The following is a 56582-nucleotide window of genomic DNA, read 5'->3' as shown; positions in this document are numbered from 1 at the left end:
CACGCCAACCATGATCGAGGCGAGGTCGATTGCACCAGTGCTGTTCTTGAATGCAGCGCGAAGCGACTTCACGTTTCGACGCTTGAGACGCGATTTCACACCGCGTGCAGTGAGGGTTGGGCTGACGGTCATGCTGGGTCTCCGTTCACGAGATGTCTTGGTTTCGGTGGCATTACAGGCACTGAAATCTGGCCCGGTGCCCTGCCTTGTATGTGTGCGGCGAAGGACGGCGCCGCAGTATCGGATAGGTAACGGTTCGACGGCTACAGCATCCCCACTGCCCCGACATCGAACTGCACGCCTGGGCGCACGTCGAAGGTCATCAACCCGGGGTCTGAGTCAGTCCCACCCGACGAGTTGCGATACCAGGCGGAACCGTTGTCGAGGGTTGGCCCCTGGATGTGGTGACGCTGCCACCCGTTCGGCAGGCGACCAATCAGTCTGTACGCCGGGCAGTGATAATGACCTGTGGCGACGACGTCAGCATCGAACAGCGGCCCGCCGCCGTGGGCTTGCTTCGAGAACCAGTCGCCGAACTTGCCCGGCCCGGCCTGGTGTCCGTGCGTGAGTCCGATGCGATGGCCGACAAAATCGAAGGAGAGGCTCTCGGAGTATTGGTCGGTCGGCTTCACGAATGCGACGTCGAGCCCCTGGGCGTGGGTGATCTTCTCGACCTGCTTGTGGACGTGGAGGCCCCAGTCGTCGCTCGGCTTTCCTAGTGCTTGTTTCCCGTTCCGCCAAGCCGAGTGGTTGGAGGGCACACCAGCTACCGTGATCGGCACCCCGTGGCGGGCCATCATGCGGATCATCTCGTACAGTTCGGTGGCGTAGACGTCGACCTGGTCCATGAGCGAGAGGTCGTTCGTGAACGCTTGACCGGCGGTTTGCGCGAAGGATTCGATACCGTCTCCGCCATCAAGAAGGGCGAGGGAGCTCGGGCGGTCCCGCGTGATCTGTTCATCGAGCAGCTCGCGCTTCTCTGCCATGCGCTCGATGAGCTCGACAGTGCCACCGCGGTGGTCGGTCTTGCCTGCCTGGAGGTCTGTGAACAGTACGGCCTTGCCGACGTCTTTGAGACGAGTCGGACGGAGCGGGCGGGGCTTCCGAGACCGGGCTGCGGCGTAGAGAGCTGGCAGGTCCGAGCTGGACTCTTCCGCCTTCTCTGTTTTCGCACCAGTACGCCGGGGCGATGACCGCCACTCGCCGGAGGCGATCTGCCAGGTCGAGTTGAGCTCAAAGCCGGCGGGCGGGACGATCGTAGGAAGTGCGGGGCTTTCGATGGTACTGGTGGCTGTGTTCATGGTTACGGTTACCCGATCTGGTTCTGTATTACTGGCGTCGCCCTCTCCTGGACTTGAATGCCGCCGGGTTGATGGGTACCCGGCGGATGCTGCTACGTGGTGGGTGGTCGAGCGATGAGGTGGCTCGGCGAAACGCTATGTCGCCGTGCACATCCACTCCTTCACGGCCGCCTGGCTGATGTGACCTGCTCGGCGGGGGTCCTGCCGACGGCTGCGATGGTCTGCATCAGCGGCGGCAGTCAGCTCCTCCATTGAGGGGCGGCGGCCGTGCTTGGCGGTGAAAGCCCGGTCGATGCCGGCGATGCGGCGTTCGTTTCGGCCTGCCGTGACAAGGCCGGATACCCTCTGTGCCTGGCTTCCGCGGTAGAAGTGTCCGAGCGCGTGTTCAATCGCCCGGTGGATGAACGGGATCGTGTTTTCCACGTCGGCGTTCTTGCCGCCCGCGAACGCCAGAAGTACCTGCCAGAGGCAGAGCCCAGCCTCCGACTCGGCATCCTCACGGTGCTGGCCGTTGTGGTCGCCATTGCGACGGCGAACCTTCGGCAGCCATTGGCTGACAATCGGGAGGAGCTCGGTGAGGAGCGCGGTCATCTCATGCTTCAACTCGAAGCCGGAGAGGTTGGCCAGAGCATGGATCCGCCGGTCGAACGGCCTGTAGAACTCGATCCCGCGAGTGGTGGTCGTCGTCATGATCAGGCCGCCATCTCGAGTTGGCTGAGCAGGGTGCGACGTGCCGTGGTGAGAACGCGGGCGATGCGCGAGGCTGAGACGCTCAGTGAGGCCGCCACAGCCTCCTGGGTTGGACGAATGACGCCGGCGGGCAGGTTCAGCCCGTATACCCGGACCACAGCCTCCCGCTGGAGCTCCGGCAGGGCTGCGACGCAGCGCCGGAGCTCAGCCTTCTGGAGCTCGGTCACCGCGGCTTCCTCTGCGGATGGGGTGGTCGCGGCGATCTGGTGAGTCTCGACGTACTCCTCGAGGCTGATTACCTGAGACGGTGCGTTACGCATGGGGTGCCTTTCTGGGCTGTATGTGTGAATGGGATGGGGTCGTGCGGGTGGTGCTGGTGGTGCTTTTTTGGGGGCCTAACCCTTCGAACAGACCAGGGCCTCGCCCCCCGCCTCGACGAGCATTGCGGAGAGCTGGATGGTCGTCGCCCCGCCGCAATTGGCAAGATCAACGACTTCGCTCCCCCTGATCGGCCGGTCCTCAGCAGCAGCTGCCACGGCGTCAGAACGATCGATCTTGGAGGCTGATGCCGCAGCTTCCTTGTAGGCCGCCGCAGCGCTATCGAGCTGCTTCTTCTCTGCGCCGAGAGCTGGGACGGCCGCTAGTACCGACCGCTCGATTGAAGGAAAGACCCTCAGACCGGTCGAATCAGCGGCGACGATGGACGGACCGGCCAGGCCGCAGAACGACCCGATACTGATGATCGTGAGGAAGGTGACTGCGACTGTCTTGGCGAATGTTGGCATTTTGATGGCCTCTCTAAGGCTGGTGACTCGGTGGCTGGTAATTTTTTGGGCGGTAGTTCAACTGCCCTCACCACCTAGATGGGTGGGGGTGCGCAAAAATCTGAGAAAAAAGTTGGACTTTCTCTGGCCAGATCCGTAAAAATCCCCGTCAACCCGAAACTCCCCCGGAATTCCGGGGATCTTGGCGTCAAAACAATTCGAAAAATTCTTTCTTATGGCAATAGAAAAGGCCCCTGCCACGCTCTGGAGAGCATGAAAGGGGCCTTTAGGGCCGTTCGGTCGACCCTCTAGGCAGCGACCCGCGCTTCCGCGATCAGGGCCGTGCGCGCCTTCGACCGAAGCCTGGAGTCAGCGGCACGCTTTGCCGCGGCTCCGGCGTCGCCGGCATACCGCCAGCGTGCGGCCGTCGCACCGATCGCTGGCTGGCACTGAGCACCGATCTCAGCCCACGAGGCGCCGGTCTTACGGGCCGTTGCGGCCTGCGCGGACGAGAGCGAGCGCGCACGGGTGATGACAGCTCGGGCGGCAGAGATCTCAGCCTGGGCGGCGGCGAGGGTGGTCAGTGAGGCTAGAGCGGCCTCGGGGTTCTTGGGCGTCATTCGGGGTGATCCTTTCAGGAGTGATGGGGTGTGGGTGTTCGACTATCAAGATGCGGCGGGACTTGGGTTCAATGCGCGTCGCACCTCCGTGTCACTGACATTGAAAACCTCGGCCAGTGCCTTCTTACTGGTGTACTGGCCGGACGACCACGCATCGCGGATTGCAGCATGACCGTCAGACTCCTGAGCGCTACCTCGGCGTGCTCGGGCCGGAGCAACCGTCGGGTCTACCGCTGCGGCCGCTCGGTCGTTCACACGAGCGAGAGCCTGGAGGTGCTCCGCACTCGCACCCGCGGCGACCGGTACCACGGCGACTGCCAATGCGTTCTCCAGCACCGAGAGGATGCTGAGCGGCATGACCCCACTGACGAGGAGCACGGCAGCGAGCACGACGGGGCTCTCCCCTGCTCGGCCAGTGCTGAGGCCGTGGATGGCGTTCAGCGTGACGCTCACGAGCGCGAAGGCGATCATCGACGCCCAGCCACTCTTGGTGCTCTGACCGCGGCTTCTCTTCGCCGCGATCCCCAGCGCCGACACCAGCGTGGCCCCGTCGATCGCGATCGCCACGAGCCAAGACAAGAACGGCGGCAGGCCTGCGAGCTGACCGATGGCCGACTGGCTCACGGCGGAGACCGCGAAAGCGGCCCCGAACGTGATCGCGACGACGGCAAGCACGGCGGTGATGTATGCCTTCGAGTCGGCACGGATACGGCCGGCGGTGGCATGGATCGAACGGGGCATGGACACGGGGATCTCCTCGGTGGTCGGCGGGTGAACTTCTCTCTGACTGACATGTGCGCGGCGACAAAGAGGTCAGCCAAAACTCGTCCGCATGGAGCGACAAACGCCGCGCACATGGTGTTTGAGGAAATCGATGTCCCCAAAGAATCAGCCGCCAGAAGAAGAGAGCAGGAACAGATGAAGAGCTCAAAAGTAGAGAGGAACGGGACAGTACTGAAGAGATCAATAGATCGTCAGAACACAGTCACAATCGTTCACCCGAACCCTGCCCCTACCTTCGCCGTCGTCACCATCCCCATCTCCGAGACCTCCACCCACTCGACCGAAACCTCAACGCCCTCTCGAAGCACCAACCCGCTCGCTTCGCTCGCGTGCGCGACGCCCCGCCCCCACACCGCCCCCTCCACGTCATCACTCGGCCCCAGCTCCTCGACGCGACCGTGTCTCCGCTTCGCCGTCGGGGTGGGAACGCCGCGGGTGCTTGCAGCGGGCGTGGCGAGCGAAGCGAGCCACTGCATGAGCCTCGCCTCCCCAACCTCTTCCGCGCCGGTGTTCTCGGATGGTTTCCGGTCTCCGTCCTGCCCTGCATCCACTCCCCCGTCAGCCCAGAGTGCCGCCTGCCGCAAGCGTCAGCGTTCTCTGGCAACGCTGAAGGTGGTGGGATCATGAGCGTTGCCTTCACCTCAAATCCCGCCGACTCGGTCAAAGTCGACGTCGACAAGCTCGTCGGTGCGGCCCTTGCCGGCTACGCCGGCGGAGCGCCGGGGCGCCGACAAGTTCTCGCAGCGCTGTGCGCTGCGCTGCCGGCCGGAGCGACAGCGACGGAAGTACGCTTCTCGTTGCTTCGCCTTGGCGATGAAAACGTGAAAGCAATCGCGCGGGGAGCGCGGTCTGGTCTGTACCGGCAGCTCGTGCGGGCAGCTCGTGGTTTCACGCTCTCCGGCTCCTCCTCCTTGCCGGGGGCGGCGGACGCGCGAGCGCAGAAGGTCGCGTCCGTCTCGCGCTGCCTCGTTGGGATTCTCACGGCGCCGGTCGACCCGGTGGCGGTCGGTGTTTCAGATCGGATGATCGTCTCTTGCCGTCACGTGTTCGCCGTCATCGGAATGATGGAGATCGACCACCTTCGGGCTACTGGCAAGCACGGTGTGCTGTTGACGCGTTCGTTTGTTGCAGCCAAGACCGGCCGCTCGTTCGAGGGTGCGAGAGATGTGCTCAACGCTCTCAAGAAGCTCGGCTGGATCCGCAAGGTCAAGGACGTCTCAGGCGGGGTCGGCCGCTACCGAATCGCTGCCCAGCTGACGCCGGTGCAGGCGGAAGCCGCCTGGGTCAATGCGGATGTCGTTGACGCTCTCGCAGTTGGCGCCCTGACCACGAACGACGGCGCGGCGATCATCAGCTCCGCCGCCGCCCCGATCTGGATGTTCTGGGAAGGTCACCTCGGATCCCGTGCATACGTTCGCGCGCTGGCTGGCGCAGTCGAGCTTGCCGAGGGCGACCGGCTTGGTCTAACGAAGCAGGCCTATGGGAAGCTCGCCCAGGACCTCCTCCGCGATCTGCCAGGGCTCGGTGAACTCGGCCTGGACCTTGCGCTCTATCTGGCTGATCTCGGCGATCGCACCATCGCGACTGACCTCGCCGAGGACCGCATGCGTGAGCTCAAGGCGCAGTCGGCTGCTCGGACGGCCGCCTTGAACGAACGGCGCGATGACGCCAAGTACGTGGCCCATATTTTCCGCGAGGTGTGGGCACGAGAGGGCGTTGGCCTTGTACCGGCAGCGCTCGAGTCTCGTGACACCATCCGCGCCTGGGCATCTGCAGCCGCCCGTGAGCTCGGCGCGGAGATCACCGACCCGGGCATGCGTCAGATCGGTGCCGGACTTCTCCGCCGTGACCTGGTCAAGTTCGGCCACGACGACGCCGTCGCGAAGAGCATCGTGGTCTTCATTCTTCCGCCCGCAGCCGCCGGCGGGGTCCAGTAATCGGAAGGAACAGCATGTCCCCCAAGCAGGAAACGATCGTTGTGATCGTCACCACCGATGACGGCGGAGACCTCTCGACCTCATGGTCGGCAAACGAAACCGGTGAGGGCTTGTTCGCCGGTCCCCTCCGAGTCCCGGCCGCGCAAGCAGCAGCAGACCACGCCGCCGTCGAGATCTTCGACGGTGAGCTCTGGACTGCAGACGCCTTCACCAGCGCGGGCGCCTATGCCGCGATCGCCCACGCCGCCGGCACTGCGGAGTACATGCTCGACCGCGGGCCAGGCGCTCTCGTCGCCCGTATCCTCGGTGCCGACACCGGAGCGATCTGATGTGCCGCGCTACGTCCGAGGGAGGCCGGCGGTGTGCTGGTCACGCCAATGTGGATAGAAACCGCGCTGCAGGCCGGGCACAGTGGGCGCTGAGATCGTCACTGGTCGACGCAGCGCACCCGGCTGATCGCACCCTTCGGTTCGATCAAGACGATGACGATCTCCCCTCGATTGCCGAGAGCCGCCGTGCAGTGAAGCTCTCGCCCCGCCTTCGAGCCCAGCTCGTCGGGCTGAAGCCGGCTCTATTCATTCAAGAGCAGCGTCGCACCGCGGCGCGTAACCGGATGTTCGATGCGGAAGCCGCCTTGGAGCTCGCCCACACGAACGGGACGCCCGGGGACCTCGAACGCGCCGCCGTCGAGTTGGGCCATGCCGAGCTTGCCGATCAGGCCAGCGCCCGCCGGCTGGCGGCCTGGGCCCAGTCGAACGGCTTCCTCTCCGCCGCGGCGATGCACGCCAGCCTCGCGCTTGCCTCACCGATGGGAGTACCGGCCCTACGCTGACTCCACCTCGCCTTCGGCGAGCGTCTCCGAACCGCGTCCATCCCGGAGCGAATCGCCTTCGCCCACGTGCTCGCTGCGTTGGCGGGGGCGTTTCTGTTTTCGCCCCGTCGGCGTTGGGTTTGCGGGCTCGTCGCCGTCGGTGCCGTCTGCATGATTGCCCGGCGAGGGCTGAAACCCGCTCCGGCTTCGCCTCCGCAGGCGCCCTCTCCTCGTACCTACCCGCCCCTGAACGCCTCGCCTCCGTCGCCCTCGTGACGCAAGGCGGGGCGTTCTCCGTGTTGTCTCCCCGTCTACGGTCATGATCGCCCGGCGCCGGCTACTCGCGCCTCCACGGCTTCGCCGCTCCGGCAAGCGTCCCTGTCCGTAACCACCCCGTCATCTTCCCGGCATCGTCTCCGCCGTCGTCGCTGTGTCCTCGGAACGACACACCCGCTCACATCCGCTCGCGCGCGCCCCGGCCCGTCCCTCGACGCGTTGGAGATGCGGATCTGGACTCGCCGCCGGGCAGGGCGGGACTTGTCGCAATTGATACACCACAGCGACCGCGGAGTTCAATATCGAGCCTTTCGTCACACCGACCGTCTCGCTGATGCCGAGGCAGTCGCCTCGGTCGGATCCAAAGGAGACAGTTACGATTGTCCCTCGCCGAGGCGTACAACTCCCTCTTCAAAGCCGAACTGATCCGCAACACAGGACCCTGGCGAGGTATCAACGACCTCGAGATCACGACGGCCGAATACATCGACTGGTTCAACAACCGCAGCCTCCACGGCGAGATCGGCTACCGATCACACATCGAGGTTGAGAACGAATTCCTGAACCGCACTACCCCGGCAACCGAAGGGAACACCGGAACAGAATTAGCAGCCTAAACCCCCCTGGCCTCATTCACCTTGACAAATTCCGCTGCACGCTCACAGTCGACTCTCGCAGGACATGGCGATTACACCTCGTCGTCTAGCATCTCGTCTGTTATTTCGCCGGACCCCCACGACACAGTGGATAGGGTGAATTTCGCCGTCGCGTAACTCAATCGTTGCCACGTAGCGCCCTCTTTGAAGCTGATCTCGACCGGGGGCCTCTTGGCCCGCCACGGCCACGAAACGTGTCTACTCGCCAATATCGGGACCCCTCGCGCGCTGTAAATCTGAGATCCGGCGGGAATGAGCTGGCCCTCGAAATCTCGCTGAAAAAGTACACCCTCTGTGTCAGAGATCTCAACGGTAAGAACGAAGGTAGCAATGCCGAAGGTTTCAGTGTTCGTCATATTTGCCGTACATACCCACGTTCCGTCAATTCGGCACGTCATGGTCACTGCAGGAACCCCTCTCGCCGCGCAGGTAAGCCCTCCTGTAATCGAGTGCGGACTTGGGTACCAAAGATCTTCCCCAATTGGAAGGCCAAATCGAACTTCGCCCGGGACGGCAAACGGGGACGGTGAGGTCAGCTTCGAGAAGCTACGGCAGAATCGTTGCAGAAGCTCGACCCTGTCTCCCTTCGCAAAAGCGCGGTAAACCCTTATTCGCGAATCCGGCGACGTAGCGGCGGCCGACCCCAGGAAAAACAGGGTCGGGCTGTCCGTCCAGAGGAAGACTTCCACGATGGCACCGGGAACCGCCTGAACGTGAAGGGAGTCTTCTCCGATAACCGGTGGCGTTAGCAGGCTCGGAGGTTCGAGTGGCGGATTCGTTCTCACCGGGACCGGGTCAGATTCCTGCCAGGGTCCGTCGCAGCAAAGTTGTGCGGCCCAGATATCGTCGGTCTCGCGAAGTGATGGTGCCACTTGGACGTCAATAGCCTCCGATTCAACGGATATCCGATCGCTGATCACGGAGATGGAACCTGAGGGTGTCTGCCGAGTCCGGGCACGGATCTCGACAAATCCGCCAAGGCTAGCCCCCTCAACCCGCACGGTCGTCGCGCAGGCGAATGGCTGGTAGCCAATTCGAGGGGCGTCTTGCGAAGGCGGAGATCCAAAGTCTTGCAACGTGAATGCACTGCGACCGCAGAGAGTTTGGGTCACTCTTAGCGCCGTCCCCTGCAGCGGCGGTAGGTTGATCGTTAACGACGTAGAGCCGTCGCCGACTTGGCCAGCGGCATACTCCAACTCACCGGAAACGCCCGACTCGTCAGTCGTCACATCCCCTACAACGACTTCGGCCCCAGTCAGAAGGCCCGTTACTGAGATCACGGATGCCTGTCTGCACGGCGCTCGGAACTGAGGAGGTTGTGGATCCCGGGCCGGAACAGCGGTGACAAACAAGGGCGCCGACATTTGATATTCCGCGCGAGGAAAGTATTGTGTGATCTCAAACTTCTCGCCGCCCATCGCAATCCGCGGGTTCATGGTCCATCGCAATTCACTCAGGTCAAAAACTCGCGACTCTGCGTTGCTGCCCGCCTCGCGCGTTAGTTTTACCGTGGCTCCATCGATGACCCCACCAACGAGCATTGAGGATTCACATCCGGCAGCAGGAGGATCCTGCGGCGCCGTTGGGCTGGGTAGCTGTGAGCCGATTTTCAGCGGCAAGCTGTTCACATGGCCCACCGTTGAGGGTGCGGTTCCAGCTAGCGGGGGGTACCCAGACGGAGAGGATTCAGTCACAGTGATCACTGATCCCCCAGATGGCAGGCCGGCAGGAATCGGCACCCTCGCCTTAGACTCTCTCGAATCCGCGGCGCCCACCAGCAGACCCCCGACCAAGACTTCGACGATCGCCCCAGGAAACGTTCCACTAACTTGAATCTCTTGGCCGTGCTCCCACAAGTGGCTCACTACAGTCGGGTTGCCCAGTGCCCCAGCAGTCGGGGCCGCGGAAATGCTCGTCCAGACCAGGCGGTTCGGCTCGACGCTCGGAACTCCGCTCACGACTTGCGTAGCGAAGAGCTGGCTCGCTGGTTTGAGGACTGCGCCGATCAGGATCGGGACACGGACGGTGCCCGACTGAGCCACCGACTTGCCGACGATCTGCCGCATATTTCCGTGTACAGCCGTCACCGTCAGAGCTGCCCCAGGAACACAACCGTTGAGCAAGAAACTTGACGACCACTCAGACACTGGTCCGACGATCGACGGCGAGCACGAGGCGCTCATTCGCTGCCCGATCGGGGATGCGTGCTGATGGCGAGGTTAAGGATCATTTCCGTCACCGGTGGTGCTCCCGTCGCCCGTGTTCGCGTTGTTGGCGTTGCTGTTATCGGGCGTCGATTGTTGCTCGCCACCATTGACGAATCCTGGGTCGTCAACTTCGCCGATGTAGACCGCTCCATCGCTTACAAAAGAAGGTGTGTCGGCCTCCCCTACATAGGTGCCATCCCCGCCCTGAAAGTTCGGGTCGCCGACCTCGCCAATGTAGGTAGGCCCGCCAGTTTGAAAGCCTGGGTCGTCAACCTCCCCAATATAGGTGGGCTCGCCAGCTTGAAAGCCCGGGTCGTCAACCTCCCCAATGTAGGTGGGCTCGCCAGCTTGAAAGCCCGGGTCGTCCGCTTCCCCAATGTAAGTATTTCCCGGATCGCTCGGTTCTTTTTTCGCCCCATCAAGGATTGTTTCGGTGATGAGGAGGGCAGCCTCGCCAGTAAAGTGCCCCGCGATTCCCAGAAGCGTGACGCCCGCTGCTCCAGTAATAATCACGCGCCCACCGAGGTATCCGGCCGCGATTGCAAGACCGGCCAGTGCGTTGCCAACCGCGTCCGACTCGATGGGCTTGTCAGCAGCTTCCGATGACTGGTAGGGGACCGTCGTGAGTGCTGCGGGGGAAGCATTGGGATCCAACTCCAGAAAAGTGCTTCCAGGCTCAATCGTTGACACCGTCGAAGTGCCGTCTGGCTGCGAAATATGCACTTCAATGGTCTCGCTTGTCTCGTTGTGGACCTCAATGTTTCGTCCGGTCGAGGGCAGATCGAGTCTGCTAACGGCTGTGGCCCCTATAACCTCGTAGACAACGGTTCCAGCGCCCGTGCCATCATGCGGGAAGTTCTGGATATGAATCGATCCCATTCAAACCTCACTAGGCAACGGAAAATCGTCTATTTGGCGAGTCAGACTGCGGCGCCGCACGCTTCCGGGGCTAGGCGTGAGGCTATGTTTGGGCCCTAATGGAGGACAAACTACCTCTGGTGGACAGATTTGTCTATAGAGAGACACGAATCGCGGGAGGCTAAACAACTCGACATAGCGGAGTCGCGGTCAAGGACTCGCTCACTGCTTCATGCTCCCCGGTGGATCCAGATAATCACAGGACGAGAGCCCTGACGTCTGAGCTCGGCGAGCACTGGCTAAACACCTTTCGCGTCTTTCGGCGGTTCTCGAGCGCTCGTACCTGGCGGAATAACTGATCGGACTCTGACCGGGACTCCATGTTCGCGAGACTCGGCCGCGGTCGTCGGCTCAATCGAGGATCCATTCGTAACGAAATGAAGCGACTCAGGCGCGGACCCTCCAGCTGACGTCCTAAAACCTCGACCTCTGGCCACTATTTCGGAACCAAAAACGGCCGCTGCGTTCCTTATTGCGCAATAGTGGGGGTGCTTTGATCCACCGGATCCCAATGAGCACAGGGGCTTGGGCCTCTTTGCCCTCCGCTTATTGCTGCGGAGTGCGACGTATAAGACACCCCTCCCCATGTGCACATATACGGGGCCGAGAACCTGAGTATATGTAGCTGCATGAGGGGGTGTCTTATCGGATCCGAAATAACCGCGATAGCGCAACAAGGATCTCTTCTCAATAAAGAGGTAGACATAGCAATAGGGACGGTCTCAAAAAAACTCGACCGCACGACCATAGGGCCCTCCGAACCGTCCGCGTGGGGTGGTGGTGTCCCCCACCAGACAGAGGGAAGCACGCAGCTTTCCCAGAATCTGGAGATGCACGTGGACGAGATCGTCGAAGAGGACCTGTTGGCTGCCGGCCAGACCATCCGGATCGACCCCAAGCAAGAGGATGAGGTCGGCAGAGCCGCCCGCACCCTGGTCGTGTCGGGAGCATCGAACTTCGAAGCAGTCCTCGGCGCAGTCCACGAGAACCTTCTGGTCGTGGGGCTCCCCACCCCGTCGGAGTGGCTGGCAGTCAACGGAGCACCCCACCCCGATCTCGTCAAGCTCGTCCGGAAGGAGCGGGACAGCAAGGTCTATATCGCGCTCGGCGATACCGAAGATTTTGAAACCTTCATTCAGGCCGAGAAGCTCGGCAAGCACCTCACCACTCTCGGCGCCAAGACCGTTGCCTTCATCTCCTCCAATGGGTTCGAGCTCGCGGACCTCCTCGGCGCAATCGTAGATAAGGCTGCGTATCTGGAGAACATGCTCAGTGGAGCATCTGCGGGACTAGGCCGCCGGCCGAAGAAGCCGACCACGACCGCGACCACCCGAGACACGATCGCTCCCGTCGTAGACGACGAGGAAGGCCTCATCTATCGACCACAAGACGGCGGCAAGCGGGAGGTGCTCCTCGAAGCGAGCGCTCGGATCCAACGCACATATCGGATTTATGACGACTTCTTGGACCCTCGCGGGGAGTCGGCAACGTATATGCATGACCTGGAAGTGGTCGCAACGCGGGACGGTCGGCGAACCGCTCGCGAAGTAACTTCGATCCTCGATGAGGAGCTGGCTCAACCGCGTCGCTGGCTCAACCGCGTCCCCGGGGGGACGAAGATTGTGGAATCGACCGCGACCGATGCGAGTAAGGCGATCGCAGCCGCCATCCGCGGGTTCGAATCCGATCTGGTTCCGGAGATCGTTGTCCTCAAGCGCACCGGCTACAAGGAGCTTGAGAACGGGGTCATCGGCTTTGCACACCCTGCCGGCTTCGCCACCGTCTCTGGCCGCACCCAGCTGGCGAAATCGAAGCTCTCCCTGAAGATGTCAGCCATCGAAATCGCTGACACCGCCGGGATCACAACCGAGGATGAGCGGGCCGCAGCCGAGAACACCCTTGCGCTGATGGAGGAACTCGCCGACCCCAACGCTTGGTTCTGCCTGTGGGGTCCGGCGATACATGCCGTTGCTGGTTTGGGAGTGGGGGCAGTCCCCGTTCTGTTCGGCCCGAAGGGCTCGGGCAAGAGCACGATCGCCCAGGCGGTTACTGGACACCTCACACCGCACTTCGGCGTCGATGGGAACACCATGGCTGCCATCGACCACAGCGCCAAGAACACCGCCAAGGCGGGTAACGGTCTCGAATCCCTGTTCATCCTGTTCGACGACGCCCGGAAGAAGAAGGGCTTCGCCGGAGATGCGCAAGCCTCCGCGGTCGAGATGGTCGTACGTCCGGGCTACGCCGGGGGCTCGGCTGGGTACGCGGCGAATGTCCAAGATCGCGCCACTGGGCTCTGGGAGATCGGTTCGCCCGACCTCTCCTCCCCAATGCGGGGAATCATCGGAGAACAAATGCCCGACGGCGACGACCTCGCGAGCACCAAGGAGCGGTTCTACCCAGTGGGGATCAAGGGAAACATCTTCCGGAGCGGGAACTCCAGAAAATTCGAGGAGCTCGCGGTCAACGGGCTGGCCACCAGACACCTCGCGTTGTTCATTCGCTGGGTTCTCACCCAGATGGAAGATGCGGGCAGCATCACTGCTTGGAAGGATGCGCAGGCGAAGGCCCGACAGAAGCTCGAAGACGCTCGTGGGGACCTCCCTGTCTCAATCCGCGTCCGGGAGGTCAGCAGCGTCGTGGACCACGGCATGCAGACATGGTTTGACTACCTCCTCTTCACCGGGGCATTGACGCAGGAGCGTCGCTCGGAACTCGGAACAGACTGCACTCGCATCATCAGTGCAACCGCGCTGTACCACGGGACGACGAACGTTGTTTCCAACGAAGTTGCCGACTACGAGCCGATATTGAACTCCCTCCGCTCGGCGGTGGCGACAGGACAGGCATGGATTCCGGGCTGGACGGCTCTCAATGGTTCCGTGCCGGTGGTTCCACCCACCCCGCAGTCAAGGATTCTCGGCGGTGTCGTCAACGGCCGGGGCGACAACCCACAGTTCCTGGCGCTGCTACCGAGGGACGCTCTGGGGGTGTTGTCGACGGAGAAGGCATTCCGCGACCTCAGTGAGCGGGATCTTCTGAAGGCATTTGCGGGCCAGTCCGTGACTGATGGCGGCGGAAAGCTCTACAAGACAGTCACCCTCAACGGCCTGAAGACCAAGGCGCTGGCAATCCCGATGACCTTGTGGACCGGCGAGGTGACCGAGGCAGATGAGAAGGCCACGTCAGTAAGGGCGGAGACGCCAGAGGCCGCCTGATCGGGGTGGGGTGGAGCTGTCCCCAATCGAGTGACACTCACCGAATAGGAAGCCTCGCATGACCACCCCAACCATTGCCGAAACACAGTCGTCTCCGCCAGCTCTCGGGATCGAAATCTCAGGAAAGCGCTCGCTGTCTGTCGACGAATGGCTGGCCGCGAACCCGGGCCCGCTCGCCATCGAGCTCTCCTCCGCCACAAAATCGGTCCGGCTCACAAGTGCTGCCGGAGGGGTCCTCACCGTGGCAGGTGTGGACGCAGCCAAAGCCCTCTTCGCCAAAGCCGCTGTCACCGACCGAAAACTGTGGGCATCGGACGCGGCAATGCAAGAGAAGATACACCGAGAGTTCTTTGCTGCTCTGGGATGCCCCCGCATCTGGTGCGCACGGACCGTAGACCGGGCCCTCGCGCCCCAAAAGGACAAATCTGAACTCCTGTCAGGTCGGGCCCTTGCAGCGCTCATGCTGGCGCATAACGCCGCACCTCGGATCGAGCGACAACACGCCCACTGGATCGAAGATGAGGATCGGATGTGGCGCGCAGTCGCTCGCCGCGGCTATCTCATCGATGAGCAGCTCATGAGGATTGAACGGCAGGCGCGTCACCGCGAGCTAGCGGACTTCACTCGAAACTTCGGCATCGACATCCGCCGGGCCGACGCCACCAAGGAAGCGTGGTTGACGTCGATCGGCGTCAAGTTCGAACGGGGCGACGACTATGGGTACACCTGGCCATCTGCATGCGACACCACCGACATGCCGCCGGAACACACCGAGACCTGGGCAGCGTATAAGGCCACCCATTCCACGTTGAAGCGCGTGCAACTCCTCGACGGTGTATCCAAGAAGGTCGAGGATGACGGCAGAGTTCGACCGATCATCAAAACGAATTCAGCGGCGAGCGGCCGAATGGCGGTGGCCTCACCAGGCATGCAAGGGCACCCCGCCGAACTGCGCGGCGTGTTTCTCGCCGAACCAGGGCACGACATCATCGCGTTCGATCACAGCAACGCCGAGCTCCGTGTGCTCGCTCGGCTCATTGGTGACCCCGCATTTACGAAGCGAGTGATGGACGGTGACCCGTACTCCGAGCTTGCTGAGTTCACAGGGCGAAGCCGAAGCGACGAGAAATGGAGATTGATCGCCTGGGCATACGGACTCGGAATCACTACCTTGACGAAAACGGTCGGTGAAGAGCAGGCGGCCAACACATTTCGAGGGTGCCGAGAATTGTTCCCCGAGATCGAGGCGTGGAGTAGGGAGCAGACGACCCGTGCCGTCCGCGGTGAGCGCTTGACCACACTGACAGGACGCCCGCTACCCAGTCTCGGTGAAAAGGCCTCCCGGCCGGGACTCGCAACGAATCTTCTGACTCAAGGATCCGCCCGAGACGCATGGGGTGCGGGCGTGCGCCGCGCTGCTGCCCTGCTCGGCGAGTCGGCTCTGTACTTCCCACTCCACGACGAGCTATTCGTGCTCTCCCCCCGCGGGAAGGCAGAAGAGACCTCCGAGGTCCTTCGCCAGGCGATGACGGTCGATCTTGGTGACGGCGTTGTACTCACCGGCACGGCGAAGGTGCATCGAGGTCGCTGGGGGAAGTAGCTACCCCATTTTTTACCCCCAGTTCGGGGGCCAAGCAGTTCTCCAGACCCCCGGAATCACAGTGATTCCGGGGGTCTTCGTCGTTCAACCCCGATCCATTCTTGCGCGCCCCCGCCCTCTAGCGGTTAAGGCCGGAGATTTCCGGCCCCTCACCTTCCTAGGACGGGGCAAAACCTTGCGGAACAACGACCAGATCAGTGCCACACGACACACCTACCCCCAGAACGGCGACGCGTCAATTCGTGGCACCAACGCTCACCTCCTCGCGGAGTTGGACTTCATCCGCAGCCACCAGACCTTCACCACTGCCATGGGCAAGGTCATCACCGGCTGGGACACCCGCCGTGGCTCCGACCTCCTCAAGCTCGCTGGTGAAAAGCTCGCCGGCACCGCCCGGCGCCAAGGCATGGACGAGTTGGACGCCGCAGCCGCTGCCTGGCAGGTGTGGAAGGGTTCCACAGAGGTCCACAGCGCGACGAACCCCTGGGGATGGACACGGCAGGCAGTCAAGCGGGAGCTCGCCCGTGAGCACCGCGCCCAGCGTTTGCTCACCTCCGTGGCGGCTATGCGCCGCGATGATTTCGTAGAGCCCGAGCAGGACCATTTCGCCGACCTGGAGCTCGCCGCATCCATCGCCACTCCCAAGGCAGATGACCGTCAGGGCGGTTTCAAGACCCTCGCCCTCCGTACCGCGGTGATTCTGCTGACAAAGCACGGCCATACCAAGCTGGTCGCCGAGTCGATGGTGGAAGCGCTCTTGGACGCGGCTGTCGTGGGCGCGACCACCCCCAAGATGGCAGCTGACGTCCTGACCCGCAGCCACACGCTCCGCTCCAGCTTCGACATGGCGAGCCCGGAATGGAACGCACTCGTTGCTCTCCTCTTCGGTTCCCGCCGGGGCGAGATGGGTTCCGTCGAGGCGGAACTCACCGGAGTCGACCCAGCATCGGTGGCACAGATTGTACGAGCCCAGAAACGGTTCGAGGGCGCATCTCGCCTTGTGGGGTAAGAGCGTCCCCACTCAGGTAAGAGCAACAAGGGACCAACGATTGGAAGAGGAACACGATGAGCGACACCCAGGCCCAGACCGAAGGCGAGGCCGGCATTGAGCCGAGCGTCTTCGACCGGGCTGCACGCCAAACGAAACTGCAAATCATCGTCCGGACGGGCAGGAAGCTATCAGTGACGTCGAAGAGTGTCCGCCGGTTCCGCGCGGCGCTCGTCTACGGCAACCCGGATCTGCCGGCGTACTTCCTTGATGACCGGACCCTTCATGAGGCGATCCTGAGTCGGATTCACATTGAGTCGCTGACAGTGCGAGTCGGCCGCAGGGGCCTCGTGATGATCGATCCGGAGTTCCCCCTGATCCTCAAGCTGAAAAACATCTGGGGTGGTGTGGTCTTCTTCGCCCGGCCAATTGCTGAGACCGCGGTCACCTCATCCCCCATCCTCCACCTCGTCTAGCTGAAAGGAATCGAAAAAACATGTCCTACCAAACAGATACCGAAGACACGATTTGCGGCTTTTACGCCGCTGGAGCGTCGGACAGCTTGATTTCCGACTATGAGGCCATCATCAACGGCGAGTCCGGACTGAGTCAGGCAGAGCTCCATGCCAAGCAGAAGCGGGACCTCCTCGCCAACCACCAACGGAACCGTTGCCGCGTCCCTATCGAGGTAGCCACAACACCCAACGGGGGCGTCTTCGTGGGCGGTGTGCTCGCATCGGACCGTCAAGAGGCGGTCGTTCTCCGAAGTGATCTCCACCGGGCCGGCGCGCGCTGCGAGCGGTACGAGGGCGGCGACGTCGATCAGTTTGAGGTCACATCGTTCTCGCCTCACGCCAAGGATGCCTGGCCGGACCTACTCCGCCAGCTGCTCCTGGACATTGGTTATGTCGACATTCGCCGAGTCGACGTCGTCTGGCCCAGCGAACCGGTCGAGGCACCCCGGTTGTAGTCGGAACCATCGCCGACGATTTCTCGTAAGACCATTCACCCCCTCCGCAACATCAACCAGCAAAGGATCCATCTCATGACCGCCACCACCATCACCAACAAAAAGAACCCGGTCAGTGCGCTGACCGCCCACGTACGCTCCAGCGCTATTTGGAAACTCGGTTCAACCACTATTACAGCGGTGCTCTTCATCGGCATTGGCACAAGCTCGCTAGCCACCGATCTCATCGGTTTGGCGGGCTTCGCTACCCTCCTGGTCGCCGCCGCCGCGATCGCGCCGAGGGTGGCGAAGTGATCACCTCAATCACCGACATATCACCCTCGGTCGTCCGTATCCGTGTGAGCAAGGGGACCTCGCCTGATGAGCGGGCTGACATCGTCAGCCGTACTGACCACGGTAACGTCCTCGTCACCGTGAGCGGCCGGACCATTACTGTTCGGTCTCTCCACGGTGAAGGCGGTATTCCCGCATGGGCATACCGAGCGGGTTGGGGAGACTCGGTCAACATTCGTCCTGAACCGTAGCGCCGTGCCGATGTGACCATGCAGGGCTTCGTGACGGCGCTCGGCAGTGATGGGGCTGGGCAAGGAGAAAAAAGAATACTCGTTCGTGATTCTCGGTCCGCGCCGTACACATCCATAGGGGACGTTGATTCCCACAGCCACCGCAATACTGATAGAGAGGAGCCCCCCCCATGGACCTGGTACGACGTACCCCATCGCAGCAAGCAACCGCGGTTCCCCCAGCAGCGCCTGCTCCGCAGGTGCCCGCCGTGCAGCCCGCTGCGCCTGCTGCCTCCGCACATCTCCGGGTGGGCCCAGCAACCTGGCTGGCCGGGCATACAGCCAAATTCATCTTTCGGGCCGTCACGGCCACCTGGGTTCACGACCGCCCGCACAGCGTTCAGACCACCGACCCCGCCCACTTCGCTCGGCTGCGGAAGATATCGGCCTTCTTCTGGGCGATCGGCGTCCCTATGGCAACGGTCGCGCTCGCGGGCCCTCTCCCGGCGGTGGGGGCCGGCATTCTGGGATGGTTCCTTCTCGTGCGTAATCGAGCGGCACTTCGATCAATCCCGGTGACACCAAGCACCCTCGTCGATGATCTTCACACCCTCCTCAAGTACAGCCGCCCGTGGCGCACCGTCGCGATCGCGGCCGGCGTGCTTGCGGTCGCAGGGATCGCAACTTCCCTGTTCATCCTGACCGTCGGCCAGCTGCTGGCGGCAGCAGCTTGGCTTCTGAGTCTCGCAATTGGCTACGCCGCCGCCGTCTCCGGCGTGGAAGAGGCCGAAGGTGTCGATCTCTCCACTGGTCTCGAACGCGGTGTCCTCGCTCTCGGCACGGCGGCGAACCGGGCCGTTTCGAGGCTGCGCAAGAAACCAGGCACCGATGTTGTTCGCTAAGGCGATCGCCGCGCTTCTCATCGCCGGCGGTATGCTCGCCGGCGGCTCGGCTGCATTCGCCGATACGGCGGCGGCGCCGGTCTTTGATCATCAGGTCAAAATTGCTGACGGCTTCTATCTCGTCAGCGTCAGATCAGCAGCTTCTTCCCGGGCGGATGAGATCGGCGACCTCAAGTGGGGTCAGGAGTATCTGGCCAGCGGGACTGCAGTCCATGGGCCGGCCAGCATTTACGGTGGCGCCTGGATCCCCGTCCGTTTTGAAGGTCACACGGCGTTTGTCAACGCTGGAATGGTGACCGAGACGGCTCAGCCGGTCGCGAAGGCAGCCCCAGCAAAGTCGGCGAAGCCCGCAGCCGCGGCGCCGGCGCCGGCGATAACCGCAGCCGCAGCCGGCCAAGTCACGATCTCCACCAACATCATCTGGCTCGCACTCACAGGCCTGCTCACCCTCGCTGTAGCAGCCGTCTCATACTTCATCCCCCGCCCCATCGTTCAGGTGTCAGCAGCGGGAATCGCGGCAGCAGCTGCAATCGCGACAGCTTTCATCCGACCGGCTGGATCTGGCCTGCTGACCGCAGTCCCCGCACTCGCGGTGGCGCTGATCACAGCCGCCGCAGTATTCATCGCCATCTTGCGCCGCTTCGACAGCGAACGACCTTCGATGCAGATCCTTCGACCTGCCTTCCGCGACTGGAAGGTGACCGCGCCGCTCGCTGCCTCAGCCCTGGCCCTCGCAATCGTCCTGGCCGCGCTCGGTCAACCCCTGCTCGTCTCTGCGGCGGCCGTCCTGATCGCCGCGGCCGGCGTCGCAGCCTGGCGCCTCGCCGCCTTCACGAATACCGACCGGCCACAGCCGACACAGATCGAGCCAGGCGAGTACCGGCCGCGTGGATTCACACTGCCAACTGGAGGAAATCTATCATGAGCAAGTCTCGCTTCATCGCGAATACTGTCGATGACCTCACTGACCGGAAACGGCACGACTATCGAATCCCAGCGAAAAAGTGGTTCTTCGCGATCGCCCTGGCTTGCCTCGCCATCGTCGTCTCCGCCCTCGCTGGTGAGCCGGTCGCCCTAGGCGTCGCTCTCGTCCTCTCCGTTGCCGCCGCGCTTGCGCTCGGTGGCTTGTCGGCGTCAACATCCGCCACCAACACGCTGGCGGGGTGGGGCGCGGCGACCCGCATTCCGTTCGCTGCGTTCACCATTGCCACAGGAATCGCGCTCCCAATCGCCACCACTGTTTGGGCACCGTCGATCTCTCACCTTGCACCGTCGATCGCGACCTTCCTGGCAGCCCACCGGTGGCCAGTGGCAGCCCTTTCCGTTGCCTGCTGGATTGGCTTCTCGGTGTTCGCAGCGCGGTCGCACAGCTCCGGCTCGGCTACACAGGAAAAGATCAGGCTCCAGTACGCGGCGAGCTTGGCGAAGGCGTTTCCGGGGGCGGGCTCAGAGAATCTCTGGCTGGAGAAGGCTGGAATCTCGCTCCGTGGTTCAGCACGCGACGAACTTCATGTCGTGCCGGCGCCGCCGGGGCTTTCGCTGGCCGATGCGAACGACAACCTGGCGAGGGAGATGCCCGAGTGGGTGCTTGGAGCAGCGAGTAACCAACAGCAGCTGGTGCTGCTACCCCTCACCCGCGATCCGGCCGAAGCAGAGCGGCGCGAGATGATGCGGCGCAGCGGTGGCTTGGTGAGCCACACGATCAAGATGCCGGACACAGCCAGCCGGGCCTTCCACTATCTCTTCAGGCTCGCGCCCGGCATCAGCCCGGCTCGCGCCCACGACGTCGAGGTCTTCGCGCGCACACAGAACCTGGAGTTGATCCATTGGCTGCCCCAGTACGGAGAGGCGTTCTGCGGGCAGCTTCCCTCTGAGACCACGGAGCTTCGCCGTCGTCTTGCCGAGCTCGTCGGTGCGAAGAACCCGTGGGACCTGGAGATCCTGCTCGCCCCGCACAGGGACGGTCAACCCGGCGCGGTCACGTTCACCAGGTACCCGGCAGAGCTTGACGCAGTAAAGCGCATCGATCACTATCAGACGGCCATCCGCGCGCTCGTACCAGTCGCTGACGCCTACTGGGTGGTCGAGGATGACGTCGCCGGCGGAACCATGCGATTCGAGCGACAGACCGATCCTCTTGCAGCTGTGCAACCGTACCCATGGGACGCACCGGTAAGCCATGAGCGATTCCCGTTCGCCATGGGCGCCGACGGCGAGCTCGTCAGCCTAGGGCTACTGGAGACGAATCTACTTTTCGGTGGTATCCCCGGTGGTGGAAAGTCGGGTGGCATCACGGCAGCCCTAGCCGGGATCAGCCGACTGGAAAACGTGGCGCTCATCGGTCTCGACCCGAAACGGGTTGAGCTGTCTCCGTGGGCTTCCAGGTTCACCCGCATCTCGAAGACGGATGAGTACGCAACTCAGCTTCTAGAGGCATTGGTTCAGGAGATGGACCGCCGCTACGAGTGGCTAGACGACAACGGACTGAAGAAGTTCACTCCTGCACAGTTCGATACTGTGCGACCTCTCCTCTGTGTCGTGATCGACGAGCTCGCCGATCTTGTATCTGTGGGCGTCGACAAGGAGGAGAAGGAAGCTGACCTCCAACGGTCGACGATGGTCCGACGGCTGATCGCGAAGGGCCGAGCCGCGGGGATCATTGTGCTCACAGCTACCCAGAAACCTGAGGGGTCGGTCATTCCGACCGCACTCCGAGATCTGATCCAGCAGCGCGTCGCTTTTGCGACGACGACGGGGGACATGACGGATACCGTGCTCGGCAAGGGGATGGGTGCCGCTGGTGGTCTGGCTCACGAGATCGCGGCGAACGCCAAGGGTGTGTGCTTCATCGTGAATGAAACCTCCCGCATCCCGAAGCGCGCGCGAGCCTTCTGGGTACCCGACGCGGATGTAGAAGGCCTTGCGAAGAGTACAGCCCACCTTCGGGTCGAGCTGCCGTGGTTGCCACCGCAGCCGGGTAGGACGGCTGTGCCGGAGACCGGGGAGCCGGAGACCGAGATCGTGGAACGGGAATTCACCTTCACGCTGGACGACCTCGATCTGGAGCCGGCCGAGCCAGTGGTTTTCGAGCCGGCGCCGACACCCTTGCCCGATTTCTGGGCCTGACACGCCACCGCGCACAAGACAGTCACGCATCACTGGAGAGGAGAACCCATGTCGATGACGACGACTCACTACGAGACCTTGGGCGTTGACCCTCTGGCCGTTGCCGACGAGATCAAGACGGCATACCGACGCTTGATCCGGGTACACCATCCCGACCTGGTCGGCTCCTCACCTGAATCCGAGGCAACCACCCGGCAGTTGACTGAGGCGTATGACACCCTCTCCGACCCGGCCGGCCGCCGCGAGTATGCTCGTTCCTTGCTCCACGACGAGCCGGAGCCCGAACCGCGCGTGCAGCACCAAGAGGCTACCCAACCGCCGGCCTACCGCACCCCGACTCAACCTCAAGTCCCCTTCTCCCCCGTCAAGTACAAGGTCCTGAGCCGAACGGCGATCGTCTCAGGGTTCCTCACCACCGCCATGTCGTCTACTGCCCTCTGGTACACCTTCGCCGGCCCGGAGGGGCCCTTTCGCCCAGTCATCGGCATACTGGCCTTCTTGCCGATCGTGATCACTGTGACCCGCCGCGCGCCCTGGCCGCTGCTCGTCGCGATCGGGTTGGGTTGCGCCGCCCTTCCTCTGTATCTCGCCGGGGTGTGGCCCGGGACGGCCCTGGTCGATGATGCCCAGGTTCCGGTGGCTGTTCTCGCTCTGATACCCGCTCACGCGATCGCTGCCGCGGCCTTTCGATTGACAGTGCAACCTGCTTGGGCGCAGCGAAGGGCACGGCCAAAACGCCAGTGAGGTGAAGCGTAATGCGACACGCCCGGGATGAACTGGTGCGGTTTTAGGGCAGCTCCCCGCGCACATGTTTGTTGTGAGCACATCTGCTCAGACCAACCATCAGAGGAGCCCCTGTGACGAACGCCCGCCCGACCTCCCCCGTTAAAATCATGACAGCGGCCGGCCACAAACAGATCTACCATCTGGCCGTCGGCCCGAAGCCCCGTGAGGCTGTCGCAAAGCTAGCCATGCCAGAACCGCGGCCGCTCGCACCAGCCGCCCCAGTCACCACCACATCCGAGACCGGGCTCGTGACCATCCAGAACTCAGCCGGAACCTTCACGTATCTCAACGGCCTTCCCCACAGCGAGGGCGACGAGCCGTCGCACCGTCGCACCGATGGATCGCTCGCCTGGTACCGACATGGTGAGCCGCACCGTATGGGTGGGCCAAGCTCAACCGACGTTGACGGCTCCGAGGCCTGGTACGCCTTTGGTATGCGCCACCGCGATGGTGGCCCCGCGGTCACGCGCCGCAACGGCGACGTCGAATATCACGTGCGCGGCGAGCAGTACGCTTCCGCCGCGTCGGCAGATCGCGCAACGGCCGAACAGATCGCGGCTCTCGCTGACGTGATCGAGGTTGAGCCCACCGCCGACCTGGAGGAGAGGCTCCGCGACCGGGATCCGTACGTGCGGGAAGCCGCAGGCCTGGCCCTACTCGACCGACATCGGGCTGGCGCAGCGGCTGGCGGATAGCGCGCCGAAAAAAAGACCACAGCCGGTCGGGCATACCCCGCATAGAGCCCATGTAAGCAACCGCGTCGAATCCTCGTCGCGGCAAAAGACCACCAAATGAGAGGCACTACCCCTCATGCCCACGAAGCGCACCATCAAGACCCGTGTCGACGGGCTTAAGCAGGCCTACCACACGGGGCGAACCCCGGTTGAGCCTCGTGAAGCCGTCACCAAGCCGCCGGTTGCCGCGGTAGCTCCGCTCGCGCCGGCACCGGTCTCCAAGCGGAAGGTCCAGCCGCTCGCCCCCGCGCTCCAGGACCTCCTCGCCGCTAGGGGCATCGACCCGAAGACGCTCCGCCTCCGGGGCGAGCGCCCCAACCCGGACGACGAGTTCAATGAGCTCACCATCTTCATCGAGGGCTACAGGGATGACGAGGTGGATGACGACGGCGAACTCATCCTGGATGAGGCGTTCTACAGCGCCCGCTTGACGGTCGGTGAGAAGAGCATCTTCGAGGGTGAGCTCGCGACTGACGACGGACGAGCTTGGCCGGATGAGGACCTTGAAGGGCCCGAGAAGGCATCAAATCGTGCCCTCGCCGAGTTCGGCATTCAGCTTCACACCGACGGTGACAACTTCTGCGGTGACGACGGCCAGGGCACGTTTGCCTTCGTCTACAACGTCCGCCGCACTGAGGCGCCGGCCGATTAGCTTCTGCCCCGGGCGCCCCTCACAAGGCGCCCGAGGGCGAGTCTGAAGGTTCCTCGCCCGAGATCCGATGATCTACCAAACAGCCGCGCACATCCAAGTTACAAGCTCTTAACCGCCACCCCATCCACTAGAGAGGCACGACTGTATGACCAAACTCGTCTTGAAGCCCGGAACCGACGAGAACGGCCCCCGCGCCACCCGCTACGTCCGAGCCTCCTCGGCCGTCGACACCACCTCAGACGAGACGGTCCGCCATGACCCCCGGGCGGCCGCCAAGACCAATCGGCTCAGCTCGTGAAGACCACGATCGCCGGCGTGCTCCTCATACTCGTCCTGTCGGTCATCCACCAACCGATGTGGGCCGCAGCCGTTGCAGCGCTCCTGGTGATCCGGTGGGCATTCAGAAACCTCTTGCGATCCCTCCGCCGCCGCTAGCCACCCCAAGAAAGACGTTTCATGAAATTGAACCCGCACGCCATACCAACCCTCACGGCCACCGTCGGCGCTATCGCGCTGCTGTGGGTAAGCACCGCTATCGCGATCACCAGCATCGTCATCAGCGGAATCGCGCTCAGCACCGCCGCAACGATGGCGGAGGGCATGCAGACCAGCCATCAGCGGCTCGCTGCGTCTGCGGTGGTACCAGGCGTGTGGCCGGCCCACGACTACACCGTCTCGTGGGACCAACATGTGCCCCCTATAAGTCAGATCCTGTTCATGTTCGGCTCCCAAAAAGCTGCGGACAAAGCGGGCGCGATCGCCTCGTCATCGGCGTGGAACCCGACCGCAGATCAGCGGCAGCCGGTGCTGATCGCCTGGAAGGCCTGCCAACTCGATGGCCATGGCCGGTTCTATATCAGCAAGCAATGGAACGGGCAGATCACTGCAGGCGACTGTCAGGCCTGGTGGTCTGGTAGTGATCAGAGGCTGGACGTGTTCAGATGACGGCGCTCACTGAAATTCCCCAGTTCTGCTCACCGAAATTCCCCACCCCGGGTCGCTTCCGCACATAGAAGCGGGCCTCCCTCGATGCTGATGGTCTTCGACCACACACCAGCTCGAGAAAGGCCCTGCTCCTATGCTTTCAGAGGAGGACGACGTGGACATCCACGCGCTCAAACGACAAGGGATGACGATCAGTGAGATTGCCCGCCGCACCGACCACGACCGCAAAACCATCCGGGCTTATCTGGCCCGACAGACCGCTCCGGGGCAACGCAAACGTGCCACTCCGGACTTGTTCGACAAGTTCATCGCCTATGTTGCGGCGAGGCTTACCGAAGATCCGCACCTTTGGGCGGTGACACTGCTCGACGAGTTACGACCGCTGGGCTTTACCGGCTCCTACCCGACGCTGACTCGCCAGGTTCGGGATCGCGGGTTGCGGCCTACATGCACGGCCTGCGCGCATGTGACGAAACGACCGAACGCGATCATCGAGCACCCGCCCGGGGAAGAGACCCAGTTCGACTGGGTCGAGTTGCCCGACGCGCCGACTGGGTGGGTGTTTCCCACGAAACGCGCCTACGTCCTCGTGGGGTCGCTGGCGCACTCCGGTGTTTGGCGGGCGGTGATCTCACCATCGATGGACCAGCCGCACCTGCTGGCCGCGATGACGGTGCTGCTGGGCCTGCTGGGCGGTGTGACGAAGACCTGGCGGTTCGACCGGATGAGCACGGTCCTGAAGGCCGGGACGAGTGATCTAACGCCGATGTTTGCCGCGTTCTCCAAACATCATGCCGTCAGCGTGGTCGCATGCCGGCCCCGCTCCGGGAACCGGAAAGGGGTGGTGGAGAAGAACAACCACACCGCGGCGCAGCGGTGGTGGCGAAACTTGGCCGATGAGCTCACACCCGAGCAGGCGCAGCACAGCCTCACCACTTTCGCCTCCCGCCAGGACGGGCGGCGCCGCGAGGGCCGGGATGGGTCCACGACCGCGGCGGTCATGTTCGCCGCGGAACGCCTCGCCCCGCTGCCCCCGACGTTGTTCCCCGTCGTCGTGACGGAAGAGCGCACTGCGACCCGGCAGGCGCTGATCGACTGGCGTGGCAACCGGTACTCGGTCCCGCCCGAGCTGGCCGCGACGAAGGTTGTCGTCTATCAACGGCTCGGCGCGAACACCATCGATATCGCCACAGTCTCTGGTGTGGTCCTCGCCCGCCACCAAGTTGCTGAGCCGGGGCTCGGGGTGACGATCCGCGACAGCGGACACGTCACCGCACTCGAAGCGATCGCCTTGGCGTCGGCGCCTCCCGGGCGCCCGCACCGGAAGAAGGAACGCATCCCACCGGGGACCGGCGCCCGCGCCGCCGCCGCTGAACTTGCCGGCACCCCAGCCCCCACCACAACCGTGATCAACCTGGCCGCCTACGAGCAGGCCGCGAAGAACAGGAACACACTCCAATGACAACACCGACGAGACCCCAGACCGCCTCGACCACGATGACCACCGCGACGTCGGCGAGTATCTATCAGCAGCTGAAGGGCCACCTGGCCGAACTGAAGCTTGCCGACGCAGCCGAGGCGTTGCCGCGCGTCCTCGACCAGGCGCAGGCCGAGGGCTGGTCGCTGACCCAGACGCTCGAGCACCTGCTCGCCGTCGAGGTCACCGCCACCGACGCCCGCCGCCTGGCTGGCCGGTTCCGGTTCGCCAACCTCCCCACCGGCGCCACCCTCGACGACTTCGACCTCGACGCCGCCTCCGGCATCGACCGGTCCCTGCTCGCCGAGCTCGGCACCTGCCGGTTTCTGGACACCGCGACGAACGTGCTCCTCATCGGCCCGCCTGGCGTCGGGAAAACACACCTCGCCACCGGCCTCGGACACGCAGCAGTGCAGGCCGGCTACCGCACCTACTTCACCTCCGCCGCCGACCTCGCCGCCCGCTGCCATAGGGCTGCGATCGAGGGCAAGTGGGGCACGATGATGCGCTTCTTCGCCGGTCCCACCCTCCTCGTCATCGACGAACTGGGCTACCTTCCGCTGCCAGCCGAGGCAGCGTCAGCCCTGTTCCAGGTCATCAACCAGCGCTACCTGAAAACGTCGATCGTGATCACCACGAACCGGCCCGTCGGAGCCTGGGGCGAGATCCTCGGCGACACCACCGTCGCCGCCGCGATGCTCGACCGAATCCTCCACCGCTCCGTCGTCATCACCCTCGACGGAGCCTCCTACCGGCTCCGCAACCACACCGCAGCATCCGACGAACTACGCCGCATCACCACCGGCACAAACCTGCGCTAACCTAACCCCGCGACCTGGGGAGTTTCAACGATCAAGACTGGGGAAATTCGCTGAGCGCCGTCACAGAAACCGGTAAGTCCACAGAGACCTCCCTGGCGCGGCGTGGTGGCTCGCGTCGGGGATGAACGGTAACCCCGTTCGACCGGCCGGCCGGTCAGCTGCAGCAGTCCCCGTGACCCTCTCTTCACGGAGTCGACTCGCCAGCTGGCCGGCCGGCCTTTTCTCCTCCCACAGCGGTTGCTATCCGGCTGCGCAACGGGTGGTCGAATGAATTTAGGGCGAATACGCTCCCCGCCGCACACATGAGAGGTATGACAGCGACAGAGCTGTCGACACCTTCCAACAGCTCGGAGACCCCCAGTGAAATTCCCCTCTCGTCCACAAACTCGTCGGCTCATCGCTGGCGTAGCGATCGCCTCGTGCCTGAGCGTGGGTCTGGGCGCTGGCCTGCCTGCCGTTGCCAGCGCGGCGACGTCGGTCGCCGCAGGTCTCACTTCGACCGACACCAGCGTCACGGCGACTGCCGCGCACCAATCGGTGTTCACCGAGGCATACCTCTGGACAAGCATCCATGGGGACCCATCGTCCGACGCCCAGTTCACGGACCGACACGTGACCTTCGTTGGCGGCACCCCGCCCCAGCTGGCTCCGACGGTGAGCTATGCCACAGTTGCTGCTGGCGAAACCGCGTGGAACTACACACCCGCGGCCACGGTTCTCACAACTCAGGTGTACATCACGGCAACTCGTGTCTCCGATGGTGCGGTCGTTCAGTCTCCCGTCACGCAGCTCGGATTCTCGGAGCTGGACTGGCGCCCTTCCGGTGGCACCCGTCCGACGGGAACCGCTGCCGACTGGGCATGGTCAAGCCCGATCGCAACCATCGACTACAGGTACCAGTGGGGAACGATTCTTGACGGAACTGACCAGCAGTGGGCCTCTAATGCCCAGTGTCTATCCGTTCCGCTCAGCGCGTTCCAGGAACCGGCCGGCGCAGGTTGGTCCGCTGGAAGGGGCACCGACTTCACGCCAAGCCCGCCGGCCATGGGCGCTATGGCAGACGGCACCACAGCGAGCGACGGCGGTTACAGCGACGGCCACTCCTACGTCCCCGAAGTCGCGCGCGTGTCTGGATACCAGTCCTACTTCACGCCCACGATGACCGTGGACGTCGCCAGCGCATGCCCGGGCCTGGACCTCACCGGAAAATTCTGGATCGCGGGCGCCGATGTTGCGAGCGGCAAGTTCCAACTGTCGGACGCGGCGGGGAGCGAAGGCAACCATCTCAGTTGGGATGAATCCGGAGCTGCGGGCGCCGGCACTCTAACCTCAGCGGACGTCACTGCCACTCCGGATGGGAACGGCCACGTGGTGTTCGCCTTCGCGAAGACGCCGCTCCAGGGCGAGTCCGGCAGCGGCGGAGTAAAGGTCTGGGCACAGACCAAGAGCGGCGCGCAGGTCCGCGTCGATGTGAGCTACTACTGGTCCAACTACGGAGGCGCGCCTTCCGCGACCGACCTCGCAGTAGCGGTGCCTCTCGGCACAACGGCCGTCGTCACTGAATCCCAGATCATGACTCACGCACGGTTCTTCTCGAACAAGGCCGCGACGATCAGCGTTGCAGCCCTCCCCGGCGGCGTCACAGAGGTAGCAACTGCTACAGGCGAGCGTGCGTTCCAGTTCACCGGCACGGTTCCTGGCGAAACGAAGAGCTTCGCCTACACGGCAGCGGAGACTCAGACGCCAGCAGGAGTCGTCCAGTCCACACCGGCATCGGTGGTTTTCACGGTATCCACAGGATCACAGTCCGCACCGGCACCAGCGACACCGCCGGTTACACCGCCGGCTGCTGCGCCGAAGCTTCCCACCGTATCCGGCTAGCACCCCAACTTCCGGCCGCGCGCTCCGTCTCCGAGCTAGCGCGGCCGGAATTCCTTTCTAAACATCACGCCACCAGTCCAAGGATCCCCTCATGAGCTCCAACCCCGTCTCAGTCGCAGTGCTTTTGATCGCCACCTTCTTAAGCGGCTCGCCGGCCGGCGGGGCAGTGCCCTCGGCAGCACAGGTGCACCCGGCCGTGGCCGCAAGTCACGCCGCGCCATCCCAACCGCGCGCGACACGACCTCCGTACTCGGCTCCAACCCCAGCCGAGCTCGCAGTTCTACCTATCGCCTCGTGGGACTCCGTGATCCCGGGCCTGCTCCCGTCGACGGCCGGCCCGGCGGACTTCGCACCAACGTCCTTCACCCTGACCGCAGACTCTGCCCTTTACGGCGCCGATCAGCAAACCCCGATCGCCCTGCTCCCGAAGATCTCTTCTATCGCCGACCAGCCGACCGTCGTCATTGCTAGCAAGACCGACGGCGCATGGTCACGCGTCCTCACACCGTCCCGCCGGAGTCTCCCATCTCAGGACCCGACCGCCCCAGCCCAAACCGCCGCTTGGATTCGTACCGATAGTCTGATCGCCGGCCAACCGTTGACGACGCGTGTCGTGATCTCCCTGAGCCACCTCACCCTTGACCTGGTCGATGTCGCAAGCGGTGCTGTGACGGCGAGCTTCCCAGTCGCCGTCGGAGCGGCCCTGACTGCGAGCCCCATCGGCACGGGTTTCGTTGAAGCTCGCTACTCGGACCCGCAGTATCAGCCGGAGGTAGGCATCATCTCGTTGACCTCTCTACACTCGACAGCGGCCGACGCCCCCTTCGGCGTTGGCGGCTTGGTAGCCGTGCACCGCTATCCGCGGTCAGTCGGGCCGGTCTCCCACGGATGTTTTCGTGTCTCTGACTCCACTGCGGCAGCCTTCATCGCCCGGGTTCCGGTCGGCGCTCTCGTGACGGTGACGGCATGATGCGCAGCATCGGCAGCCGGCCGTCGAAACACCGGACGATCGCCTGGACCATCGGCGCCGCTATCTATATCGGAGCTACATTCGCTGGGGCGTACAGCTTCACGCCCACCCTCGATCACTTCCCGCCGTCACCTGCGATGGTGCAGGGACAGATGGCACAACAGAGCCACTGAACCCCGCACAGTGACTCGACACGTGCGATAACGACGTTTAGCGCACGTCTCGCAAGCTGATCCGCGCACAACATCTCCATGAGCGAACTGTCACCATTTGCTGCCCACCGCACACCCGACCTGTTCGTCGGGCACGAGCATGAGCGCCGCATCCGAGAGGCTCTCGACGCCGCCCTCGCGCCGGCCACCCGTCGCGCCTACGCCGGCGCGCTCCGCCACCTCTCCGCCTGGTGCGCCCGCGAGGGATTCGCCGATCCGATGGAGCCGGTTGTCCTGGCTGCCTACCTGACCTCCCGAGTGGAAGAGGGCCGCGGCCTCAGCACGATCACGATCGCTCTGGCTGCGGTGAAGCAGGCCGCGCTGGAAAACAGCGTTCCCGACCCGTACGCCTCGGCAGCTTTGCGGAGAACCGTGATCGGTATCCGGCGCCAACTCGCAGGCCGGTCCGTGCGAAAGGCACACGCGCTGACAACGCCCGAGCTCGCACGTATCCTCGACACCATCGACCGTGCAACCAACGCCGGCAAGCGCGATGCCGCGATGCTCTGCCTGCTCTACGCAGCCGCGCTCCGCCGATCGGAACTCACACACCTCCGCCGGTCGGATGTGAAAATCGGATCCGATGGCATGGTCGTGACAATCCGTACATCGAAGACCGATAAATTCGGTGCCTCAGAGGCCGTCGGGGTACTGCGCGGCGCGCACCAGGCAACAGATCCCGTCGGTGCTTTGGCTCGCTGGGTGAGCACCCGCGGCCCGATGTCGTCGGAGACGCCTCTATTCTGCGCAATCTCTCGTTCCGGACGGATCCTGGGCGGTGCCGGTATTGCGCCAAGCTCTCTGAACAACATCCTCCAAGCCCGAGCCGCCGCCGCCGGGCTCGAACTACCAGACCTCAGCGCGCACAGTGGCCGGGCGGGACACATCACCACCGCAGCTCTTGCCGGGCTCCCCACCGAGCAGATCGCCCGGACCAGCCGTCACAAGAATCTGGCCGTTCTTGCCGGCTACATCCGTCCCGCCACTGTTCTCAGCGACACGTCATCAGGCTCCCTGGGATTGTGACCCCAGCCGGCGGAACCCTACCCCGCGCCGAATCGTCTCCATCGCGCAATCCGCCGTCTTCGCCGGAGTCTCCATGACGCGTCCAATTCGGCGGCGGCGACGACCGACACCGGTTACGTCCCCTTGAGTGGTGTGGTTTCCCGCTCTTGAGCGTTGCTTCGTCGACGTGAAGAGCCACCGTGGGATGGTCAGTGAGTACCGACTAAAGCAACTCACAAAGGACACCACACGATGGCTCTAGATCAGTCTGCCCTGCTCGACCTGCTGGGAGAACTCAAACTCACCGATGTCACCGATCGAATCCGCGTCGCGACCGAAACTCTCTATCAAGAACTGATCGATGCGGAAGCGGCCGCGTTCATCGGTGCCGCCCCGTTCGAGCGCTCCCACGAACGCACCACCCACCGCAACGGCACCCGACCGAGGACCTTGTCAACGACGGCCGGCGACCTTGATCTGAAGATCCCCAAGCTGCGCGCCGGCTCGTTTTTCCCGGCGCTCCTTGAGCGGCGCCGCCGGGTGGATCAGGCGTTGTTCGCGGTCGTGATGGAGGCCTACGTCCATGGCGTCTCGACCCGGAAAGTCGACGACCTGGTCAAAGCGCTTGGCGCGGACACCGGGATCTCCAAGTCGGAAGTGTCCCGGATCTGCGCAGGCCTGGACGCCGAGGTCGCCGAGTTCCGTGACCGCACCCTCGCCGCGCAGGACTTCCCCTACGTGTTCCTCGACGCCACCTACTGCAAGGCCCGGGTCGGGCACCGGATCGTGTCCCAAGCCATCGTCGTGGCGGTTGGAGTGGCCGCTGACGGCCGCCGGGAAGTGCTCGGTTTCGACGTCGGTGACAGCGAGAACGAGGGCTTCTGGACTAGCTTTCTGCGGTCGCTGAAGACCCGCGGCCTCGACGGGGTCAAGCTGGTCATGTCTGACGCTCACACCGGCCTGAAGAAGGCCATCGGGACCGTGTTCCAGGGCGCCGGCTGGCAAAGATGCCGGGTGCATTTCATGCGCAACGTCCTCGCCGTGATCCCGAAGGGATCCCAGGACATGGTCGCCTCGATCATCCGCACCATCTTCGCCCAGCCCGATCGCGAGCACATCGAGAAGCAGTTCCTCGAGGTGACCACGATGCTCGGCCGCTCGCACCCGAAGGTCGCCGCGATGCTCGTCGACGCGCAACCCGACCTGCTCGCCTTCGCCGCGTTCCCCAGGCGGCACTGGCGCCAGATCTGGTCCACGAACCCGCTCGAACGGGTGAACAAGGAGATCAAACGCCGCACTGACGTCGTCGGCGTGTTCCCCAACGCTGCCGCCCTCCTGCGCCTGGCCGGGTCGGTTCTGATCGAGCAGCACGACGAGTGGGAGGCCGGCGAACGCCGCTACTTCTCCGAAGCCTCCATGCTCGAGCTGGCCACCATGAACAACCCCCTCGAGGTCCTCGACGAGGCGGTAATACTCCCCGAACTGACCGCCGCCTAAACTAGAACAACTGACCCGCACGGTGTTGAGAAACTCCACCACTCAGCGGGACGTGACCCCGACACCGCACCCACACCTCCCCGATGTCTTCTTCTCCTGCACACCGATCTGGGCCCTCCCCGGCGGATTGCCTCCGTCGGCCGTCACCTGTTCTGCACCCACTACCGCCTTCACCTCGCACCGTCCAGCCGGCGTCATGCCCGCGATGGCCAGGCCATGAGGACGGTGCGATCGCGGAGTGGTGGCGGAGCGGGGACGCGCGCGGAGCGCGTTGGGAACGCAGCGCAATCGGGCCTGCGGTGTGCCCACGGATCGGCTGTCGTCGTGCTTCACCGGCGGAGCCGGAGACGGCACGATGGGGCTATCCGCGGGCGGTACCGGACAGCAGTCAGCTCCAGTGCCGGCGTGGGCGGGCGCAAATAGAGATCTCGACGGTGGCGGGGGCGTGGCGAAGGGGTTCTCCAGCGGAGGCTTCGAAGTGGCGGTGTGAGTGCTATTCGCCTTCGGGCGCAGGCCCAATCAACTCAAAGTCGGTGTCAATCTGTATCACTTTGGCCGCCTTGATCAGCTGGTTCTTGTGCCGGCCTTTGAAGTCGGTCCGGTCGCTCGCCGTCATGGCAACAATAAGCATGGCGGCCGCGGTCCCTAGCCATGCCTCATGATTGTCGAGTTTTCGCTCGCGATCGAAAGCAACGCCGGCCGGCGCCTCGGGCGAAACAGGGATTTCCGTCAAGTAGTGGTCCCCCAAGGTCATTCCGGCGTGTGAGAGGGAGCTAAGGATGCGGTAGGTGACGTAGACGCCGGCTCCTCCTTTCAGCGCCTTGAATCGTTGCTCGATGGACTTTCCTTCCACCGATTTGTTGCCCGCAAATTGCTCAACGTCTCGCTCTGCAGCCTGTAGGGATTCATCGTTGAATCCTGCGAGTCCCTGCTCCAGGACCTCTTTGATCGCGGCGCGCCTCTGCCGCATTCCTTCGTGGAGAGTCGCCTCGACGGCATCGGGTGTGACCAGCATCCACGCAGCAGTCATGGCGTTTTCGACACAAAGACGAATCAGAGGGATCGCGATGATCATCCGATCCGCGGCCGAGAGCTCAACGATGGTCCGCGCCAATTCCGCAGTGTGATTCGCAAGACTCCAGATAATCGGACCGGTTCCTCGCACGTACTCGCTCCTCATCTCGAATGGCCTCTCGGCGTCGCGATCCCAGAGCGCAATGTGCTTTTTCATGAACGCTCGGATCGAAGCCGGATCCGGCAAGTTTTCGTGGTGAACTGGATCTGGCGCAGCAGCGGGAGCTTTGAAGTTTGTGCCCCGCGGGAGCAAGCCGGATGCATCGCTCATCGCTTCTTGCCAAACAACCCCAGGAATGACGGAAGGTTCCCTCGCGCGGTCTGGCGAACAACCCGGACGACGGGTGAATACAGCCCGGCCTTCTGTTTGATCCGCTGTTTGACCCGAGCGGGTTTCGTCCACGCTTCCACTTGCGAGATCCCGAGCTCGCGTTTAAACCGCCTTTTCGCCGGGGTGATCCCGAGGAGAGTGTTCAGCGACGGCTTCCGGTATCTAAAGACCTTCATGCGGACTCCCTGTGATCGACGGCAACGATCACCGGATGACGCGACAGTACCAGCCGCTTCAGACACCGCCCGCAACTGTGGATTGTCTGGCCAGATGATTAATCCCAACGGATGATGAGAATCGGCCTCCGCTAGATAGTCACAGCGCATTGCTCAGGTCTCGCGGACAAACGCAGACAAGTAAGGTGTACACGATCGACTCACGACATCGTTTTCGCAGTAGTCCCAGCCTCTTGAATGCAGTGCCCCACCTTCAACGACGACAACGGATTGGGTCTCGGGGACAGCGAATTATGAAGCCATTAGGGGCCGGAAAGATCACTTCGGGACTCGACCTCAGTGAAACGTGCCCTTTGACTTCGTCATCGTTGCCCAAGGAACTCTTCGAACAGTCGAGGATGATGAAGTCGAAGGTTGCTGGAGAAAGACTTCCAAGCGTCGTCATCTTGTATCTGTAGTCGGCGACGGTATCTGCGCCTGAACTCAACAATGTTCTGAACGATTTCACGGAAGTTCCAGGACAGGAAGGCCTCTTCGTTATTCTCGAACCGCCCCGTTGCGTCTGGCCGAAAATTCATCACCCGGTAGGTGTTCTCAGTTCGTTGAACCGCCCAATAGAGCTTGAAAAGGGAGCTAATAGCCCTTTCTTTGCCCACGGAGCGAAGGCCATTCCTTGCATAGAGCACTGAGCCGATTGCATCCCGGGCCGCGGCCGTCTCGCCAGTTGTAAGGTCGACATGCACGCTTGCGATCGCCTGCCGCTTTTCTCGCCTTCCGAGGCCAAGAGATATCAGGATCGCAAAGGCAGCCGTAAGCACGGAGGCGCAGGCGGCGATGATGTTCGCCCAATCACTCATAGATTTCTCCCCGCCCTGGCGCCATTAGGCGGCCCCGGCCCGTCCGTGCTTCCCGTAGAACTCCCGCGCCAGCAGCTCCAGGATCGCCTTCTGGATTTTCTTGCTTCCGAGCACCTGCTCGCTCATGGATCGGAAGTTCTCGTCGGAGGCGATCACGGCATCCTGGAATGTTTCACCCAGGTCCGGGCTCGCAAGGAATTGCTCCAACGTGTTCGCGGCCGCCTGCTCACGCAGCGTGGTGCTTTCGTCGAACTTGCCCCCGACGTACCCGGTGAAGCCGACCATGTCGTTGTCGGTGAGACCGTCGCCCTCGAACAGGGTGTTCATCCTTTCGATGAGCTCCCGCAGCCGAACAAACTCCGGGTCTTGCGCGGTGCCGGAGCCGGCTGCGGTGAACGGCTTCAGTGGGTCGCCGTCGCCAGAGAGGCCAAGGTCGCCCGCTTCTTCGGGGCGGAGGCTGTAGTGGGTGAGTTTCACCCCGGCCAGGTCGACTGGTCGGTCGCGGTTCTCGTCACTGATGAGGGGTGCGAGCAGGCGGAGGAAGATCGAGCGTTTCTCTAATCCGGTGTCGTGGTAGTTCACGATCTGGGAGAGGAAATCGTAAACGCGAATGAAGCCGTTGACGTCGCTTCGAAACAGTTCGAGCTCTTCCACCCGCGCTACGTCCCCCGCCTTCAGGGCATCCTGATATCGCCCCGCGAATCGTTGCTTCGCCGGGGTCAACCACTTGGTGAGAGCACTGTTGCCCTCCTCGCGCAGCCACGCCGTGGCGGTGCCTTCGACCTCAGACTCTTCGTAAATGAGCGCCTGGTCGAGCTTGTTCTGAAGGTCGTGGATGATGTTCGGGTCGGAGACCTCCGCCAATGCCGCCGCACGGTAGTACTGCTTAAACGCCGCCAAGATCTCCCCCGGGTCGTTGACGAAGTCCAGAACGAAGGTCTGGTCCTTGCCCGTGGCAATCCGGTTGAGGCGAGACAAGGTCTGTACCGCCGTAACGCCGGAGAGTTTCTTATCCACGTACATGGCGACGAGTAGCGGCTGGTCGAAGCCGGTCTGAAATTTGTTGGCCACCAGCATCACCTGGTAGTCGTCACTGGCGAACGCCTGCGGGAGGCTGCGGCCTTTCAGCCCGGGGTTCAAGGTGGTTTCGGTGGCTGATTCTTCGCCCGCTTCCGCATCCGTCACTTCACCGGAGAATGCGACGAGGGCATGCAGCTCCACGTAGCCGCGGTCGGCGACGTACTTGTCGAAGGCGCGTTTGTACCGCACGGCTTCGATTCGGCTGCCGGTGACGACCATTGCTTTGGCTTGCCCGTTGAGGCGCCAGGCGATGTTGTCTCGGAAGTGCTCGATGATCACCGCAACCTTCTGCGAGATGTTGTGCGGGTGCAGTCGCACCCACCGCATCAGGTCCTTGGACGCTTGCGTTTTGTCGACGAGCGGGTCGGTGCTGTCGTACTCGCGGCCGTTGTGGGCAAGCTTGAACGCCAACGTGTACGGGGTGTAGTTCTGCAGCACATCGAGGATGAAGTGTTCCTCGATCGCCTGCTGCATCGTGTACACATGGAACGGCTGCGGCAGCCCGTCGGTGCCGGGCCGACCGAATAGCTCCAGAGTCTTCGCTTTCGGAGTGGCTGTGTAGGCGAAGAAGGATATGTTCGCCGCGGTTGCTTTCTCCTCCATCTCCGCCGCCAACAGGGCTTCGATGTCGATCTCGCCGCCGTCCTCCAGAGAGGCCAGCTCGTCCGGTGAGAGGACATGTTTGAGCTTCGCCGAGGTGTTGCCGGTCTGCGAGGAGTGGGCCTCATCGGCGATGATCGCAAAACTCCGACCCACCAACGCACCGGAGGTGCGGATCGCCTTCAACGCGAACGGGAACGTCTGAATGGTGACGATGATGATCTGGGCGCGATCGGTAAGGGCTTTCGTCAACGCGGACGACTTCGACTCGCCGTTGCCCTTGGTGATCGGAACCACGACACCGGATTTGTGGTCGATCTGGTAGATCGCATCCTGCAACTGGTCATCCAGTACCGTGCGGTCGGTGACGACGATCACCGAGTCGAACACCTTCTTGCCAGCGTTGTCGTGCAGGGAGCTGAGTTGGTGGGCAGTCCAGGCGATCGAGTTGGTTTTGCCCGACCCGGCGCTGTGCTGGATCAGATACCGATGCCCGGGGCCCTCCGCGCGGGCCGACTCGATCAGCTTGGTGACCGACTCCCACTGGTGGAACCGCGGGAAAAGCAGCGACTCCCGCACCGTCACCTCACCGGTGACCGGATCGGTGTCCTTCCACGAGCTGGCGTGCAGGAACTTCCCGATAATCTCCAACCAGGCATCCCGCTGCAATACCCGCTCCCACAGGTACGCGGTCGGGGAACCGTTCGGGTTCGGCGGGTTGCCCTTGCCCCCGTCGTTGCCCATGTTGAACGGAAGGAAAACGGTCTTGGCCCCGTCGAGGCGGGTCGTCATCCACACCTCAGAGTTCGACACAGCGAAGTGCACCAACGCGCGGTTGCCGAATCCCAGAAGCGGCTCGCTCCTCTTGGTGACCAGATCTTTGGGTATGCGGTCCTTCTGGTACTGGAGGACCGCATCCTCAACCGACTGGGTGAAGTCCGTTTTGACCTCCATCGTCGCCACCGGCAGACCATTGACGAAGAAGACAAGGTCTAGGCTCTTCTGGTTCGAGGTGGAGTAGTGCACCTGTCGCATCACCCGCAGCCGCACCTTGCCGTACCGCTCCAGGGTGGCCGAGTTCAGGTTCTGTGCCGGCTTGAACTGGCACAGGTCGAATTGCGTGGAGACATCCTTGAAGCCACGGCGAAGAACGCTCAGCATGCCTCCACCCTGCTCGAACGGCTTATCGAGCACCTGCGTCAGCCGAGTCAGCAGCTGCTGGCGGGCCTTGGCCTGCACGGCTTCCGGGTCGGATGCCTTCACCCGTTGGGCGAGCGCCCCACCCTGGGTGTCCTCCAACCAGCCGAACACGTCCGCGGGGAACAGGGCAAGCTCCCGGTCGTAGCCGGTGTCGTCCTTCGAGTACTCCCAACCGTTCTGGGACAGGTTCTCGGCCAGTTCGTCTTCGAACCAGTACTCGTTCTGCTTGCCCATCAGGCCATACCCCTCACGTCGATCTTCCCCGTGACCGCAGCACTGATCAGCGCTTGCCGCCGCTCCTTCAGCACGTCGATCATCTGGCCTGCCTTCGCCGAAAGGCCGTCCATTTGGTTGATCTCGCGATCGACAAAAGCGGTGATCGATTGCTGCTCTTCGAGAGGTGGGACGAAAAAAGAGAACGCCGCCACGCTTTCTGCAGACAAATTAGGTTGCGCGGACCCCGCGCTGATGACCTCGCGCTGCTGGGTCTCAGCGACCGAATTGAGCAGCAAATAGAGGTAGCGCGTGTGCATGCACTCCAACCTCTTGCTGCGAATCGCAACCAGAGATGAGGCCAATGCCCCTGCATCAAGTCGTTGCACGAGAGCGTTCTTCCCAAGCGACCCCCGCAGACAGTAAAGGATGTCGCCGGAACGTAGCTTCGCACCGCCCATCTGGGCATATTTCTCCGGTGTGATGTAGTTCATTGCGGCCCAATCCAGGTCACCCTTTCGAAGGTGCCCCGCGTTAATAAATGGCACGCCTTCGTCGGTCATTTCATCGCTGCTCGGGTAGTTGATGCCTCGGTCGCCGTTCAAAAAATCGAACGACCATCGAAGCTTGAGCTTTCGCCAATGCGACGGGGTATGCCCCATCCACTTCATTCCGGAAGACTTCAACTCTGCCAATGGGTCAAGCCCCTTGGTGACGGCGTGGCTGATGACGGCCTGCCGCCGCTCCGCCAGCGTCTCGATCAGCTGCTCCTGCTTGCCGATCAGCGTGTCGATCTTCGCCGTATGGGTGTCCAGATAGTGGGCGATCTGACGCTGCTCAGATAGTCCTGGAAGGGGAAATTCAATCGCAGCAAGCGAACTACCGGAGAGTTCTTGAAAAGTGCTTCCTTGCCCGAGCGACTGCAACTTATCGGTTGCGTGGACAATTGAGTAAAGCAGGAACGACGAATTTAGGTTGGCCCCGGGAACTATGGCCTTGCACCCTTGATTGAAAGCCATCGAAACTTTCACACGCGCAACATAGCCAATAGGCGCCCGCGTTGAAAGCAAAACGGCGTTCAAAGGCGCTATTGCGGATCCTGTTTGCACTCCCTCGGTAGTCAGAGTTCTTGACGTCTCCGATATTGTCTGACCATTTCGGGCGCCGAGATCTACCGGGGTTGCCCACGGGACGCCGCCATTCCAGTTGCGCTCGTCCGGAGTTGGTGTGCCTCCGTTGACTATCTTGGCAACGCGGCGCAACGCAACTGTCGAGAATTTCACGCTTCGACCTCATTGAGAAGCTTGGTGATCTCTCGGACTAGCTTGTTGAGGTCGGCGTCGATCTCTTCTAGCGGGCGCGGTGGCACGTATTTGTAGAAGTGGCGTGTGAACGGGATCTCGTAGCCAACCTTTGTCTTCGATTCGTCGATCCAGGCATCCGGAACGTGAGGGAGTACTTCGCGGGCGAAGTATGTGTGGATGTCCTCACTGAGGGGGACGTTCTCGGTGTCGCGAGCATCCGTGTCGGGAACGGGCTTGCCCTTCGCGTCGGTGACGACGGGTGCCACATCGTCTCGTTCGGAGAGACCAGCGATGAGGGCCTTCAACTGGGGTGCAGTGAGGTCCACTCCGACCATGCCAAGGGCGTTCTTCACCGTCTTGGTGAAGGCGCTCGCGTTCGTCGTGGCCGGGATCTCCTGAAGGCCGACTGATGCCAGGCGCTCCGCAACACCCGCGAGGGGCTTGGCTATAAGGGCGGCGGCGAGGCGGTCGGGCGTGAGCGCCCAGTTGAGGCGCAGCGGACGCTCGACGGTGATCGTGCGGTATCCGAAGTCTTGTGTCTTGAAAGTCTTGGAGACGTCTGATTCTTCGGCATCCCCGTAGAGCTTTACGATCGTGGCGATGTCGTCCGTGCCGAGTTCCTTGCGCTTTGACCCGAGCGACTTGCGCATCTTGTGGGAGAAGCCGATGCCGTCGATCAGTTGCACGGTGCCGCGGCGTTCGGGGCGCTTGTCGTTGTCGATGATCCAAAGGTAGGTGGCGATCCCGGTGTTGTAGAACATGTCGGTCGGCAGGGCGACGATCGCCTCCAGTAGGTCGTTCTCCAGCAGGTACCGGCGGATCTCTGACTCCCCAGAGCCGGCGCCGCCGGTGAACAGGGGCGAACCGTTGAGGACGATTCCGGCACGTCCGCCGCCCTTGGCCTTCGGACGGAGCTTCTTCACCAAATGCAGCAGGAAGAGCAGCGATCCGTCGGATACGCGGGGCAGGCCGGGGCCGAAGCGTCCGTTGAACCCTTGCTGCTCGTGCTCCTTGAGTACCGCTGGCTTCTGTTTGTTCCAATCGACCCCGAAGGGTGGGTTGGAGAGGCAGTAGTCGAAGGTTTCGCCGGTGAGGCCGTCCTCGGTGAGGGTGTCTCCGAGGACGATGTGATTGATGTCCTGACCCTTGATCACCAGGTCGGCTTTGCAGATCGCGTAGGACTCGCCATTGATCTCCTGCCCATACATCACAAGGCGGGCATCCGGATTGTGTTCCAGCAGGTATTCGTCCGCGACCGAGAGCATTCCGCCGGTGCCGGCTGTCGGGTCGTAGATGGACCGCACGACGCCCTTCTCGCTGAGGGCTGCGTCGTCGGCGATGAACAGAAGGCTCACCATCAGGCGGATCACCTCGCGCGGGGTGAAGTGCTCACCCGCGGTTTCGTTCGAGGTCTCGGCGAACTTGCGAATGAGCTCCTCGAACATCAATCCCATCTCGATGTTCGTCACCTTGCTCGGATGCAGCTCGATCGCGGTGAACTTCTGTGTCACCAGGTAAAGCAGGTTTTCGGCGTCGAGTTTTTCGATCTGTTTCTCGAACTCGAACCGTTCGAAAATGTCACGCACGTTGTCGGAGAACCCGTGCAGGTAGTCGATGAGATTCGCCTTGATCGACGCCGGATCGCCCATCAGCGACTGGAGGGAGAACGCGGACGTGTTGTAGAAACTCTGTCCGGATGCCTTCGCGAGGAAGACTGCGGCCGCTGGCGAGTCGCCGCGCTTTGTAGCCTCGTCGAGGACGGCCTGCTTGGTGGGCTCAAGCACGGCGTCGAGGCGGCGCAGGATCGTGAATGGGAGCACGATCGCGCCGTACTGGTGGGGCTTGTACGGGCCGCGGAGGAGGTCGGCGATCGACCAGATGAAGTTGGCGTTATTCTGTTGCGTTGCTGCTTGCTGCGACATTCCGTTGGTGCCCATCGTGCTCACGGCGCCGCCGATCGCGGCGCATTCTCGACTCTATTGGGAGTGGACGACTGAACTTGGCTCATCACTGAGCGTTGGCAAGCCAATTCAAGGTCGTGGCGAACCTCCAGCGCCGGCATTGAACGACTCAGCCCAATCACCGATCTGGCAGCACCATCCAGCCCAACGCACCAATGTCGCGCAACCCCTGGAGCCATTTGACCGGGCCGTGGTGGGTCCTGACCGTCACCACATTGCCAAGCACGCGCACGAACTTGCCCTCCCGGCGGTGCTGCATCAAGATCAGCCGCGGCTCCTCCCTCCAGAAGGCGCGATCAGACGGAACCGCTCTGCTGCGATCGAGCTCGCCTCGTTTTGCCTCGTCTAGCGCCTCGACGGCATCGACGTGGGAGAGCATCTCCTGAAGTTGGAAACGATCGCACAGTTCCACAGTGCGATCGAAGAAGTATTCGGCGCTGGCCGAGGGCGACCCGTATTGAGCGGGCGAGCCCACGATGGCTTCAACCAGCTCATGGACCGACCTGTAAATGCCGTCCATGCCGTCTAGGGCTTCGCCGATTGCCGCTATCTGTGTGGTGTGCATTCGAATCTTGTGCGCGGAACTAGGGCGCGACGCTCGCAGGGCCACCCGACGAGGCGCTGAAGCACCCGTACAGGGCCCGACTGGGCTCAGACGACTTTGTTGAGATGGGGCCTCGCGGCCCTAGGAGCTCCCAGACGCCGCAAATGCGAGCTCAGGCGCTTAGGGCAATGGCCCGACCATCGCAGCAATCGGATGGGCGTCGTATCGAGCGCGCCTCAGCGTCACCCCAGCCGGCAAGAAACGGTCGGCATAGAACCTGTATGACATCACCATCGCCCAGAAGACCCACCCAGCTCAAGCCAGATGCAGAATGCACCTGGTTGACGATTGCAGATGCCTCTGAGCGCCTGCAGTGCAGCACCAAGACGATTCGTAGGTGGGTTTCCGCCGGCTTGGTGGAAGCCCGGCGCTTCGGCCCAAGGCTGATTCGCGTGAGCGAAGAAAGCCTGAATTCGATGGGTCGCCCACTTGTGTGGCGTGCGCCCGAAGCCTGACGACCACAATTCGATATTGCGTAGTTATTGCGTAGAGCCCTTAGACAAAGAAAAAGCCCCGGTAATCCGGGGCTTTTCTTGTGAGCGATACTGGGATCGAACCAGCGACCTCTTCCGTGTCAGGGAAGCGCGCTACCGCTGCGCCAATCGCTCAAACTCTGGTGAAATTGTACTTCGTGCATTTCGAGGTGGCGACGGGATTTGAACCCGTGTGGACGGCTTTGCAGGCCGCTGCCTCGCCTCTCGGCCACGCCACCGTGCCTGACACTCGCGTGTCAAATACAGTGAAAACTACTTCACTCGAGCGGATGACGAGATTCGAACTCGCGACCCTCACCTTGGCAAGGTGATGCGCTACCACTGCGCCACATCCGCACTGCTCGCATTTCTGCGTGCGTCCATGACTCTAGCCGATGCCCGGGGTCTCGCCAAACCGCGTGACGATCCGGCGTGGCGTCATGAACAGTCGCCGGATATGGCAGGATTGGCGAGTCAGGGCGATTGGCGCAGTTGGTAGCGCGCTTCGTTCACACCGAAGAGGTCATCGGTTCGAGTCCGGTATCGCCCACAACATTTCCTGGCCCAGTAACACCGCCCGAGAGCGGCCTCCTGAGCAACGGCTCCACCAGCGGCCGCGCTCCGCTGAATTGCGTGAGCACCCCCGGCGAGAACAGCACCGAGTCGGGCCGGCGGTCGACGAGCCCGGGCAGCCCCGCCGCGGCGAGGAGCCCGTCGTCGAGCTCGAGGAGCTCTGCCTCGAACAACGGCCACGCGCCGTGCCGGTTGGCCTGCACCGCGGTCTTTCCCCCGCGGCCGACGAACAGCCGCCAGCGCGCGGTGAGGAAATCGGCGAGGGGGTCGTCGACCACCGGCTGCGAGGAGACCCGGCTCACTATGCTCGTCTGAGGTCCCCCGCCGATGCGCCGGCTTTCGTAACGGTAGTCCGTGCCCTCACGCCCGAAGTCCGCCGACGCCCAGAAGTACGGGAGTCCGAAGACGGCGCGGGCAGCGACGACGGCCGCGAGCCGAGATGCCTCCAGGGATGCGAAGACCACGCCTCGCCGCCCGAACTCGTCCACCCCGTAGAGCCGCACATTCACCTCGGTGAAGGTGCCGAAGTAGGGAACCGCCGGTCCGCCGAAGAACGCGGATCCGACCATCCGGAACGGGATGAGGCCGACCCAGGAGCTGCCACCGAAGACGTCGGGCACAATCCCGGGAGGCAGGAGCGGAGCGACCACCGAGGCATCCACCCTCCAGTGCAGGAAGGTGAGATCGGCCCAGAACTGTTGCAGCACCGGGCGCCCCGGAAGAATCGGTGCGGTCTGCGAGATCGGCTCCACGGGGCCAGCTTATGCTTGCCCAATGTCGAGTCTCGCCAGCCGCCTCATGCCCGCCGTGATGACCCTGCGCGGGTCGAAGCGCGTCTTCTCCTCGGCAGGGGCGATGGAGCGCAAGCTCGCCCGCCAGGCGGCCGCACGGCCACCCCGATCGACCCCACCGGCACGACTGTCGAAGACGGTCGATGTGCGGGTGCTCACCATCGCGGGATGGACGGTCTACGAGATCAGCCCGAAGGGCACCACCCCTCCTCGCCGGGCCCTCTACCTGCACGGCGGATGCTACGTGTTCGAGATCGCGCTGCAGCACTGGCTCTTCGTGGCCAGGCTCGCCGTCGAGACGGACACCCGTTTCCTCGTGCCGATCTACCCGCTCGCCCCGGCGGAGACCGCCGACACGATCGTGCCGAAGGCCACGGATCTCGCCGCCGGCCTCATCGAGGAGGTGGGAAGCGAGAACACCAGCGTCCTCGGCGATTCCGCCGGAGGTGGCATGGCACTCGCCGTGGCGATGCAGCTGCGGGACCGGGGCATCCCGGCACTCCACACCACCGTGCTCATCTCACCGTGGCTCGACATCACCGGCACAGATCCGCAGCTCGCGGTGATCGCTCCCCACGACCCGTGGCTCGCCGTGCCCGGGTCACACTTCGCCGGAGGGGTCTATCGCGGCACTCTGGCTGAGACGGATCCGCTGGTGAGCCCGATCTACGGCGACCTCGCCGGTCTCGGCCCGATCACCATGTTCAGCGGCACGAAAGACATCCTGAACGCGGATGCCACCAGGTTCCTGTCACTCGCCCTGGCCGCCGGGGTGGAGATCGACTACCACGAGGTGCCGGGGATGATCCATGTCTTCCCGATCCTCCCCATCCCCGAGGGCACGGCGGCGCGCGCGGTCGTCGCCCGCGCGCTAATCCGCTGACCGCCGATCGGCCCGATCGGCGACTACCGACGCGGTGACGGGCGTTTCGGCGACCATCGCTCGATCGCCCACCCCAGGCCTGCTCCGACGCCCAGCCCGCCGCCGAGCGAGAGGATCGTGATGAAGAACTGTCCGAAGATCAGCTCGGGCTGGCCGGTGTAGATGTAGCCGATGTTCGTGCCGAAGGCGCCGAGCAGCACGACGCTGAGGCCCGCGCCCACCGCAAGCGTCGCAGCGGGCCAGGCGCGAAGACGGTCGGGAAGGAGAGCGCCGACCGCTCCTGCCGCGAGCCCGATGGCCACTGCAAGAGTGGGAGTCACGAAGGCGCAGGCGGGCACGGCCGCGGCCATCCCGGCCAGGAGTCCGGTGACGACCCCCGACGGCGTCGTGCGCCGGAACCGCAGCCTCTCGACGACGGATGCTGCGAGGGTCGCGACCGCCGGGATGACCAGGGCGCTCACCAGGATGATCGGCACCATGTCGTCCGCCGCGAGCTCGAGCCCCACCAGCCAGCCGATCCCGGCGACCCAGGCGAGGATTGCGGGCACGATGCTCGACCACCTCTTCGAGGACGCAGGGACCCCCGGCGTCGACGAACGGCGCACTAGCGCAGTGCCCACGGCGACTGCACCGCCCGCCGCCAGCGTTGGCAGGGCTCCTCCGAGGTCGATGACTCCCAGTTGGGTGCCGAAGGGGTCGAAGGGTGCGCCGAACACCGCCCGGGCCACCGGGAGGAACACGATCGCGGTGGCCGCTGCCGCCACGGCCAGCCGCTTCGGGGTCGATGACGAATCCATCACAGACGTCGCGAGCGTAGCGAAGAGCGCTCCGAGCGCCGCGAGCGGGCCGACGAGCAACAGCGGCAGGACCAGAACTTGGGCCGAGCATGCGATGGCGACGATCGCTCCCCCGGTGCCCGCCACGAGCACCGTCCGCGCCCAGTCCCCGGAGGCCACACGCTTCTCGACCCGGGCGAGCAGCACGGTGACCGCGAGGATCGAGACGATGGCGAGTGCGCTGAAGCCCAGGCTCACACCATCCATTCGACACCCTCCGGGGTCGGCGCACGTGCGGCGCCGTCGCAGCCAAGACTAGGGGGACGCGGAACCCGGGCGACGCAGAACAGGGCGCCGTCCCGAAGGACGACGCCCTGCTTGTGCTGACCGAGCTAGACGGTCTCGAGGGCGTAGCCCTCTTCACCGTGCACGATGGTGTCAACGCCGGCGACCTCATCCTCGTTGGTGATGCGGAAGCCCATGGTCTTCTGGATGACCGTGCCGATGATCCAGGCGAGACCGAAGGAGTAGATGCCGATTCCGAATCCGGCAAGGGCCTGCACTCCGAGCTGCTTGAAGCTGCCGGTGTCGATGAGGCCGATGCCGCTGCCGAAGATGCCGATGTAGAGCGTCCCGAGCAGTCCACCGACGAGGTGGATTCCCACGACGTCGAGCGAGTCGTCGAAGCCGAGCTTGAACTTCAGGTCGATCGCGAGGGCACAGACGGCACCGGCGAGGATGCCGAGCACGATCGCCCATCCCGGGGTGAGGATGTTACAGGCCGGGGTGATGGCCACGAGTCCGGCGACGGCGCCGGACGCGGCACCGATCGACGTGGGCTTGCCGTCCTTGATGCGCTCGACGATCAGCCAGCCGAGGATGGCCGCAGCCGGAGCGGCGAGCGTGTTGATCCAGGCGATTGCGGCGACACCGTCGACTGCGGCTTCGGATCCGGAGTTGAATCCGAACCAGCCGAACCACAGCAGTGCGGCGCCGAGCAGGGTCAGAGGCACGTTGTGAGGCTTCGACATTCCCTTCTGGAAGCCGACGCGCTTGCCAAGCACGAGTGCGAGGGCGAGTCCCGCCGCACCGGCGTTGATGTGCACCGCGGTACCACCGGCGAAGTCGTTCACGCCCAGGACGTGCGGCGCCCAGCCGTCGGTGAGGTTGAACACCCAGTAGGCGACGGGGAAGTAGACCAGGGTCGCCCAGACGCCGGCGAAGACCATCCACGGACCGAACTTCGCGCGGTCGGCGATCGCGCCGGAGATGAGTGCGACGGTGATGATGGCGAAGGTCGCCTGGAAGCCGGCGAAGGCGAGACCCGGGAGATCTCCCGTCATCGCACCGTCTTTACCGATTCCGACGAGCTTGCCGAGGCCGAAGAGCCCCGACGGGTTGCCCAGCCAGCCGGAGATGAGCGGCGGCCCGAAGGAGAGGCCGTAGCCGTAGAGCACCCAGAGCACCCCGATGAGCCCCATTGCGCCGAAGCTCATCATCATCATGCTGATGACGCTCTTGGCGCGCACCATTCCGCCATAGAAGAATGCGACCCCGGGGGTCATGATGAGCACGAGAGCCGCGGCTACAAGAAGCCAGAGCGAGTTCAGGTTGGATGTTATGCCGTCAGTCGTGGCATTTGTAAGGACCGACAATGCGACCATGGGTTGGGGTTGCCTCTCTCTTTTTCCAAAGGACTCCCGCGGGGCGTTTCGCACGATGCCTGGCAGCAGGCTGCGATCCGGGAACCGCCTCGGGGATGGGGACAGTTTGGTGGGCCGATATTTCCGCGAGCGTGTCCCCGTGTTTCTCCGTTGTTACGCGCTGTGCGCGAATGTAAACATCGTGTTTCCAAAGCGGTGCGGGCGGGCGATCGCACCGTGATCCTCGGTCTCCCCCGTCTCTCGTAAACTGGTGCGGATGCGATCCGGGGCCTTATGAAATTCCTTCGAAGCGAGCGATACGCCGCTTTCCTCCTCCTCGGCGCGGCAATACTCGGCGTGATCCTCGCGAATTCCGCCGTCGGCCCCGCCCTCCAGGGACTGCGCGACCAGCACCTTCCGGTGCCGTGGCTCGGACTGGACCTCTCGGTCGGACACTGGGTCACCGACGGCCTGCTCGCGATCTTCTTCTTCCTCGCCGCGATCGAATTGAAGCACGAACTCCGGCACGGCGAGCTCGACAGCCCCAGGAAGGCGCTGGTGCCCACCATCGCCGCAGTGGGCGGCGTGATCGTGCCGGCCGCGATCTTCCTGCTGATGGTGCCCGACCGCGAACTCGCCCACGGCTGGCCGATCCCCACGGCGACCGATATCGCATTCGCGCTCGGGGCGCTCGCGCTCGTCGGTCGCGCCCTGCCCTCGCGCATCCGGGCCCTACTGCTTGCTCTCGCCGTGATCGACGACCTCATCGCCATCCTGATCATCGCGTTCTTCTTCACCGACGACCTGCTGCCGCTGCCGCTGATCGCGGCCGTGCCCGTCGTGTTGCTCTTCGGCTGGCTGAGCAGGCGGGTCCGATCGGCGCCGATCGTGGCCGCCCTGATCGTGCTCGGGATCGCGGCCTGGGTGCTCGTGCACCTCTCGGGAATCCACGCCACGATCGCCGGGGTCGCGCTCGGCCTGATCATGGCCGGAAAGAGCGCCGATCGTACCCGTCATGCCCTCGAACCGTGGAGCAACGGCATCATCCTGCCGGTCTTCGCCTTCGTCGCCGCGCTCGTCGTGCTTCCGTCCGTGGGCATCGGGGAACTCAGCCCGGTGTTCTGGGCGATCATCGTCGCCCTGCCGATCGGCAAACTCGTCGGCATCACCGGCGGGGCGCTTGTGGCCAACCGGCTTGCCTCGAAACGCCATCGCATCCCCCTCGGCGACATCCTGGCCGTCGCGGGTCTCGGCGGAATCGGGTTCACCGTGTCGCTGCTCATGAACGAGCTCGCCTACGCGAAGCAGCCGGACGTGGCCGTGGAAGGCACTCTTGCTGTGCTCCTGGCATCGGTTCTCGCCGCTGTGGTCGGCGTGATCCTCACCGCGATCCGGGCGCGTCACTACCGCTCTATCGACGCCTGACCTCTGTCTTCCGTTCCGCGAAGAACGGGTGGGTGCCGGTACAGGACGGCTCAGACCTGCCCGGCGGTCAGTGCGATGAGCCTGGAGGCCGCTCGGAGGTACTTCTTGCGATAACCGCCGGCGAGCATGTCCTCATCGAACACCTGGTCGAGCGGGGTGCCGGTGGCGAGGATTCGAACCTGCGCGTCGTAGAGGCGATCCACGAACGCGACGAGGCGGAGTGCATCCGTCTGGTTCGAGAGCGGATGCACGCCGGTGAGGGCGATTCCGTCAAGTCCATCGATCATGCGCACATAACGCGACGGATGCACCGTGGACAGGTGGCGGATGACCGCGTCGAAGCTGTCGACCGTCACCACCCCGGTCAGCCGCGCGAGCTCCGTGCCGAAGTCGCCGTCGGCAGTCGTCGAGGCGTGCCCCTCCATGTCGCGGCGGCGATAGTCGAGGCCGTCGATGCGCACCGTGGTGAATCGCGCCGCCAGCGCATCGATCTCGCGCAGGAAGTCCTGGGCTGCGAAGCGACCCTCGCCCAGTGCGTTCGGCGGGGTGTTCGAGGTGGCGGCGATGCGGGATCCCGACGCGACCAGTTCGGAGAGCAGGCGTGACATGAGCCGGGTGTCCCCCGGATCATCCAGCTCGAACTCGTCGATGCAGACGAGGGTCGCACCCGTGAGCTGCGCGACCGCACCGGCATAGCCGAGAGCACCGACGAGTGCCGTGTACTCGATGAAGGTGCCGAAATACTTGCGGCCGGGAGCCAGGTGCCAGAGAGCCGCGAGTAGGTGGGTCTTGCCGACTCCGAAGCCCCCGTCGAGGTAGACCCCCGGCAATTCGACCGGAGCCTTGCGGCGGGAGAACAGTCCGCCGCCCTTGACCGAGAAGCCGTGGGCGAAATTGCGGATGACCGCGACGGCTCCCCCCTGCGACGGATAGTCCCGGTCCGGGCGGTACGAGTCGAGAGTGGCGGTCTCAAATTGGCGCGGCGGTACGAGGTGTTTCACCATCTCGGCCGGTGTGATCGAGGAGTCGCGATCGACGAGGCTGCCTCGGGAAATCACCTGTTCGGCGGTCACGTGTCGAAAGGCCCTTACGCTTGCGGGAGGATGTGTCGAAGTCTTACGGAATCGACATGTCGGTCAGGTCGAGTGCGTAGATTCGTTAACGGTCAGTTACGAGCCTAGCTCCCTGCCCACAGGCAAATCGCCGTCCGTGAGGGCGCCAACCGGAGGTACCAGATGACCGTCGAGGTCGACCAATCCAGCAATTTCGCGGCGTTCGCGCACCCGGACCGTCTCGTCAGCACCGACTGGCTCCGTGCCCACCTCGGTGCCCCAGGTCTTGTCGTCGTCGAGTCCGATGAAGACGTGCTCCTCTATGAGACCGGCCACATCCCGGGCGCGGTCAAGATCGACTGGCACACCGACCTCAATGACCCGGTCGAGCGCGACTACATCGACGGGACGCAGTTCGCAGCACTCGTCGGATCCAAGGGCATCAGTCGCGACACGACCGTTGTGATCTACGGAGACAAGAACAATTGGTGGGCCGCCTACGCCCTCTGGGTGTTCACGCTCTTCGGTCACGAGGACGTGCGCCTTCTCGACGGTGGCCGGGCGAAGTGGGAAGCCGAGGGAGGCGACTATGTCACAGAGACTTCGACTCCGGCCGCGATGGACTACCCCGTGGTCGAGCGTGACGATTCTTCCATTCGTGCCTACAAGGACGACGTGCTCGCCCACTTCGGCAGCCCGCTCATCGATGTGCGCTCGCCCGAGGAGTACAGCGGGGAGCGCACGACGGCTCCCGCCTACCCGGAGGAGGGCTCACTGCGGGCCGGCCATATCCCGAGCGCGCAGAACGTGCCCTGGGGCAAAGCCGTCGCCGAGGACGGCACGTTCCGTCCGTTGCCCGAACTCGACGCGATCTACCGCACCGGTGCCGGTCTCGCCGAGGGGGACGACGTGATCGCCTATTGCCGCATCGGCGAGCGTTCCGCCCACACCTGGTTCGTGCTTACCCACCTCCTGGGCTTCGAGGGCGTACGCAACTACGACGGATCGTGGACCGAATGGGGTTCCGCTGTGCGGGTACCCATCGTCAAGGGCTCCGAACCCGGAGCGGTACCGACCCGCTGACTGGCTCGAACGGCCGGGCTCCATGGATCCCGGCCGCTCGCGCATCCGGGACCGCTGCCTCCGGCGGATGGAATACTGGAGTCCTATGACCAGCAGCGAACTACCCGACTCCCTCAACCAGATCCGTGAGGACTTCCTCGAGCTCGAACAGGGCGACCGGCTCATCCTGCTGCTCGAATTCGCCAATGAACTGCCGAACCTCCCCCCGCGCTATTCCGACCATCCCGACCTTCTCGAACGCGTCGTGGAGTGCCAGTCGCCGGTGTTCATCTTCGTCGAGGTGGACGATGATCGTGTGGTCCATCTCCATGCCACCGCCCCGAAGGAAGCACCGACCACTCGCGGCTTCGCGTCGATCCTCGTCCAGGGGCTGTCCGGGCTCACCGTCGAACAGGTGCTCGACGTGCCCGACGACTTCCCCAACACCATCGGCCTGACCGAGGCAGTCAGCCTGCTGCGCATCCGCGGGATGACCGCGATGCTCGCCCGCGCCAAGCGCCAGGTGCGCGAGAGGACCGCCGCGTGATCGTGAGGCGGCTGTTCCCCGAGGCCGGCCCCTCGATCCCCCTGGAGGACTCGGATTCCCGCGCCCGCCTCGCCGAGCTGTACGGGCTCCCCGGCGCGGACACCCTGCGCATCAACCTCGTCGCGAGCGTCAGCGGAAGCGCCGCCGGCGGCGACGACACCTCCGAGACGCTCACCAACCGGGCGGATCGCAAGATCCTCGGAGTCATCCGTCGCGACAGTGACGTCGTACTCGTTGGCGCCTCGAGTGTTCGCGCCGAAGGCTACCAGCTGCCCCGCACCGCACCCCTCGCCATCGTGACGAGCACCGGGGATCTCGGTGGCCACCGCCTCACCGTCGACCCGGACCGATTCGTCCCGCTCGTGCTGTGCCCCGCCTCCGCGGCGGATGTCGCCCGGTCCGGACTTCCGTCCGCGGAGATCGTCGTCGTCCCGGATACCGCGGGACGTCTGTCGGCCGTCGACATCGTGTCGACCCTTCGCCGTCGCGGGCTCCGCCGGATCGTCTGCGAGGGAGGGCCGTCGCTCGCCGCGCAGATGCTCGACGCCGGCATCGTCGACGAGCTGTGTCTCTCCACGAGTCCGACCGTCGGCGGCGTGTCCCTCCCGATGTTCGGAACCTCACCGATCTCGGCGCATCGCCTCGAACTTGCGCAGCTGCTCGCCGACGACAGCAGTACCCTCTACGCCCGCTGGAGGGTGCTCGACTAGCAGCGTGCTCGAATGACGGCGTGCCCGATCAGAGCGGCGTCGTGCTCAACCAGTGGGCGATGGCATCGTTCCACCGTCTGCGATCGAAGTTCCACAGTTTGGTGTGCCCCGCCCCGGTGAATCGCTCATAGGTCACGATGTCGGGCCGGGCCGCCGCGAGGGCGAGCGACGCGGTGGAGGGGATGAATCCGTCGTCGTCGCTGTGCATGAGCAGGATGGGCACGTGCAGGTCTGCAGACCGGCGCACGAAGTCGAGGCGAGGAAGGTCGATCGGCACGTGCTGGCCGGTGAGACGACCGGCCCACTTCAGACCGAGGAGAGCGATGACACCCGAGCGGATCGGGTTCGGCAGCCCAAGCAGTTCTCCCTGGAAGCGCAAAGCCGTAACCCAGTCGATGACCGGCGAATCAAGCACGATACCGCGCACCACGCCGGCGAGTGCCGAACGGGTCACGGTCTGCAGCACCGTCGCGCCGCCCATCGACCAGCCCATCAGCACCACATCCGTCGCGCCGTGATCCAGCGCGTAGCGGATGCCCGACTCGACGTCGTGCCACTCCGTATCGCCGAGGCCGTACCGCCCGTCGAGGCTCGCTGGAGCGTCCTCGTCGTTGCGATAGGAGATGAGCAGCGACGTGTAGCCTGCGGCTCTGAACACCGGAACCGCCCGCAGCGTCTCCTCCCGGCGCACCGCACGACCGTGAACCCCGATCATCCAGCGAGTGGTCGGCGCGGCCGCCGGTATCAGCCAGGCGGGAGCGGGACCGAGTTCGGTGGCGATCTCTACGTTCTCGAATTCGACACCGAGATCTGCAGGACCGGTGTAGAACCAGCCGCTGAACCGGCCGCGCCGGGCCCGGGACAGATCCCCGCGATCCACACCGAGAAGGCGACGCACGACGGTCTCCGGTGTCTCGGCGACGATGTCACCCACCCTCGCGTGGCCCGCTCCCTCGGAGAAGAAGAGGCTGTATTCCCCGGCAAGTCGGGAATCGGCGGTCGAGGACAGTGTCACCAGGTCACCGGCGCCGTCCACCGAGAGGATCCGCGTGTCCTCCGGCCTGCGCTTCGGTGGGGTCACGACCGTGCGCGCCACGAGGAGGGTCACCCCTGCCACGGTGAGGGCTGCGACCGTCGCGACGGCGCCTGCAGCCGCGAGGGCGACGGGTAGCACAGGAAATGCTTTGACGGCGTGCCTTCGGGAATCTGCCACAGGGGAACTTTAGTCTTCACTCGTGCCCGAAAACGCCGCAGGACAACCGGAGCCGGCCCCGTTCCGCGCCGCGCTCGATGCCATCCGCCGGGCGACGCTCCGCTCCGAGCTCGTGCTCACAGAGATCCCCTCGCCCGGTGGAGATCTGGCCCCGTACAGCGTGGCCCTCGCCGCGGATGTCACGCCGGCACGTCACAACTCCGACTCCGATCTCGGCACGGGACGGTTCATCCTGCTCTACGACCCGTCCTCCCCCGAGGCGTGGGGCGGAGTGTTCCGGGTGGTCTGTTACGCCCAGGCGCCCCTCGAGACGGACATCGGCCTCGATCCTTTCCTCGCGGATGTCACCTGGTCCTGGCTCGTCGACGCCCTGGATGCCCGCGGCGCCCGCTACACCGCCGAATCCGGCACGGCTACCCGCATCATCTCCACGGGGTTCGGCGAGCTCGCCTCCCAGGGCGACGGCGCCCAGATCGAGCTGCGGGCTTCCTGGACGCCCCTCGATGCCCACGACATCACCTCACATGTGGAAGGCTGGGGGGAATTGCTGTGCATGCTGGCGGGACTCCCGCCGGCTGTCGAAGGAGTGAGTGTGCTAGCGGCCCGCAGAGATCGGACGTGAGCGACACCGGAAGAGAACCGGTGTTTCTCGACGGTACGGAGTTCAACGGGGCTGTCGTTGCGCCCTCGAGCGAAGCCGCCGTCGAGCCGGAATCCGTCATTGAGCCGGTCACCGAAACGACTCCGCCGGTGGAACCGGCGCAGGCCCCGCACGTCGAAGTACACGTGATCGAGACCCGCGAGGAGTACCTCGAGGCTGTCGATGCGATCGCTGCGGGCAACGGACCGATCGCCATCGACGCCGAACGCGCGTCGGGCTTTCGCTTTTCCCAGCGTGCCTACCTCATCCAGGTCTTCCGCCGTGGTTCCGGCGTATTCCTGTTCGATCCTCCCGCGATCGGCTCCTTCGCGGAACTCGACGCGGCCGTCCACGACGAGGAATGGGTGCTCCACGCAGCAAGCCAAGACCTCGCCTGCCTTCGCGAGGTCGGCCTCGACCCTACCCGCATCTTCGACACAGAACTCGGTGCCCGACTCGCCGGACTCCCCCGGGTGGGGCTCGGCACCGTCGTCGAAGATCTGCTCGGCATCCACCTGGCCAAGGAACATTCCGCGGCGGACTGGTCGACCCGCCCGCTCCCCCAGTCCTGGCTGGTCTATGCGGCGCTCGACGTCGAGCTGCTGCCGGACCTGAGGGATGCGATGGCTGCCCTCCTCGAAGAGGCTGGCAAGACCGAGATCGCGAACCAGGAGTTCTCGGCCGTGCTCACACGCGAGGCGAAGGTCGTCACCGGCGATGCCTGGCGGCGGCTCTCCGGGCTCCACACCGTGCGCGGCGCACGCAATCTCGCCGTCGCCCGCGAGCTGTGGGAGGCACGCGACTCCTACGCCCGCGAGATCGACACGGCGCCCGGGCGCCTGGTTCCGGATGCTTCACTCATCGCGGCGGCGAAGGCGATGCCGGAGTCGCGGCACGGGCTCGCCTCGCTCCGTGAATTCAATGGACGGGCGAGTCGCTCGGAACTGCCGCGCTGGTGGGCCGCCGTCGAGGCCGGACGCACCACCGAAGACCTGCCCGCACTGAGGGTCGCAAGTGATGCGATGCCCCCACCGCGCGTGTGGAGCGACCGCAATCCCGAAGCGGACAAGCGGCTCAAGGCCGCCCGCGCCGCGATCACCCTCGTCTCGACCGAGATGGACATCCCGGTCGAGAACGTGCTGACTCCGGAACTGCTGCGCCGCCTCGCCTGGACTCCCCCGCAGCCCCTCGACCTCGAGGGCATCCGCGCGGGCCTCGCGGGGCTGGGAGCGCGCACCTGGCAGGTTGACGCTATCGCACAGGTGATCCTCGATGCCTTTGTCGATGCCAACCAAACGATGGAACCGGGCGTCGAGACCGTTTCGTAGGAACAGTCAAACGATTCTCGGGTCGATTTTCGCCGGTTTAGGCTTTTTCCCGTTACCTATGAGCGAAAAGAGGCATTGTGGCCGAGAGACATGAAGTCGTGTTCGTCGACGGGGTTCGTACCCCCTTCGGACGCGCGGGTGAAAAGGGAATGTACTGGAACACCCGAGCGGACGACCTGGTCGTCAAAGCCATCGTGGGCCTGCTCGAGCGCAACCCCGATGTTCCGAAAGACCGGATCGACGAGGTCGCGATCGCCGCGACGACGCAGCAGGGCGACCAGGGCCTCACCCTCGGCCGCACGGCCGCACTGCTCGCCGGCCTCCCGAAGTCGGTGCCCGGCTTCGCCATCGACCGCATGTGTGCGGGGGCGATGACCTCGGTCACCACGCTGGCCGGAGGCATTGCATTCGGCGCCTACGACCTCGCTCTCGCGGGCGGCGTCGAGCATATGGGTCGTCATCCGATGGGCTTCGGCGCGGATCCCAACCCGCGTTTCCTCTCGGAGAAGCTCGTGAGCGGTGAGGCCCTCAACATGGGTTCGACCGCGGAGCGCATCCACGACCGCTTCCCCCAGCTCACCAAGGAGCGATCGGACCGCTATGCGCTCGCGAGCCAGCAGAAGGCAGCCGCGGCCTACGAGAACGGCAAGCTCCAGCCCGACCTCATCCCCGTCTCGATCCGTTCGGAGTCCGGCTGGGGACTCGCCACCCGCGACGAGGCGCTCCGCCCCGAGACCACCCTCGAAGGGCTCGCTGGGCTGAAGACCCCCTTCCGTCCCCACGGTCGGGTGACCGCAGGAAACGCCTCCGGCCTCA

At 64.0% G+C, this 56582-nt stretch carries 55 protein-coding genes and 4 tRNA genes (2 of these 59 cut by a window edge); 36 read left to right on the top strand and 23 right to left on the bottom strand.

Features of this window, described 5'->3' with window-relative positions:
- The 8 genes from ACVXZ4_RS08430 to ACVXZ4_RS08395 form a co-directional block, all read right to left on the bottom strand.
- Window positions 1-132, bottom strand: partial view of a hypothetical protein gene (locus ACVXZ4_RS08430; RefSeq protein ID WP_461797771.1) — the start only. The gene continues 918 nt to the left of window position 1, outside the view; 132 of the gene's 1050 nt are visible here — the first part of the coding sequence; the start codon lies at window positions 130-132; its stop codon lies off the left edge, out of view.
- Window positions 133-263: 131 nt separating this feature from the next.
- Window positions 264-1301, bottom strand: coding sequence for a hypothetical protein (locus ACVXZ4_RS08425; protein WP_461797770.1), 1038 nt, complete (start codon window positions 1299-1301; stop codon window positions 264-266).
- 135 nt (window positions 1302-1436) lie between these two features.
- Window positions 1437-1991 (bottom strand): hypothetical protein, encoded by a 555-nt coding sequence (locus ACVXZ4_RS08420; protein ID WP_461797769.1) that lies wholly within the window; start codon window positions 1989-1991, stop codon window positions 1437-1439.
- Window positions 1992-1993: 2 nt separating this feature from the next.
- Window positions 1994-2311, bottom strand: coding sequence for a sigma-70 RNA polymerase sigma factor region 4 domain-containing protein (locus ACVXZ4_RS08415; protein WP_461797768.1), 318 nt, complete (start codon window positions 2309-2311; stop codon window positions 1994-1996).
- 75 nt (window positions 2312-2386) lie between these two features.
- A complete protein-coding gene (locus tag ACVXZ4_RS08410) occupies window positions 2387-2776 on the bottom strand; it encodes a hypothetical protein (protein WP_461797767.1) in 390 nt (129 codons plus the stop codon).
- A 287-nt stretch (window positions 2777-3063) separates the two neighbouring features.
- On the bottom strand, window positions 3064-3375 hold the full coding sequence (locus ACVXZ4_RS08405) for a hypothetical protein (RefSeq protein WP_461797766.1): 312 nt from the start codon (window positions 3373-3375) through the stop codon (window positions 3064-3066).
- 45 nt (window positions 3376-3420) lie between these two features.
- Window positions 3421-4116: a DUF2637 domain-containing protein gene (locus ACVXZ4_RS08400; RefSeq protein WP_461797943.1), complete on the bottom strand. Its 696-nt coding sequence runs from the start codon at window positions 4114-4116 to the stop codon at window positions 3421-3423.
- A gap of 254 nt (window positions 4117-4370) precedes the next feature.
- Window positions 4371-4634: a hypothetical protein gene (locus tag ACVXZ4_RS08395; protein WP_461797765.1), complete on the bottom strand. Its 264-nt coding sequence runs from the start codon at window positions 4632-4634 to the stop codon at window positions 4371-4373.
- 147 nt (window positions 4635-4781) lie between these two features.
- Between ACVXZ4_RS08395 and ACVXZ4_RS08390 the strand changes: the two genes are divergently transcribed.
- The 4 genes from ACVXZ4_RS08390 (at window position 4782) to ACVXZ4_RS08375 (ending at window position 7799) form a co-directional block, all read left to right on the top strand.
- Window positions 4782-6095, top strand: coding sequence for a hypothetical protein (locus ACVXZ4_RS08390; protein WP_461797764.1), 1314 nt, complete (start codon window positions 4782-4784; stop codon window positions 6093-6095).
- 14 nt (window positions 6096-6109) lie between these two features.
- Window positions 6110-6424 carry a hypothetical protein gene (locus tag ACVXZ4_RS08385; RefSeq protein ID WP_461797763.1) on the top strand — a complete coding sequence of 105 codons (315 nt, stop codon included), beginning with the start codon at window positions 6110-6112 and terminating at the stop codon, window positions 6422-6424.
- A gap of 191 nt (window positions 6425-6615) precedes the next feature.
- Window positions 6616-6927, top strand: coding sequence for a hypothetical protein (locus ACVXZ4_RS08380; RefSeq protein WP_461797762.1), 312 nt, complete (start codon window positions 6616-6618; stop codon window positions 6925-6927).
- A gap of 635 nt (window positions 6928-7562) precedes the next feature.
- The gene (locus ACVXZ4_RS08375; RefSeq protein WP_461797761.1) at window positions 7563-7799 is read left to right on the top strand and encodes a hypothetical protein; all 237 of its coding nucleotides are present in this window, start codon (window positions 7563-7565) and stop codon (window positions 7797-7799) included.
- Between the two features lie 2258 nt (window positions 7800-10057).
- Here the strand turns inward: ACVXZ4_RS08375 and ACVXZ4_RS08370 are convergent.
- Window positions 10058-10924 (bottom strand): hypothetical protein, encoded by an 867-nt coding sequence (locus tag ACVXZ4_RS08370; RefSeq protein ID WP_461797760.1) that lies wholly within the window; start codon window positions 10922-10924, stop codon window positions 10058-10060.
- A gap of 668 nt (window positions 10925-11592) precedes the next feature.
- Between ACVXZ4_RS08370 and ACVXZ4_RS08365 the strand changes: the two genes are divergently transcribed.
- The 22 genes from ACVXZ4_RS08365 to ACVXZ4_RS08260 all read left to right on the top strand — a co-directional run bounded on the left by ACVXZ4_RS08365 (window position 11593) and on the right by ACVXZ4_RS08260 (window position 33250).
- On the top strand, window positions 11593-14181 hold the full coding sequence (locus ACVXZ4_RS08365; RefSeq protein ID WP_461797759.1) for a hypothetical protein: 2589 nt from the start codon (window positions 11593-11595) through the stop codon (window positions 14179-14181).
- 58 nt (window positions 14182-14239) lie between these two features.
- The gene (locus tag ACVXZ4_RS08360) at window positions 14240-15781 is read left to right on the top strand and encodes a DNA polymerase (protein ID WP_461797758.1); all 1542 of its coding nucleotides are present in this window, start codon (window positions 14240-14242) and stop codon (window positions 15779-15781) included.
- A 175-nt stretch (window positions 15782-15956) separates the two neighbouring features.
- Window positions 15957-16790: a hypothetical protein gene (locus tag ACVXZ4_RS08355; protein WP_461797757.1), complete on the top strand. Its 834-nt coding sequence runs from the start codon at window positions 15957-15959 to the stop codon at window positions 16788-16790.
- A 56-nt stretch (window positions 16791-16846) separates the two neighbouring features.
- Window positions 16847-17245 (top strand): hypothetical protein, encoded by a 399-nt coding sequence (locus ACVXZ4_RS08350; protein WP_461797756.1) that lies wholly within the window; start codon window positions 16847-16849, stop codon window positions 17243-17245.
- Window positions 17246-17265: 20 nt separating this feature from the next.
- Window positions 17266-17739 carry a hypothetical protein gene (locus tag ACVXZ4_RS08345; RefSeq protein ID WP_461797755.1) on the top strand — a complete coding sequence of 158 codons (474 nt, stop codon included), beginning with the start codon at window positions 17266-17268 and terminating at the stop codon, window positions 17737-17739.
- A gap of 75 nt (window positions 17740-17814) precedes the next feature.
- Window positions 17815-18033 carry a hypothetical protein gene (locus ACVXZ4_RS08340; protein ID WP_461797754.1) on the top strand — a complete coding sequence of 73 codons (219 nt, stop codon included), beginning with the start codon at window positions 17815-17817 and terminating at the stop codon, window positions 18031-18033.
- 517 nt (window positions 18034-18550) lie between these two features.
- The gene (locus ACVXZ4_RS08335; RefSeq protein ID WP_461797753.1) at window positions 18551-19144 is read left to right on the top strand and encodes a hypothetical protein; all 594 of its coding nucleotides are present in this window, start codon (window positions 18551-18553) and stop codon (window positions 19142-19144) included.
- Window positions 19131-20069, top strand: coding sequence for a hypothetical protein (locus tag ACVXZ4_RS08330; protein ID WP_461797752.1), 939 nt, complete (start codon window positions 19131-19133; stop codon window positions 20067-20069). The genes ACVXZ4_RS08335 and ACVXZ4_RS08330 overlap by 14 nt, the downstream gene beginning before the upstream one ends.
- Window positions 20066-22270: an FtsK/SpoIIIE domain-containing protein gene (locus ACVXZ4_RS08325; RefSeq protein ID WP_461797751.1), complete on the top strand. Its 2205-nt coding sequence runs from the start codon at window positions 20066-20068 to the stop codon at window positions 22268-22270. Before ACVXZ4_RS08330 ends, ACVXZ4_RS08325 begins: the two co-directional genes overlap by 4 nt.
- A 48-nt stretch (window positions 22271-22318) precedes the next feature.
- On the top strand, window positions 22319-23014 hold the full coding sequence (locus ACVXZ4_RS08320) for a J domain-containing protein (RefSeq protein ID WP_461797750.1): 696 nt from the start codon (window positions 22319-22321) through the stop codon (window positions 23012-23014).
- A gap of 290 nt (window positions 23015-23304) precedes the next feature.
- Window positions 23305-23751: a hypothetical protein gene (locus ACVXZ4_RS08315; protein ID WP_461797749.1), complete on the top strand. Its 447-nt coding sequence runs from the start codon at window positions 23305-23307 to the stop codon at window positions 23749-23751.
- A 115-nt stretch (window positions 23752-23866) separates the two neighbouring features.
- Complete coding sequence (locus ACVXZ4_RS08310) at window positions 23867-24442, top strand: hypothetical protein (RefSeq protein ID WP_461797748.1); 576 nt, start codon at window positions 23867-23869, stop codon at window positions 24440-24442.
- A 145-nt stretch (window positions 24443-24587) separates the two neighbouring features.
- Entirely contained in the window at window positions 24588-24740 is a 153-nt protein-coding gene (locus ACVXZ4_RS08305) for a hypothetical protein (protein ID WP_461797747.1), read from the top strand.
- Entirely contained in the window at window positions 24737-24877 is a 141-nt protein-coding gene (locus tag ACVXZ4_RS08300; RefSeq protein ID WP_461797746.1) for a hypothetical protein, read from the top strand. The genes ACVXZ4_RS08305 and ACVXZ4_RS08300 overlap by 4 nt, the downstream gene beginning before the upstream one ends.
- A gap of 21 nt (window positions 24878-24898) precedes the next feature.
- Complete coding sequence (locus tag ACVXZ4_RS08295) at window positions 24899-25387, top strand: hypothetical protein (RefSeq protein ID WP_461797745.1); 489 nt, start codon at window positions 24899-24901, stop codon at window positions 25385-25387.
- A gap of 154 nt (window positions 25388-25541) precedes the next feature.
- Window positions 25542-26849, top strand: coding sequence for an IS21 family transposase (gene istA / locus ACVXZ4_RS08290; protein WP_461795241.1), 1308 nt, complete (start codon window positions 25542-25544; stop codon window positions 26847-26849).
- Window positions 26846-27685 carry an IS21-like element helper ATPase IstB gene (gene istB, locus ACVXZ4_RS08285; protein WP_461795240.1) on the top strand — a complete coding sequence of 280 codons (840 nt, stop codon included), beginning with the start codon at window positions 26846-26848 and terminating at the stop codon, window positions 27683-27685. Before istA ends, istB begins: the two co-directional genes overlap by 4 nt.
- Window positions 27686-28045: 360 nt before the next feature.
- Window positions 28046-29566 (top strand): hypothetical protein, encoded by a 1521-nt coding sequence (locus tag ACVXZ4_RS08280; RefSeq protein WP_461797744.1) that lies wholly within the window; start codon window positions 28046-28048, stop codon window positions 29564-29566.
- A gap of 613 nt (window positions 29567-30179) precedes the next feature.
- Complete coding sequence (locus ACVXZ4_RS08275) at window positions 30180-30536, top strand: L,D-transpeptidase (RefSeq protein WP_461797743.1); 357 nt, start codon at window positions 30180-30182, stop codon at window positions 30534-30536.
- Window positions 30533-30709, top strand: coding sequence for a hypothetical protein (locus ACVXZ4_RS08270; protein WP_461797742.1), 177 nt, complete (start codon window positions 30533-30535; stop codon window positions 30707-30709). The genes ACVXZ4_RS08275 and ACVXZ4_RS08270 overlap by 4 nt, the downstream gene beginning before the upstream one ends.
- A 78-nt stretch (window positions 30710-30787) precedes the next feature.
- Window positions 30788-31774 carry a tyrosine-type recombinase/integrase gene (locus ACVXZ4_RS08265; RefSeq protein ID WP_461797741.1) on the top strand — a complete coding sequence of 329 codons (987 nt, stop codon included), beginning with the start codon at window positions 30788-30790 and terminating at the stop codon, window positions 31772-31774.
- 231 nt (window positions 31775-32005) lie between these two features.
- Window positions 32006-33250 carry an IS256 family transposase gene (locus tag ACVXZ4_RS08260; protein ID WP_461794674.1) on the top strand — a complete coding sequence of 415 codons (1245 nt, stop codon included), beginning with the start codon at window positions 32006-32008 and terminating at the stop codon, window positions 33248-33250.
- A 493-nt stretch (window positions 33251-33743) separates the two neighbouring features.
- Here ACVXZ4_RS08260 and ACVXZ4_RS08255 read toward each other — a convergent pair whose 3' ends face one another.
- From ACVXZ4_RS08255 to ACVXZ4_RS08230, 6 genes are all read right to left on the bottom strand, one after another.
- The gene (locus ACVXZ4_RS08255; protein WP_461797740.1) at window positions 33744-34595 is read right to left on the bottom strand and encodes a DUF5677 domain-containing protein; all 852 of its coding nucleotides are present in this window, start codon (window positions 34593-34595) and stop codon (window positions 33744-33746) included.
- 598 nt (window positions 34596-35193) lie between these two features.
- The gene (locus ACVXZ4_RS08250; protein WP_461797739.1) at window positions 35194-35688 is read right to left on the bottom strand and encodes a hypothetical protein; all 495 of its coding nucleotides are present in this window, start codon (window positions 35686-35688) and stop codon (window positions 35194-35196) included.
- A 24-nt stretch (window positions 35689-35712) separates the two neighbouring features.
- The gene (locus ACVXZ4_RS08245; protein WP_461797738.1) at window positions 35713-38802 is read right to left on the bottom strand and encodes a type I restriction endonuclease subunit R; all 3090 of its coding nucleotides are present in this window, start codon (window positions 38800-38802) and stop codon (window positions 35713-35715) included.
- Entirely contained in the window at window positions 38802-40064 is a 1263-nt protein-coding gene (locus ACVXZ4_RS08240) for a restriction endonuclease subunit S (protein WP_461797737.1), read from the bottom strand. Before ACVXZ4_RS08240 ends, ACVXZ4_RS08245 begins: the two co-directional genes overlap by 1 nt.
- Window positions 40061-42022, bottom strand: coding sequence for a type I restriction-modification system subunit M (locus tag ACVXZ4_RS08235; protein ID WP_461797942.1), 1962 nt, complete (start codon window positions 42020-42022; stop codon window positions 40061-40063). The genes ACVXZ4_RS08240 and ACVXZ4_RS08235 overlap by 4 nt, the downstream gene beginning before the upstream one ends.
- A gap of 142 nt (window positions 42023-42164) precedes the next feature.
- A complete protein-coding gene (locus ACVXZ4_RS08230) occupies window positions 42165-42611 on the bottom strand; it encodes a hypothetical protein (RefSeq protein WP_461797736.1) in 447 nt (148 codons plus the stop codon).
- Between the two features lie 104 nt (window positions 42612-42715).
- Here ACVXZ4_RS08230 and ACVXZ4_RS08225 point away from each other — a divergent pair, with 104 nt between their 5' ends.
- Window positions 42716-43105: a helix-turn-helix domain-containing protein gene (locus ACVXZ4_RS08225; protein WP_461797735.1), complete on the top strand. Its 390-nt coding sequence runs from the start codon at window positions 42716-42718 to the stop codon at window positions 43103-43105.
- 81 nt (window positions 43106-43186) lie between these two features.
- On the opposite strand, the gene ACVXZ4_RS08220 is transcribed toward ACVXZ4_RS08225, so the two are convergent.
- The 3 genes from ACVXZ4_RS08220 to ACVXZ4_RS08210 all read right to left on the bottom strand — a co-directional run bounded on the left by ACVXZ4_RS08220 (window position 43187) and on the right by ACVXZ4_RS08210 (window position 43480).
- Window positions 43187-43258 (bottom strand) — tRNA-Val (locus ACVXZ4_RS08220).
- A 33-nt stretch (window positions 43259-43291) separates the two neighbouring features.
- Window positions 43292-43362 (bottom strand) — tRNA-Cys (locus tag ACVXZ4_RS08215).
- Between the two features lie 46 nt (window positions 43363-43408).
- A tRNA-Gly gene (locus ACVXZ4_RS08210) sits at window positions 43409-43480 on the bottom strand.
- Between the two features lie 120 nt (window positions 43481-43600).
- Here ACVXZ4_RS08210 and ACVXZ4_RS08205 point away from each other — a divergent pair.
- Window positions 43601-43673, top strand: a tRNA-Val gene (locus ACVXZ4_RS08205).
- On the opposite strand, the gene ACVXZ4_RS08200 is transcribed toward ACVXZ4_RS08205, so the two are convergent.
- The gene (locus ACVXZ4_RS08200; protein ID WP_461797941.1) at window positions 43633-44346 is read right to left on the bottom strand and encodes a YqjF family protein; all 714 of its coding nucleotides are present in this window, start codon (window positions 44344-44346) and stop codon (window positions 43633-43635) included. The two genes, ACVXZ4_RS08205 and ACVXZ4_RS08200, sit on opposite strands and share 41 nt — an antisense overlap.
- 124 nt (window positions 44347-44470) lie before the next feature.
- On the opposite strand from ACVXZ4_RS08200, the gene ACVXZ4_RS08195 reads away from it, so the two are divergent.
- Window positions 44471-45370: an alpha/beta hydrolase fold domain-containing protein gene (locus ACVXZ4_RS08195; RefSeq protein ID WP_461797734.1), complete on the top strand. Its 900-nt coding sequence runs from the start codon at window positions 44471-44473 to the stop codon at window positions 45368-45370.
- A 23-nt stretch (window positions 45371-45393) separates the two neighbouring features.
- On the opposite strand, the gene ACVXZ4_RS08190 is transcribed toward ACVXZ4_RS08195, so the two are convergent.
- Together ACVXZ4_RS08190 and ACVXZ4_RS08185 are read right to left on the bottom strand one after the other, a co-directional pair.
- Window positions 45394-46413 carry a hypothetical protein gene (locus ACVXZ4_RS08190; protein WP_461797733.1) on the bottom strand — a complete coding sequence of 340 codons (1020 nt, stop codon included), beginning with the start codon at window positions 46411-46413 and terminating at the stop codon, window positions 45394-45396.
- A gap of 125 nt (window positions 46414-46538) precedes the next feature.
- Complete coding sequence (locus ACVXZ4_RS08185; protein ID WP_461797732.1) at window positions 46539-47810, bottom strand: ammonium transporter; 1272 nt, start codon at window positions 47808-47810, stop codon at window positions 46539-46541.
- Between the two features lie 273 nt (window positions 47811-48083).
- Here ACVXZ4_RS08185 and ACVXZ4_RS08180 point away from each other — a divergent pair, with 273 nt between their 5' ends.
- Window positions 48084-49214: a Na+/H+ antiporter NhaA gene (locus tag ACVXZ4_RS08180; RefSeq protein ID WP_461797731.1), complete on the top strand. Its 1131-nt coding sequence runs from the start codon at window positions 48084-48086 to the stop codon at window positions 49212-49214.
- A gap of 50 nt (window positions 49215-49264) precedes the next feature.
- Here the strand turns inward: ACVXZ4_RS08180 and zapE are convergent, their stop codons facing one another.
- On the bottom strand, window positions 49265-50287 hold the full coding sequence (zapE, locus tag ACVXZ4_RS08175; protein WP_461797730.1) for a cell division protein ZapE: 1023 nt from the start codon (window positions 50285-50287) through the stop codon (window positions 49265-49267).
- Between the two features lie 162 nt (window positions 50288-50449).
- Between zapE and ACVXZ4_RS08170 the strand changes: the two genes are divergently transcribed.
- From ACVXZ4_RS08170 to ACVXZ4_RS08160, 3 genes are all read left to right on the top strand, one after another.
- Window positions 50450-51349 (top strand): sulfurtransferase, encoded by a 900-nt coding sequence (locus ACVXZ4_RS08170; protein WP_461797729.1) that lies wholly within the window; start codon window positions 50450-50452, stop codon window positions 51347-51349.
- Between the two features lie 85 nt (window positions 51350-51434).
- Window positions 51435-51875: a SufE family protein gene (locus ACVXZ4_RS08165; protein ID WP_461797728.1), complete on the top strand. Its 441-nt coding sequence runs from the start codon at window positions 51435-51437 to the stop codon at window positions 51873-51875.
- Window positions 51872-52585: a dihydrofolate reductase family protein gene (locus tag ACVXZ4_RS08160; protein WP_461797727.1), complete on the top strand. Its 714-nt coding sequence runs from the start codon at window positions 51872-51874 to the stop codon at window positions 52583-52585. The genes ACVXZ4_RS08165 and ACVXZ4_RS08160 overlap by 4 nt, the downstream gene beginning before the upstream one ends.
- Before the next feature lie 28 nt (window positions 52586-52613).
- Here ACVXZ4_RS08160 and ACVXZ4_RS08155 read toward each other — a convergent pair whose 3' ends face one another.
- Window positions 52614-53798, bottom strand: a complete 1185-nt coding sequence (locus ACVXZ4_RS08155) for an alpha/beta hydrolase family protein (RefSeq protein ID WP_461797726.1) — start codon at window positions 53796-53798, stop codon at window positions 52614-52616.
- Window positions 53799-53820: 22 nt separating this feature from the next.
- Between ACVXZ4_RS08155 and ACVXZ4_RS08150 the strand changes: the two genes are divergently transcribed.
- From ACVXZ4_RS08150 to ACVXZ4_RS08140, 3 genes are all read left to right on the top strand, one after another.
- Window positions 53821-54420: a DUF3000 domain-containing protein gene (locus ACVXZ4_RS08150; RefSeq protein ID WP_461797725.1), complete on the top strand. Its 600-nt coding sequence runs from the start codon at window positions 53821-53823 to the stop codon at window positions 54418-54420.
- Window positions 54421-54518: 98 nt separating this feature from the next.
- The gene (locus tag ACVXZ4_RS08145; RefSeq protein WP_461797940.1) at window positions 54519-55766 is read left to right on the top strand and encodes a ribonuclease D; all 1248 of its coding nucleotides are present in this window, start codon (window positions 54519-54521) and stop codon (window positions 55764-55766) included.
- Between the two features lie 77 nt (window positions 55767-55843).
- Window positions 55844-56582: the 5' portion of a thiolase family protein gene (locus ACVXZ4_RS08140; protein WP_461797724.1), read on the top strand. Its footprint extends 464 nt past the window's final position; only the first 739 of its 1203 coding nucleotides appear in the window; the start codon lies at window positions 55844-55846; its stop codon lies beyond the right edge, outside the window.

It is taken from the genome of Lacisediminihabitans sp. FW035 (genome assembly GCF_054880895.1).
The sequence above is the reverse complement of the archived record's forward strand: the minus strand, read 5'-3'. Positions and strand labels throughout refer to the sequence as shown.

What these genes read in the sequence shown, in the direction of transcription:
- ACVXZ4_RS08425 (WP_461797770.1), bottom strand. Translation starts at nt 1,301, where the DNA reads ATGAACACAGCCACCAGTACCATCGAAAGCCCCGCACTTCCTACGATC.
- ACVXZ4_RS08420 (WP_461797769.1), bottom strand. Translation starts at nt 1,991, where the DNA reads ATGACGACGACCACCACTCGCGGGATCGAGTTCTACAGGCCGTTCGAC.
- ACVXZ4_RS08415 (WP_461797768.1), bottom strand. Translation starts at nt 2,311, where the DNA reads ATGCGTAACGCACCGTCTCAGGTAATCAGCCTCGAGGAGTACGTCGAG.
- ACVXZ4_RS08410 (WP_461797767.1), bottom strand. Translation starts at nt 2,776, where the DNA reads ATGCCAACATTCGCCAAGACAGTCGCAGTCACCTTCCTCACGATCATC.
- ACVXZ4_RS08405 (WP_461797766.1), bottom strand. Translation starts at nt 3,375, where the DNA reads ATGACGCCCAAGAACCCCGAGGCCGCTCTAGCCTCACTGACCACCCTC.
- ACVXZ4_RS08400 (WP_461797943.1), bottom strand. Translation starts at nt 4,116, where the DNA reads ATGCCCCGTTCGATCCATGCCACCGCCGGCCGTATCCGTGCCGACTCG.
- ACVXZ4_RS08395 (WP_461797765.1), bottom strand. Translation starts at nt 4,634, where the DNA reads ATGCAGTGGCTCGCTTCGCTCGCCACGCCCGCTGCAAGCACCCGCGGC.
- ACVXZ4_RS08390 (WP_461797764.1), top strand. Translation starts at nt 4,782, where the DNA reads ATGAGCGTTGCCTTCACCTCAAATCCCGCCGACTCGGTCAAAGTCGAC.
- ACVXZ4_RS08385 (WP_461797763.1), top strand. Translation starts at nt 6,110, where the DNA reads ATGTCCCCCAAGCAGGAAACGATCGTTGTGATCGTCACCACCGATGAC.
- ACVXZ4_RS08370 (WP_461797760.1), bottom strand. Translation starts at nt 10,924, where the DNA reads ATGGGATCGATTCATATCCAGAACTTCCCGCATGATGGCACGGGCGCT.
- ACVXZ4_RS08365 (WP_461797759.1), top strand. Translation starts at nt 11,593, where the DNA reads ATGAGGGGGTGTCTTATCGGATCCGAAATAACCGCGATAGCGCAACAA.
- ACVXZ4_RS08360 (WP_461797758.1), top strand. Translation starts at nt 14,240, where the DNA reads ATGACCACCCCAACCATTGCCGAAACACAGTCGTCTCCGCCAGCTCTC.
- ACVXZ4_RS08350 (WP_461797756.1), top strand. Translation starts at nt 16,847, where the DNA reads ATGAGCGACACCCAGGCCCAGACCGAAGGCGAGGCCGGCATTGAGCCG.
- ACVXZ4_RS08345 (WP_461797755.1), top strand. Translation starts at nt 17,266, where the DNA reads ATGTCCTACCAAACAGATACCGAAGACACGATTTGCGGCTTTTACGCC.
- ACVXZ4_RS08340 (WP_461797754.1), top strand. Translation starts at nt 17,815, where the DNA reads ATGACCGCCACCACCATCACCAACAAAAAGAACCCGGTCAGTGCGCTG.
- ACVXZ4_RS08330 (WP_461797752.1), top strand. Translation starts at nt 19,131, where the DNA reads ATGTTGTTCGCTAAGGCGATCGCCGCGCTTCTCATCGCCGGCGGTATG.
- ACVXZ4_RS08325 (WP_461797751.1), top strand. Translation starts at nt 20,066, where the DNA reads ATGAGCAAGTCTCGCTTCATCGCGAATACTGTCGATGACCTCACTGAC.
- ACVXZ4_RS08320 (WP_461797750.1), top strand. Translation starts at nt 22,319, where the DNA reads ATGTCGATGACGACGACTCACTACGAGACCTTGGGCGTTGACCCTCTG.
- ACVXZ4_RS08310 (WP_461797748.1), top strand. Translation starts at nt 23,867, where the DNA reads ATGCCCACGAAGCGCACCATCAAGACCCGTGTCGACGGGCTTAAGCAG.
- ACVXZ4_RS08305 (WP_461797747.1), top strand. Translation starts at nt 24,588, where the DNA reads ATGACCAAACTCGTCTTGAAGCCCGGAACCGACGAGAACGGCCCCCGC.
- ACVXZ4_RS08295 (WP_461797745.1), top strand. Translation starts at nt 24,899, where the DNA reads ATGAAATTGAACCCGCACGCCATACCAACCCTCACGGCCACCGTCGGC.
- istB (WP_461795240.1), top strand. Translation starts at nt 26,846, where the DNA reads ATGACAACACCGACGAGACCCCAGACCGCCTCGACCACGATGACCACC.
- ACVXZ4_RS08270 (WP_461797742.1), top strand. Translation starts at nt 30,533, where the DNA reads ATGATGCGCAGCATCGGCAGCCGGCCGTCGAAACACCGGACGATCGCC.
- ACVXZ4_RS08265 (WP_461797741.1), top strand. Translation starts at nt 30,788, where the DNA reads ATGAGCGAACTGTCACCATTTGCTGCCCACCGCACACCCGACCTGTTC.
- ACVXZ4_RS08260 (WP_461794674.1), top strand. Translation starts at nt 32,006, where the DNA reads ATGGCTCTAGATCAGTCTGCCCTGCTCGACCTGCTGGGAGAACTCAAA.
- ACVXZ4_RS08255 (WP_461797740.1), bottom strand. Translation starts at nt 34,595, where the DNA reads ATGAGCGATGCATCCGGCTTGCTCCCGCGGGGCACAAACTTCAAAGCT.
- ACVXZ4_RS08250 (WP_461797739.1), bottom strand. Translation starts at nt 35,688, where the DNA reads ATGAGTGATTGGGCGAACATCATCGCCGCCTGCGCCTCCGTGCTTACG.
- ACVXZ4_RS08245 (WP_461797738.1), bottom strand. Translation starts at nt 38,802, where the DNA reads ATGGGCAAGCAGAACGAGTACTGGTTCGAAGACGAACTGGCCGAGAAC.
- ACVXZ4_RS08235 (WP_461797942.1), bottom strand. Translation starts at nt 42,022, where the DNA reads ATGGGCACCAACGGAATGTCGCAGCAAGCAGCAACGCAACAGAATAAC.
- ACVXZ4_RS08230 (WP_461797736.1), bottom strand. Translation starts at nt 42,611, where the DNA reads ATGCACACCACACAGATAGCGGCAATCGGCGAAGCCCTAGACGGCATG.
- ACVXZ4_RS08225 (WP_461797735.1), top strand. Translation starts at nt 42,716, where the DNA reads ATGGGGCCTCGCGGCCCTAGGAGCTCCCAGACGCCGCAAATGCGAGCT.
- ACVXZ4_RS08195 (WP_461797734.1), top strand. Translation starts at nt 44,471, where the DNA reads ATGTCGAGTCTCGCCAGCCGCCTCATGCCCGCCGTGATGACCCTGCGC.
- ACVXZ4_RS08190 (WP_461797733.1), bottom strand. Translation starts at nt 46,413, where the DNA reads ATGGATGGTGTGAGCCTGGGCTTCAGCGCACTCGCCATCGTCTCGATC.
- ACVXZ4_RS08185 (WP_461797732.1), bottom strand. Translation starts at nt 47,810, where the DNA reads ATGGTCGCATTGTCGGTCCTTACAAATGCCACGACTGACGGCATAACA.
- ACVXZ4_RS08180 (WP_461797731.1), top strand. Translation starts at nt 48,084, where the DNA reads ATGAAATTCCTTCGAAGCGAGCGATACGCCGCTTTCCTCCTCCTCGGC.
- ACVXZ4_RS08170 (WP_461797729.1), top strand. Translation starts at nt 50,450, where the DNA reads ATGACCGTCGAGGTCGACCAATCCAGCAATTTCGCGGCGTTCGCGCAC.
- ACVXZ4_RS08165 (WP_461797728.1), top strand. Translation starts at nt 51,435, where the DNA reads ATGACCAGCAGCGAACTACCCGACTCCCTCAACCAGATCCGTGAGGAC.